The following is a 57,671-nucleotide window of genomic DNA, read 5'->3' on the forward strand; positions in this document are numbered from 1 at the left end:
AGCAGCAGATGATCCCGACATTAACTTGAACGCGATGGGTGATGTCATTGGTCAAGATCCATCACTAAGCGCAAGAATGATAAAAATTGCAAACAGCGCCTACATGGGGCGAAGCGTAAAAGTGTCGTCCATCAGCCAAGCGGTGACACGAATTGGCTTACGCCAAATTAAGAATATTTCTACTGCACTTGCTATGGAGCAGTTGTTTGTATCCAAAAACGATATTGTGGCACGCTATCTTCAACAGGAGTGGGCCAATACGGTTAATATTGTTGCTAACTCCATGGCAGTACTACAAGTTTATATTGCGCGCACGAAGAAGCGCGAAATGAGCATGGATACGATGACGCTTGCGGCGCTTGTTCACAATATCGGTGTACTTCCCATTCTTACAGAGGCCGAGCGCCATCCGGAAGTGTTTGCAAACCCTTCATTTTTAGAGGTTGCCATTGATAAACTGGCGGGCCGCATCGGCGCGAGTATCATGAACGAGTGGGGCTTTGGTGACACATTTGCGAACGTTGCACAGAACTGGAAAGATTTGAGTTACATGCCAGAAACCTTGTCATATATCGACTTCGTTCGTGTGGGAGCGGCTATTTCAGGCGCCTGTAACAGCCAAAAAGATGCTATTCTCAACTTAGCTATGCAGCGCGGTGTTGTTGAAGACATGGGCGAGCTTCACTCTGACGAGTTTGAAGAATTAGCCAGCGCAGCGAAACAAATATTCATGTAAGTGACTTAGCATGTAAGCTACGCCTAGCGACATATCAATATGAGGCCGATACAGAAGTGAACCTTCAAAACGTATCGGCCTTTTTTTGTTGACTAAAGTGAGCAATTATTTATGCGAATTGTTATCAAAAAAGCATCACTTCGGGTGAGCCGGTTTCTTTTGAACCAAAAGCAATAATAAACCTAGCCCCAATCCCCACACGGCGGATGTCATAGAAAATAAGCTAAACCCTGACGCAGTACACAGCATGGTAAGCAGTGCAGCGCCTCTGTGATGTTCAATTTCCATAGCCCGCACCACCGCCCCTTGCAGCGTGGCTAAAAGTGCAAGCCCTGCAAGCAGGTGAATCATGATACGGGGCATATTAACAAACAACGCCACGACAGTAGATGCGAGTAGTCCCATCAATAAATACGCTACGCCTGCTGCAATAGCAGCTTTATAGCGTTGTGACTTTTCTTTATCCGCTTGTTCACCCATGCACAATGCCGCCGTTATTGCCGCTAAGTTAAAGGTGAAACCGCCAAATGGCGCTAAGAACCCTTGTACAATGGCGATGCCTGATAAAATTGGTTTGTGATCAGGCGTGTAACCGTGGGCATGATGAATAGCAATGCCTGGCAAGTTCTGAGAAAGCGTGGTGATAAGAAAAAGTGGAAATGCCAGTCCAAGGGCAGCACTAAAAGAGAACGTGGGCATTACCCAAATGGGCTCGGGTAGAGCGAATAATGATGACAGCCCTGCTGAATCATTTTGTAAAGCAACAACACCGTTTGCATTGCTCATAAACACACTGACGACCACTGACATGACCAGCAATATCAGCATCAGATAATGGGGGAACAGTCGGCTTCCTACCAAATAAACCGCGATAAAAAACGCCACCAAGTAGGGGGCTTCATTAACATCGCTGAATATTGCAAGGCATATGGGCAAAAGAATACCGGCCAAAAGGGCAGATGAAATAGCCGGAGGAATTCGACTTATCTGTTTAAGCAGACTTCGGCTTTGCGCTGTTATAAGAGAGAACAAGGCGCAAAGTATAAACGCACCAATAGCTTCACTTAAACGGTAGTCACCTATACTGGTTAACAAAAAAGCCGCACCAGGCGTAGACCAGGCGGTAACAACCGGTAATTTGGATAGCCACGAAAACAGAATACAGGTAATACCCATGCCTAGACCAAGGGCGAATAACCAGCTTATTACCATGTCATCGCTAGCGCCAGCTTCGCGCGCTACATCAATGATAATTACAACCGAACTACTGTAACCTACCGTAACGGCGGTAAGCCCTGCGCTGATATGACTTAACTTCCATTTGCTCATGAAAACCCTCGTGATGGCATTTCGAATGGGTAACGACTGAGCGATAAAAACACGCTTTCAGTGTTTATCGAGTGTGCTACTCTACCTTTCTGTGCGCTATAACGTACAATGGGTAACTTATCATTTGTGCGTTATAGCGCACAACTGCTTTATTAATATCAGCGACTAAATAAAAGGCCTTCATTTCATGGCAAAAGCAAATGCGCAGCCTTCTGCTATTTCAAGAAGTATTGCACAGCACCTGCAGTCTGTTCGTAAAGCTAGAGGACTTTCCCTTGATAAAACCGCCCAATTGACGGGCGTGTCTAAGGCCATGTTAGGGCAAATTGAGCGAGGCGAATCTAGTCCTACAATTGCGACATTGTGGAAAATAGCCACGGGTCTTGCGTGTTCTTTTTCTTCATTCTTATCTGGCGATGAAACCGCCCCTACGGCTCAACGTGCCGATAACAAGTTCGCTAACGACCCAAACGTAACCATTAAAACGCTATTTCCTTATAACTCAGCTACCCAGTTTGAAATGTTTGAACTATGCCTAACAGACTTGCATGAGCAGCACTCTTCGGCGCACCAAATAGGCGTAACGGAACATATTCACGTAGTACAGGGAAAGTTGGGAGTTTTGCAAGATGGCCAGTGGAAAATTTATCAGGCGCAAGAGCAATGTATATTGCGCGCAGATCAGCCCCACGGTTATCGAGACGAAGTAGGAGAGACGCGCTTTGTTGTAGTGATTCACTATCCCGCTTGAACTTAAAGCGGCTTGGCTACTTTTCTTTAAAAGCCAGAAAGACGTTTCGCTAAAAGTTGGTTGCCAGTTCAAATGAGCTAGTTAAAAAATACTTCAATGATCCTGACTAAAAGCCTAACTACCCAAAGGTAATTAGGCTTTTCGACAACTCTAGGTTATCTTTCTTATTGGCTTATTACTTACTTGCCGCTCGCTTATAAGCTTTCTTCGTTAAGATTAAGCGCTCCACGAAGGAAGTTAAGCAGTGTACAAATTTCGGCTGACATGAGTGCAAATTCGGCATCTAGGCGAGCTTCAACCTGATCTTTTGGCACATCGTCAGTTTCTTCTTTAATGCGGTCGGTGAACTTAATGCGTTTAATGGCACCATCTTCACACATAATAGCCGTTAGCGTTTCTGCATATTCGAACGCAACCTTTTGAACCAGCTTACCCGCATCTAAGTGAATACTGATTTCTTCGCTATCAAGCGGCTGGTTCTTACAGCGAATAACACTGCCTGTGTCGTCGGTAGATTTAAGTTCAGCTTCTTCAAGTAGCCCAACGCCTTCTGGTGTTGACTCAGTAACCCAATGCGTAAGTTCGCTTTGAAGACTTCTACGCGTAAAGGGAACAACCGGCAGTGAGCCAATCGCTTTTCTTACCATGGCCAAAAAGGCTTCGGCTTTGCCGTCAGATGATGCATCAACCACGACTAAGTTATCAGCAAGTGAGATAAAACCGTGGGTGTAGGTATTTTTCGTAAAGGCTTGTGGCAGTAAGCGTGTTTGAATTTCTTGCTTAAGGTCAGCCTTGGCTTTTTTACCTACAGGCGAGCCCGTTTCCATTTCAATTTTAGCCACCATCTCGTCAAGTTCGGCATTTACCACCGCACCAGGCAAGATTTTTTCTTGTTTTTTTAGCGTTATCCAAAAGCGCTGTTGAACAACATGAAACATGGTACCGTGCTTACCTGCCTGAGAAAAAGGGGAAGCAAACCCCATGGTTGCTAGGTCTTGGTTGCCACAAGGTCGAAAAGCATGCTCGTTAAGTGCGCGCTCTAAGTCGCCCTCGTCTAGCGATAAAGGCTGAGTAATTTGATAGGCTTTTACATTCTTAAACCACATAGTGTAAGCAATCTCTTGATAAAAACAGGGCGCAAGCGTACCAACGTAACACTTGCGGTGCAATTGAATAAAAGGGAAGCCAGTAAGTTATCGTTACCTTCGTTCAGCTCTGGGCTATGAGGAATGATTTGCCGGAAACTTAATGTTGTAAGTGAGACCTTTACCTGGCTCTGACTCTGCGTCTATATGTCCATTGAGTGACTGGGTAACTAAGTTATACATAATATGAGTGCCGAGCCCACAGCCGCCTGCACTGCGCTTTGTTGTGTAGAAAGCATCGAATAGTTTTTCAAGCTCTTCCTCAGTTAACCCGCGCCCATTGTCGTTATATCGCATGACAATATCGTCACCTTCACGTTTAACGTTTAGCGAAATAACACCAGAGTTATCATCCTCAAATCCGTGGGTAATTGAGTTGACCACCATGTTAGTAACAATCTGAGCGATGGCCCCTGGTGCACAGGTCACTACAATATCATTAGGGCAAACGACCTCGATATCGTGCTTAGTATGTTTAAAGCTTGGTTTAAGCGACTGGATAACTTCATTGATGTAATCGCAAAGTACGATTTCTCTGATACTCTCACTTGCCTGGTCAACAGCAACTTGTTTAAAGCTAGCTATAAGGTCTGAGGCGCGCTCTAAATTATTGAGCAGCAGGTTGGTCGTTTGTTCTGCTTCGTCGATAAAACTTGCCATGTTTTTGGTGGTTAAACTTTTGTCTTCAAAATCTGCTTTAAGATTGTTCAGTCGTTCTTGTAAAAAGCTCGCTGCAGTTACGCTCACGCCCAGTGGGGTATTAACATCATGGGTGATACCGGCAACCAAGCCACCAAGTGAGGCCATGCGCTCTGATTCTAGCAGTTGTTCCTGAGCCTGATTGAGTGTGTTCATGGAATCTGCCAATTCTTGGTTTCGTTTTCGAAGTTCAGATTCTATGTACTGTCGATTTTCATTTTCCTGCCGTAACTCTCGTTGATGGGCAATCAACTCGTCTTTTTGCTGCTCTAGGTCGAGCATTATTTGGGAGAGTGACGCTGTCTTCTTTGCGACTTCTTGCTCTAATATTAAGTTGTGGTCATCCAGTTTTGTATTTGCCAGTTTCAGCTCGCTCTGCGTTGCTTTTAGCTTGTTATTTGAGTCAATGAGGTCATCGATAACGTGATTGTATGATTCTTTTAGTTGGAGTAGTTCGTTATCGTCGTCTATTTGTGTGGTGAGCTTACTTTCTTCGGGGCGGCTTGGGTCAAAGCTTTCCATTTGATCAGCCATTCGCTGCAAGGGCTCTGACAGCATGGTTCTAAATGCTGTCATAAATAGGAAGACCAAAAATGCCGTTTTGACGATGGCATTGCCTATAAGAAAGGCGATCCCTACTTCAATACGGCTGAGTATTGTTTCATAGCTTGAATACAGCGTAACGTCGCCTACCGTAGACTCGCGGCCAGAAAATTTAAATATTAGCGGAAAGCTATAGCTAAAAACGCCTGCAGGATGGTTTTCAACGGTTTCTTTATTAATTGGGGACGGAGAGCGTGCCACTCGAACACCGAACTCGGCAATAAAATTGCCATTTTCGCCACGTACTTGCACTCCTTCAACAATAGGCAGTGCCACTAATCCTTCGGCAATTGCGCGTACTTGGTCGTCGTTAATTTCCCAAAGTGCTTGTGTTAGGCTAGATGAAAACGTGTTTTTCAGCGTTTTTAGTTCGCTCTCAACGTGGCTTTTCGTGCTCAGGTACTCGGTAAATATCTGTCCTAGCGTAACGATTAATGTGAGGGCAAAGTAGACTGAGAGTACTCTGGCAAGTAGCTTCCTTGATAAACCTGTTTTGACCGCCGCCATTGATAAGTACGCTCCTGTTCACAATTCAATCCAAGAATATGCGCAATTATATTAATAAACAAGGTTATAAGGTTAATCTTTAGACTGGCTTGATGGAAGTCATCGTCAACAAAGCAGACCTGTTATGCTTGACACATAAATGTAATCGTTTTAATAAAACTGTCACAGAGCAGATGAATAATAGCGGCGTTTACAGATGAGCAGGAAGATTACGATGTCTCGTACAGTGTTGGTGGTAGAGGACGAAGCGCCTATTCGCGAAATGCTTAAGTTTGTGCTTGAGCAATCGGGTTTCAATATAATTGAAGCCGAAGATTATGATATTGCACAGGAAAAAATTTGTGAACCTTATCCAGATTTGATCTTGCTCGATTGGATGTTGCCAGGCGGTAGCGGCGTGCAGTTGGCAAAAAGCCTAAAGCAACACGAGTTTACCCGAGATATTCCTGTCATCATGCTTACCGCAAGAGGCGAGGAAGAAGACAAAATACGTGGTTTAGATGCTGGCGCTGACGATTACGTAACAAAACCTTTTTCTCCCAAAGAATTGGTAGCGAGAATAAAGGCCGTCATGCGCAGAGTGACACCAACTTCATCTGAAGAGCCTATTGAATTCAACGGACTAAAACTTGAACCGGTATCGCACCGCGTTATGGCTAATGACGATCCACTTGATATGGGGCCAACTGAGTTTAAGCTGCTGCACTTCTTCATGACCCATCCAGAGCGTGTGTATAGCCGAGAGCTTTTGCTAGATAACGTGTGGGGAACGAATGTCTATGTTGAAGACCGAACGGTTGATGTTCACATTCGGCGCCTTCGAAAAGCTATATCTCGACACGGCCATGATGCTATGATCCAAACCGTTCGAGGAGCAGGCTACCGTTTTTCTACTAAGTTATAATGGTAGCAACCAAGAGAAAACTTTGTCTTTTCTCTAAATAGGTCTTTATTAGACCATTCATTCTAAACACAGCGGATTTATTCATGTATTACCCGTTCTCGTGGCTGAGAAGTACAATGCGCCTAGTACTGTTCCTGCTGGTCTTTGCACTTATCGGGTGGTATTTGGATGACCTGCTGTTCGCGGTAGCCATTGGAGCAACATTGTTGCTGCTGTTTAATTACTGGCACTTATATAAACTTAATCGCTGGCTCTGGCATAGCCGGAAAATGTCACCCCCTACCGTTCGAGGTGTGTGGGAGCATATCTATGAAGGCATATATTACCTACAGCGACGAAACCGCAACAAGCGCAAAGAGCTAGGCGAGCTTGTTAAACGTTTTCGGGAAGGTTCTGAGGCATTGCCCGACGCGGCAGTAGTTGTCGACTCAAAAGCATGCATTATCTGGTGTAACAGGTTAGCGAGGTTAGACTTGGGGCTGAAATGGCCTCAGGATTCTGGCCGTCGAATAGACAATTTGTTGCGTCATCCAGAGTTTATCCAGTATTTTCATGCTGGTAATTACAAGTACCCTATCGAAGTACCGTCTCCAACCAATCCAAACAAAACCTTTGAATATCGTATTATGCCCTATGGTGACGAGCATCTTTTACTGATAGCGAGAGACATTACCAGAGTGTCTCAGCTTGAGGAAATGAGAAAAGACTTTGTTGCTAACGTGTCACACGAATTACGTACACCTTTAACGGTAATAAATGGGTATTTAGAAATAATGCCTGTCGATGAAACATCAGATCCATTCACGCAAAAAGCAATGAAGGAAATGACGCTACAGACACAGCGAATGCAAAGCCTAATCGAAGACTTGCTGGTGCTATCTAGAATTGAGGCAAGTTCTGAGCGGATATACGAGAATGTGGTCAATATACCAACCGTTCTTGCGCAGGTAGAGCGCGAAGCTCAGGCGCTAAATAAAGATAAGCAACATAAGATAACATTTCATGTTGATAAAGAACTTTTTGTGTTCGGTGTGGAAACGGAGTTGCGCAGCGCATGCTCTAATCTTGTTTTTAATGCTGTTCACTACACGCCTGCTGGTGGTGAAATAAATGTTTATTGGCGACGCAGTGCTTCTGGAGCTCATTTTTCAGTGGTAGATAATGGCGACGGTATTGAGCAAAATCACCTTAATCGCCTGACTGAACGATTTTACCGGGTAGATAAAGCGCGTTCGCGTAAGACCGGTGGTTCAGGTCTTGGTCTTTCTATTGTCAAGCATGTACTAAGTCATCATAATTCTCGTTTAGATATCAAAAGCGCGGTGGCAGAGGGCAGTGTATTTTCATTTGTGTTGGACAATGAACTTATTGCAGAGAACCCTTAAAAACGTGAAGGTGTTATTCAGCCGTTACAGTCAGCAGTGGGGGAAAGTCTTATCATGCATGTTGTAATTAAAAGCGCCATTGTGTTTTTTCTCTTCGGTTGTCTTGTAACTGCACCGAATGCTTCTTCGGAACAGGCAAAGGCGCATGACACGTATGAAGTGCCTTATTATGAACGTCAGCCCGGTGTTGCCGGTAAAATTTCATCGGTAGGTTCTGATACGTTGGCCAATTTGATGACGTTTTGGTCACAAGAGTTTAAAACACTCTATCCGCAGGTAGGTTTTCAAATTCAGGCCTCTGGCTCTTCGACCGCACCGCCGGCACTTATTGAAGGTACCGCTACCATCGGCCCCATGAGTCGCGAGCTTAAGCCTAGTGAAATTCGCGACTTTACACGAGTACACGGCTATCCTCCAACGGTGCTAAAAGTGGCGATGGATGCCATAGCTATATTTGTAGACAGACGTAATCCGCTGCCCGGAATGACATTGGAACAAGTAGATGCGGTATTTTCTGAGACACAATATTGCGGTGCGCAACATAAAATAGAAAACTGGTCTCAACTGGGTTTAGATAACCCTCAGTACCAGTCGCCTATACGATTATATGGGCGAAATTCGGTATCGGGAACGTACGGCCTATTTAAAGTTATGGCGCTGTGTGACGGCGACTTTAAAAACACCGTTAATGAACAACCGGGCTCTGCGTCAGTAGTGTTATCCGTGGCCAGCGGTACTGGCGCTATTGGTTATGCTGCTTACGGTTATAAAACGGCAGGCGTTCGCGCGTTACCCCTTGGCGAAACATTATCGTCACTGGTGCCGTTGTCAATTGACACTGTTCGCAACGAAACATACCCATTTGCCCGTTTTCTGTATCTTGTTATCAATAAAAAACCTGGTGAGCCTTTACCCACCCTAGAACGTGAATTTTTGCGCTTTATTCTGTCTCGGGAAGGACAGCAGCAAGTAGTAAGAGACGGATATTTTCCTATTCGAGAGGATGTCTTGATACGACAACGCAGACTGTTAGAACAGTAGTCAATTTGGCATTTTTATGTCATTTCAGGCGACCACTCACCACGCAGGCTTTGTCATATTATCGTCACAAAATAAAGGTTTAGTGACATAATTATCAATAGGATATAACAATCTAAGGCGCTGAGGTTTCCACACGCATAACGTAACTTAAGAAACTCTTCTATTTTTACCCGTTGAAAAATAGAAGATTTTTCTTTGGCCTTTCGAGCAGTACTTTTCTTGACCGCTTAGTAGCCTAAATTTCCTGATTTTATATGAAAGTTTTGTTACAGCGTCATAATGTAACAAATGTGTCATTTACCTTCGGTAAAGTTGCCGCGTTTTCTAAATCCATAATTATACCGTACTTGGAGAAACACATGGAACTTAAGCAACTTTTCAAAGCTTCAGCGATTGCTACTGCTCTTGTGCTAGCAGGCTGTGGCGGCGATATTAATATCAGCGAAGGTGATATTGATAATAGCGTTACTAATAACAATGGTGGTTCAACTGGTGGAAATACTGGTGGTGATACAGGTAGTGATGACGCTACGCCAGGTGAAGTAAGCTCTTTTCTAAGTGGAGAGGTTTCTGACGCTTTCGGTCAAACAGTTGAAGTTCGTGTTCTCTCTGGACGTATTACTGCCGATGATGCAGATGCACAAGGCGTTGTTACACTAACTAACGATAAAGTATGGGCGCTAGAAGGCCCAGTATTTATCGGTAACGATAAAGCAGACAGCGTAACGCTAGCTATTGAAGAAGGTACTGTAATCTTTGGCCGTACGGGTGCGGACTACCTAGTAGTAAGCCGTGACTCAAAAATTGAAGCCGAAGGTACTGCATCTGCACCTATTATTATGACTTCATTTAACGATGTTGTTGGTGATGAAGTAGGTGCAGGCCAGTGGGGTGGCGTAGTTATTCTTGGTAACGGTACGTCAACCAAGTGTCCACAAGATGGTTCAGATTGTGCGCTTCAGGTAGAAGGTGCCGAAGAAGGTGCGGTATTTGGTGGTACAGACGATACAGACAACTCTGGTATCCTTAAATATGTTGTTGTTAAGTACGCGGGTTTTGAAATTGCACCAGACAACGAGCTTAACGGTATTACTTTCGGTGGTGTTGGTTCAGGTACAGAAGTTGATTATGTTCAAGTACATAGCAATGCTGATGACGGTGTAGAATTCTTCGGCGGTGCGGTAAACGCAAAGCACTTGGTATTGACAGCTAACCAAGATGACTCAGTTGACTGGGACAACGGCTATAAAGGTAAGCTTCAGTACGTTTACGTTCAGCATGCGGCTGACAACTCTGACGCCAACCGTGGCATCGAAGGTGACGGCGACGGCGGTGACGGCCTAGATTTCTCTAAGCCAATGATTGCTAACATGACAGTTATCGGTAATACCTTCGACACTGCTGACGCTGACTCTGAAGGTTTGCTTCTTCGCGACCAAACCGGCGCTAACCTAATCAACTTCCTTATCACTGGTCCAGAAGGTATGGGCGAGTGTCTAGAAATGGACACAGACGAAACGGTTCAAGCCAACCTTTCTGACGGTGACCTAACTATGACTTACTCAGCCATTGCGTGTTCTGAGCCGTTTAACACACCTGAGGGTGCGGTTGACTTAGAAGCGTGGTTTACTGGCCAGGAAGGCAACCAGCTAATCGCGTTTGAAGACCGTGCAAACCTTGGTCTTAACCCTGACGGTACACTAACAGCTCAAAGCACACTGCTTACTGCAGGTGGCGATGCATCTACCTTGCTTGATACTTTCTTTGAAGCGAATACATTCGTTGGTGCTGTTGGTGAAACAGACTGGCGTCAAGGTTGGGCGTTTGGTTTCGGTGGCGGTAACATCGAACTAGTACAATCTGCTTCTGGCTGTCCATCAGGTACAACGTCAATCACGCCAGTAGACGGTTCGACTACTACATGTGAAGTTTCAGGTACGATCACGTCAGACCTAACGCTTACTGCAGGTAATATTTACGCGCTTTCTGGTGCAGTGTTTGTAGGTGGCGATAAAGAAAACAGCGCAACGCTTACTGTTGAACCAGGTGTAACGGTTTACGGTGCGTCGGGTAACGATTACCTGGTAATTAGCCGTGACTCTCAAATCAACGCAAATGGTACGGCTGCTGACCCAATCACTTTCACCTCACGTGACCACGTTGTGGGTGGTCTTGAAGCGGGTGAAGCCGGTCAATGGGGCGGCATGATCGTTCTAGGTAACGGCGAATCAACGAAGTGTCCACAAGATGGCTCATCATGTTCACTTCAAGTTGAAGGTGCACAAGAAGGTGCAGTATTTGGCGGTACTGACAACACTGATAGTTCAGGTACGCTTCGCTATGTTCGCGTAATGCACGGCGGCTTTGAAATTGCACCTGATAACGAGCTTAACGGTATCACCTTCGGTGGTGTAGGTTCTGGAACTACGGTTGAGTACCTACAGGTACATAAAAACGCAGATGACGGCGTAGAATTCTTCGGTGGTGCAGTAAACGTTAAATACCTTACGCTTACAGGTATTCAAGACGACTCGGTAGACTGGGATAACGGCTATGTAGGTAAGCTACAGTTCGTACTGGTTAAGCAAGCAGATGACAATTCAGATGCTAACCGTGCTATTGAAGGTGACGGTGACGGCGGTGACGGCACAGCGTTCTCAAACCCTATGGTTGCTAACATGACCATTATTGGTAACGAGTTCGATACAGCTGATGCTGACTCTGAAGGTGTTCTTCTTCGCGACCAAACTAACGCGCAGCTTTATAACTTTGTCGTTACTGGTCCAGCTGGTATGGGTGAATGTTTTGAAGCCGACCTAAGTGACGGCGATACAACACTACTTGCTAACATGGACGGTACTAACACGCCGCAGCTTACTTTCGAAACGTCTGTACTGGCATGTGCGGAAAACATCAAAGATTCTGGCGACTTCAGTCAAGAAGCTTGGTTTACTGCGCAAACGGGTAACAGCCTACTTGATAACAACGCTACGGTACTTAACGGTATCTATACAGTGGATGCAACAGTAGCAACCGACGTATCGACGCTAGACAGTTTCTTCTCTCCTGTAGACTTTATCGGTGCTGTTAAAGACGCTGATAACGACTGGACTGCGGGTTGGACTGTTGGTCTTGAATAAGGCCTAGTTCGCATAGCTAAAAACAAGCAAGTGCGTTGCAAGAGTGGCGCACTTGCTTTTAAGTTTGTAAAACACGAATTATTTTCGTGTATGTATTCCTTTCTAAAGAGGTTCATCATGAACAGACCTGCTAACAGGTTTCTTCTAAAACCCATCAGCTTAGCCGTTGCAGCGAGCATGGTGCTGCCAACGTCTATGGCTTTCGCTCAATCAAATGAAGAAGAGGTGATTGAGGAAGTTGTCGCTACCGGTACACGCCTTAAAGGCACGGCAACGGCAGTAATGGAAGAACGTAAAAATCAAGCCTTCGTAGCTGATATCATGGGTGCTGAGCAGATTGCTCGAACAGGTGACAGTGATGCTGCTGGCGCGCTTCGTCGTGTAACGGGTCTAACGCTGGTAGATGGTCGTTTCATCTATGTTCGTGGCCTTGGTGAGCGTTACTCATCAACACAACTAAACGGCGCAATTGTGCCTAGCCCAGATCCTACGCGTAATGTTATTCCTCTCGACTTGTTTCCGTCGAGCATTATTGAAAGCCTAGCGGTTCAAAAATCCTACTCGCCGTCTATGCCTGCGGCATTTGGTGGTGGTAACGTAGATATTCGCTTGAAGTCTATACCCACACAGCGAGTGTTTAACGTATCTGCTGCGCTTGGTATTGATACGGAAAACTCAGGTGACGTGCTAGATTACGCGGGTGGTGGTCGCGACTGGACTGGTGAAGACGACGGTACACGTGGTGTTTCTGCTGCTATCCAAGAGCGCTGGGACTCAAAGAACTTCTTAGATGATCTAGAACCGGAAGAAGCACTAGAGTTATTCAAAGGCGTTAACCGAGAATATGGACTTGAGAGAGAGTCTGCTGACCCAGACATGCGCTTTAATGTAACGTACGGCGACAGTTACGATTATGATGATGATTGGCGCTTTGGCTTTCTCGTAACTTCACGTTACTCGGCGCAAACCCGTTCTTCAGAAGAATACGAACTACAAGATCCTGACTTAGTGGGTGATGACATCATCAATGTACGCTTCTTTGACGATATTAAGGGTACGGAACAAACCGTGACCTGGTCTTCATTGTTAACGTTAGGTGTAGACTATAACCGTCAGCATCGCGTTGACTACAGCCTGATTGTGCTGAACGATACACGTGACGAAATTCGCGAAATGTTTGGTAATACGGAAAACTTAAACCAAGCAGAAGGCCTACGTATTCGCGATATCGACGTGCAATATGAAGAGCGTTCACTTTATACCAACCAGCTTAAAGGCCAGCATACATTCCCAGAATTAAACTTTATGGGTATTGACTGGACATACTCGTTGGGTCGCTCTGTACGCTATGCGCCAGGTAATTTTAACGCCCGTTTCGTAATGGAAGATGTGAATCAAGACGGCATTTTCGACGACGAGAACGAGATCTTTTTGTCAGATGCGCAAACTGCGGCTCGTTATACCTTCCAAGATCTTCACGACCGCCTGGAAAATTTTGGCTACAACGTAACGTACCCCATGTCGTTTGGAAAGTGGGAAACAGAGTACAAAGTCGGTGCTAGCTTTGTAACAAAAACCCGTAGTGCAGAAAACCGCCGCTTTGATATCAACACGTTAGGTGTAGCTGACCGTTCAATTCTAGATGGAAACGACTTTAGCGAAATCTTCAGTGACGATGTGTTAGATACGCTATCGCTTTCTAATCGCCCAATTATCCGTGACACGACAATTGCAGCTGATGATTATGTAGCAGGTCAGAAAATAGATGCATATTACTTTGAAGCTGACTTCTTCTATGACAACAAGTGGCGCTTTACCGGCGGCGTACGTTGGGAAGACTTCCGTCAAGTAGTGGCGCCGTTAGATCCGCGCACAAATCAGTTTGACTTAAGCGATGAAGCAGACCGCTCTCAACTAGCCTTCCAAGAAGATGGTTTTTATCCAGCACTTGCTGTTACTTACTTCTTAGAAGACGACATGCAGCTAAGAGCGAGTATTGGTCAAACGGTAGTTCGCCCTGACCTTCGTGAAGTATCATCAGCAACGTACCTAGACCCACTTACTAACTTCCCAATTGCGGGTACGCCGGGTGTGAGTACAACGGATATCATTAACTATGATTTACGTTGGGAATGGTATCGTGAAGCAGGCAATAACGTATCGGTAGGCTTATTCTACAAAGACATGGAAGCGCCTATTGAATCGGTACAATCTCCTGCCCAGGATGGTCCGCCGCTTATTCGTATTGCAAATGCTGAGTCTGGTGAGGTTTACGGCGTTGAAGTTGAATTCCTACAAGACTTAGCCTTTATTGGTGACGGTATATGGGACAACTTGTTTACCACAGGTAACATTACCATCAGTGACTCTGAAATTGTGCTTGACCGCCAAAATATTGTAGAGCAAACCGGTGTATCAGCGGCAATCACTAACGTTGAACGCCGTATGACAGGTCACTCTCAGTATGTGTTAAACATGCAGTTAGGCTATGACTCAGATAACGGTGAACACTCGGCATCATTAGTTTATAACGTATTTGGTGAGCGTATCCTGATTGCGGGTATTGATGGTTTCGATGATAACTTCGAACAGCCATTCCATTCACTTGATATGGTTTACAAGTACTACCCAGACTTTAATAGCACGCTAACATTACGTGTTCAGAACATCCTAGGCGAAGATCGTGAAATTGAGTTCAACGATACGCTGCTTAGGTCAGAGACAAGGGGTACAGGTATAAGGTTGTCATTTAAATACGACTTCTGATCAGTATCTTGTTACGCGAAAAGGCCGCTTTTTTAAAGCGGCCTTTTCTGTATGTAATACCATATATGGTATGAAGCCGCTAACCATCGTTTATACAGCTTAAAATAAAGAATCAAAAAAAAATTACGGTTTTTTCTAGTAACGCCGTGTTTGTTTTTTCTGCTCGCATTCATATACAGTGGCTACAACGTTTACGGAGTTAACTTAGTTATGTCACAAGCCATTACGCAGGCCATCATTGATTGGCAAACCAACAAAAAAGACGCACAAGAACACTTTTATCTTGTGATTTACGATCATCTTCGACAGCTTGCTTCAAAAAACCGTCAACGTGTTGTCGAGCGTTTTGGTAACGATGCGATACAAGAGCATGTTAACTCGACAACGTCATTGGTGCATGAGCTGTACATCAAACTTAGTCAAAACCAGGAGTTCTACAACAATCGCGCCGAGTTCTTTTTTATGGTGTCGAGAACCATTCACAATATCTTGGTAGATCAAGCGCGTAAAAATAGTGCTGAGAAGCGCTCAGCAGACATAGTCAGTTTTGAAGATGTAACTACCGACGCACCAATAAAAGAAATAGACAGTGAGTTTATTGCATTGAGTGAGTCGATAGAGCGTCTTACACAAACCTACCCAAGACAAGCGAGAGTGATACAGTTAAAGTACTTTGGAGGGCTGCTTGCCAAGGAAATAGCAGATGTCTTAGCGGTAAGCCTGTCGAGCGTAGAAAAAGACATTTCTTTTGCCAGAGCATGGCTGAAGGTTAGGTTGTCATAGTGAGTGCTTCTTTACTGCAAATAGTGCAAACCGTTTATCACGGCATTTCGTTGAGTGTATTTTGGAAAGACAGCGACAACGCCTATCAGTTTTACATGGATGGTAAGGAAAGAGGGGCGCGGTTATTCGACGCTTCAGTATCATCTAGTTTTTCATTCGCCGTAAAGGACAGCCAATTCGTACTGAAAGTTACACCTTCTAGTAAAAAGGGGGTAGATATTATCGGGTTCTATAAAAGTGGTTTACCGTACAAACTTTCTGCTTTTCGCTCGTCTGACAAAATGTTGGTATCAGTTAGCGAGTCGGCATGAATAGACAAAATACCGCAATGCAAATGGAAAATGTCGACATGTTGGACTAACTGTGCTGAAATGAAGTCAATGACAAGGATGTAGTTGTAAGTAGCGGTGGTACTTTAGCGTGTCAGGCAGTGACCCATTAACCCAACCTTTACCCCATCATTTTGCCCAGTTGCAGGAGCTCACGGCTGAGCAACAAGCGGCATACCTGGATGAATTAGACGATTTCACATTAATCGGCGAGCTGGAAGCCTTACTTGCAGTGGGCGATGAAAGTGATTTTATTACGCTCATTGGCGGGCAGGTAGATAAGCTTACCGGTGATAAAGCCATAGAAGCATTAGCAAATACCCGCGTTGGCCCTTTTGAATTACAAGGCATTATTGGCCGTGGTGGCATGGGTGTGGTGTACGATGCCAAACGCATAGACGGTGTGTTTGAACAGCATGTGGCTATTAAGTTTGTTTACCCCAGTATTACTGCTTTAACAGGCCGTGAAACCGTATTCTTTGAGGCGCGTTGCTTAGGCCAATTGGCCCACCCCAATATTGTGACCATTCACGATGCTGGTGAATTATCACTGGGGGCGTGTTATTTCGTGATGGAGTATTTGGAGGGCGAAGCGCTAGACGCTTACAGTCGCCGACCAGAAATAACCACGCAAGATTTGGTTTGTCGCATAAACGATTTATGTGATGCCCTTGAAGCCACCCACCGTATTCACATCGTACACAGTGACATAAAGCCGAATAATGTGGTGGTTAATACCGAAGGGCGCACCAAGGTGTTGGACTTTGGTATTGCGCAAATTATGGAAGGCGAGGTTGCGTCTATCAGTCAATCAACCGTAAATTGCGAAGACTCAGAAGGGAAAGTCAACGAAGATATTTCGAGTGATACTGCTTTTGATAATTCGTCAGGAAAAAGCAGTTCACAAAGCATAAAAGGCATGACCATGGCCTTTGCGGCACCAGAGCAAAAGCAAGGCATTGTTACCCCGCTATCGGATATTTATTCTATAGGCGCACTTTTACGCTATGTACTTTCCTTAAACGCTCACTACAAAAAACTACCCAAAGCACGCCAACAAGAACTCCAACGCATTGCAGACCAATGCATGCAACAAGAGCCTAACAACCGTTATCAGCAAGTCGCAAGCATAAAACATGATTTACAACATTGGCTGGAAGGAAAGCGACTCAGTTTTGAACCCAAAATGTCGTTACGCACCGGTAGCAAATGGGTAAAACGAAACCCGTGGTCAAGCGCGTTTGCGCTCATTATTGCTATCACGCTACCCAGCGGTATTTACTATCAGCAACAGCTAAGTAGCGAAAAAGCCCAATCTCAAGAAGTTGCCAAACACTTTGAGTCTTTTATTCGCTATACCGACCCTGCTATTGCAGGGCGGCCAATGAGCGAAGCAATGCAAATGTTGTTAGACACCTACAACAATGTGGCCAATTCTACCCAGCTAACGCTCGCTAACAAGCATCGCATTGTGGTAACTATTCTCGATAGCCTAATCGGGCTAGGGGAATACGAGCAGGTATTGGCTTACGAAAAAGATGGCTTTTTTACAACCTTATTAAGCATCGACTCAGAGAACGATTTTGCGCTCACTCGTCAGCTGATCACCACCCAAATAAAACAGGGAAGCGATGCCAAAGCTTACGAACGCTATCAACGTGCGCTTGAGCAAAGTTCAGAAGTATCAGTGCGAGCATCACTATTGCTGGAATTAGCCGTTTCTCCCGTCTTTGAAAAGCTGTTGGGAAATGATGGGCTTACAAAATGGGCAGCACTTAATAATCGCATTGTTAACAATGCCCACCTTTTTAACGAAGAGGAATTGCAGGGCAACACCATCAATAAAATTAATAGGCTATATAAAACCTTATTTAGGCAAATCGAAGCTACACAAAATAGAAAAGCGTTGAGTGATGAAAGCATTCAGTCTTTATATTCACAAACAGCGGCTATGGTGAACCAGCTGCCGGTTACTCATCCAGACACTAATATCGTTCTAAAGCGCTTGTCTCATATAAGTTTTTTAATGGGGGCTGAAGAAAGGTACTCTCGTATACTTCGTGAAAACCTTGAAGTGATGGAACAGGTATATGGTAAATATCATCCTATTACCATTAAAGCGCTGTCGATAATCGGTCAAGTTTTACATAGTTATGAACATTCGCTTGCTGATGCCAACATTTACTATCAGTTAGCGTATGAACGCGCCACTCAAAGTGGCTTTCTTTACAACGGACTATTTATCGACAATTTGCATTGGGCTATGTCTTATATGGGGGAGCATCAAGCACTAAAGGAGTCAATGTTTTCCCTAGATGATACCTTACTTCAAAAGTTAGACTGGAAAGATCAGTATTATCTTAAGTTTGATCGTATCTGGTATACGTTAGAGTTTTTTCCAGAGCAGGCCTACAGCGAAGTTATCGACGTTCAAAAGTGGCTTGCAACTGTACCTGAATCGGTTGCCGTAACAGAATTTAACGTGCCGTCTGAGAAACTGTTTTTGGCAGTATTGAAATTGTCGTTAGAAGGCAAATATACCGAAAGTATAAACATGTACAACAGTGGGCGTAATGTCATCGATGGAAGCAGTCCTTGGCCCGTTGATGCTTTAGAAGAGTATTTATATCGCAAGCAAGGTGACTTTGATACAAGTCTCAAAATACTAGATGAATATGTTCCAAAGCACGATGATTTAGGGATTTTCAACCAAGACGGCTTATTTCAAGATGCTTTTTTATGGCGAGCTCAAAGCTTAGCAGAACTAGGAAAACCAGAAGAAGCTGCCGCAATATTGCAAGCGTGTTTCGATTTTAGCTACAACCTGCGGGCCGAGCCTGATAATTTCTGGCTACAAGTGGTTGCCACCATGGCCGATTACTACAACTTGCCCCTTGATACATACGAATTAACCGTACCGCTGATGGACACTAACTTTTTATTTACCGGTGGTAAGCAGCGCCTAATGCCGCAGCAGTAACATCGACTTACTGCTGCAGCATGGTTATAAGAGCTGTTGCGTTAATTTTCTTGCTGTTCTTCCAATGCATTTTGCTGTGCAAGGGCCGCTTGTTGCATGGCATCTACAGCGAAAATGCCGGTAGTGTTAGCTCGTGAACCTTCGTTCATTTTGTGCATGTGTGCAATGGCTTCTTCGGTGTCTTTGTCATTCATGCTAGCCACATACTGCCTATTGGCTAAGCTGGTTTTAAGCTCATTAACAATGGTATCTAATTCTGCTTGGTTTTTTTGCATAGACATTAAAAAGCGAGGATGTTCCAAATTCTTTTCTCCCGACGTAGCAAAAATAGAGGTGGTTGCACGCGTACTTACAAACCAAGGCGTAATAGATGAATTGACCACTTTGTTCTCTGTCAGGTTCGAATCGTTCATGCCGCGGCCAATTGACATCTTTGATTCGAGATAAGTACCTTCGATTTGCGCCCACATTAGAAGGCTAGAGAAATGTAATTCTCCCCAATAAAGGTGGCTGGCAGCGCTTAGTATTTTGCTGCCTGCTCGCACGGCAAAAAACGCAAACAACGTAAATACAATACCGTTAAAAGCAGAAACTACCGGCGCTAGTCGCTCAAAAGAAAGGTTTTCAATCTTGAGCGCAACGAGTGAGTTAATAAAACCAGCTAGCTGGTAGCCTAACCATAGAAATAAGGCGCTGCTTACTACCAGGCTTGCTGATGCACCTACTGTGGCAAGCACTTTGGCAAAGCGAGGCAGTTGAGTATCGCTTGCCACCGCTGGTTGGGTTTCAATCATAACATTGCCGAAAAAGCTGCCTTTGCCGTCAGCTTGCTGGCGCATGTTAGTAACAAACGGCTTATATATGCGGTTAGGAATTTCTTTGTACCGCCTATTCGCTAAAACCATGGTCTCCATATTGATGAATAATTCTTTTGGATTTACTTTTTCTTGAAAGTTATCACGGTATTCAGCAACCGCCGATGTTGGCGTGGCCATTTTCATTCTCGCAATCAACCCCGGTAACGCTAAGCCGAAAACCAAGACGGTTACAGCGAAAAATATCAGCAAATTAGGCAGTGCATTGAATATGTCAACTTGCGCTTTAATAAATTCAACTTGTTCGAACAGCTTACTAGGTGCAGCATCTAACGCAAAGCCAGCGCCAATGGGAACTAAAATAGCCATAACCAGCATAGGGGCCAATGCCCAACTGCCTTCACTTTGCACCGTAACCGCACTAATACTGTTCTGCTGGGCCGAGGTGCTAAGCCAAATTACTGAAATGTAGATAAGCAAAAGTAGGGAAAGAATAGGCATAGCGATAAGGCTTGCTTTTTCCCCGGCTAACCCGCTAGATACTACGAACCACGCTACCATAAAAACCGTTATGGCAACCACGATATCTATGGCAAGCGAGGCCAGTGTTTGCGCTAAATTTCTGAGGGGGTAGGGTAGAAAAGTCAGTTTTGGAAATAATGAATGTACAAAGCGTGCAACCCAGCCACGTGGCTCAATGAAGGTAGTATTCTTTCGCCCCATCAGCATAGAGTGCAAACTTTCTTCATTGTAAAGCACGCTGTTTTTTTCAGCCTTAGCGTTTTCTTTTTCTGAGTCCGCTTTATTAAAGGCAAGAGATGTTGGTACAGAACGACCAACAAAATAACGGAATAATTGAAACATGCCTGAACCAATAACGCGTATACCAGCGATTAATAATACGGCACCTAAACACGCCAACGTATAGCCCATAATAGGATCTTGCTTTAGTTGGCTGGCTACAGAAATTAAAGGCACTACGCCCATAATGGCAATGATAATGCCGGCCATAATGCGCATAACACCTTCAAAACGAAACGGATTATTTATACCAAGTGTTTGTGAACCATAATCGTATGCCATTTTACTTCCCTTTTATCTTCAAATACGCTGCGACAACCTAAAGCGTTGTTTACCAAGTTTAACGCTGCTAAAGCGCTTTTCTTTTATGCCCGAAGATCGCGTTTGCGAAGACAAGTTACCAGACACGTAATTGAAAAAATAAACCGTAAAACAAATATCAAACTGATGTCGACATGTTGGACTAACTGTTCTGAAATGAAATCAATGACAAGGATGTAGTTGTAAGTAGCGGTGGTACTTTAGCGTGTCAGGCAGTGACCCATTAACCCAACCTTTACCCCATCATTTTGCCCAGTTGCAGGAGCTCACGGCTGAGCAACAAGCGGCATACCTGGATGAATTAGACGATTTCACATTAATCGGCGAGCTGGAAGCCTTACTTGCAGTGGGCGATGAAAGTGATTTTATTACGCTCATTGGCGGGCAGGTAGATAAGCTTACCGGTGGCAAACAGCGCCTAATGCCTGATAATTAAACTATCGTTATCAGGGTAGGCGCTCTGCCGTTGAGTTAAAACAAGCTGTCATCCATGCCCATTTGTGATTTCGCTGAATCTAGCGCGTCAGCGCCTATCTTGGCCACTCTGTTGTATTCACCCCTTAACCAGGTATTAAACGCCGCTTTCATTTTGCCGCCTTTAACATGGCGCGCTATGCTCATACCTATACTTACCGAAAAGCCTATTCCCAGCTGGGTAAGTGCGGTAACAACTTCGGCGTCGCTATTAAAATCGCCCATAAACATAAAGGCCGTAGCCAACACCCATGGTAGGTGCCACCAACCAATAGAATTTGAATGTACAACATTAAAAAGTGTATCAGAGGCTATACCTTGAAAAGCCAATTCATGCCGAGACTCTGTATCGCTGTGATGCACAATAACCGAGGGCTGCGTGGTGTCATTCCAGCTTTGCCCAAAAACGTTGCCTGATGCAATAACATCGGTGGTTTCTGATTCTGCACGTTTGTGGTAAAGCCAACCCAAACTCACCAATTGACCCGAAGAAATTTTATCAAGATCTAAATCGACCAAGCGAAATTTAGCGATGTTACCACTTGCGTCTTTTACGGTAAGGTAATCGTAGTAAGTAACGATAGTTTTAACATCGACATCTTTTACGTAGGAGTGGCCTTTACGTGTTACTCCTTTTCTTTTAGTAACAACATTGCGGCTGCTTTTATCTTTTTCGTGTTCTTGCACCACATAGTGTTGCCACTGAACCTGCACACTTTCTATCTTCCCTTTGCCTTTACTATTGTAAAACTTGGTATAAACGTCGCTTTGTTGTGTTTTTTGTAAGGTCTCAAAAATACTTTTCTTAATTACCTTGGCCAGGGCAATTTGTTTCATTTCGCCTTCAACCAAGCTTTGTACGTCAATATGTTCCATTTTTCTCTCCTGCGTGTGTCTATCACTACACAAAATACAGAGCAAGAAAAAAGCAGCCAGACACGTATTTGTTTTTAAATACCGTAATTTATAAACAAATAAATTTTTATTACTTTTACGGTTTTTTCATACCTTTACGTGGTTTCTGTCTCCCCTGTTTTAAGTTTAAGCTTAACATCAAGCCAGTTTAAGGATGGACAATATGAAAAAGCTCATTGCAACACTTAGCGCAGTTTTACTGATAACCGCTTGTGGTGGAGGAGGTGGTGGTAATTCCAACCCAGTACCACCTGTGAATTCGGGGGGCGGAAATGGCGGTGGCGGCAGTACTACGAATAATGCGCCAGTTCTGTCATCATTCGCAAACATTGAAATAGATGAAAACACTTCAACAACCATTGCCATTGCAGCTTCCGACGAAGATGGCGACGCGCTTAATTACAGTGTTACTGCGGCAAATCCAATTACTGCAAGTGCTTCCGGAAATAACCTTAATATAGCAGCAGGTGAGGTAGAGTCTGATATTAATGTGACTGTGACAGTAACCGCAGATGATGGAAAAGGCGGTACCGATAGCCAGCAATTCACAGTAATAGTGAAGAACGTCATTATTAATACGCCGCCAAGCGTTGTTTTATCCTCCGAGCAGCTTGAATTAGTGCCACAACAACAAGAAATTATTACCGCAACATTGTTTGATGCCGAAAGCGATGTCACGGACTTATTTGCAGGAGTCTCAGTCAGTGACACCAGTGTAATAACTGCAGGTATTATGGGTGATGGCAGTGTGGAAGTGACTGCGTTAAGCGAAGGGGCTGCTACGATCACCTATTTGGTAAGAGACGAGGGCGGGCTTTCTTCGACGGCCGAAATAAATGTAACGGTTTTACCCGTTCCGGATGAGCCCAATGAAGCCCCTGACTTTACCATTGCCAATGAACTCGAAGGGAATGTACTTCAGACTTATCATGACAAAACTACGGTATTCAATGTCTTGATTACCGACCCCGACTCAACTGCACATTACATAACATTATCAAATTTCGACAGCATTATTGGTACGATTGACTATTTAAATTACTACGAGATAAATGATGTCAATAAAACGATTACGTTTGACTTTGCTCCGATGGCGCGAAACATAGATGAAATGCGTTTTGTAATGGAACTTGGTGTAGTAGATGACAGTGAAAACAAAACAACCAAGGTTTATGAATTGATTGTTGAAAAAACTGACAATGCCGTACCTATTTTCACGCTTAATGAAAAGGAAGGGGCATTTATTGTTGTTGAGCAAAATGGAACAACAGAAGTCACATATACGATTGAAGATGACGACGTGTCGAAAGTTGAAGTGACAGGTATTCAATATTGGTATGGCGACGAAGAAAAGTTCGATGTTCAATTAAACGCTGATACGAATTCATTTACGGTTACTACCGAGAATGTAGAAGTTCAAGATACCTATGGTTTTGTTATCCAATATGTTGACGTTAGCCTTGTTGGTAACGTGAATGTTGAGCTAATGGTGGGCGCAACCTTTGGTGAAGATGAGCAAGATATGCTCGAGCTTCAACATCGTATGATTAAAGCGCGGGAGTCGATTAAAGAGTATCTACATATTGGTGTGTTTTACGCGCAAGTATTAGAAAATATTGGCGCTATTACTCAGCAACAAGCGATAGACTTTATCGAACGACTAGACGTAGATGATTCAAGCAATTTAGGCTACAGCAGATTTAATCTCTACATCAATAATATTGATTACAACATTAGTATTGGCGAGTTTAAAGATGAAGGCTTTAAGGGTTCCTACATAACAGTGCTCAACAATTTATTTGAAGAAGCGATGTCGATGGGGCAAGAACGTTTTGCCATTTTAAATGAAATGGCTGACATGTCTTTAGGCGTCCTTCCTGAAATTACCTTCGAGCAAAGCGTGAATGAATACGATGAAGTTAACAATTATTACAGTCGGTTTGTAGGTAATGAACGTTACGGCGAATACATAAATGACGAATGGGTATTTAATGCAGAGTTTGCATTTATGCACGCAGTTCAGGAGAGGATGATTGAAAATGCACAGCGCTACATCGATGAATAATGGGTCGCAAATTTTGAAGTTTGTTACTTTTTCGTTCTGTTCAGCATAGTTAAAAAAGGAATTAATCGTGAAACGTTTCATAATTGCGTTAGTAATAGCGATGACAGCGTCGTCAGCAGATGCCATAAGCGAAACATTGTTAGAAGCACCGCTGAAAAATGCCCCTACCCCCACATCTCGTCAAACGACAATCGATGGATATTTTATTGTTAAATTTAAAGATAAAGACGTACACCAGTCACTGAGAAAAGAAACTGGTGAGCGACAAACCCTTGGAAATAAAACGACGTCGTTTGAACATGCTATCTTCGACACGTTTGAAGCTGAGCATGTTAGAACGCTTGCTTTGGGCACAGACCTTATTAAAGTCAAGTTATCAGATAAAAGCAGCGATGCTATTGCCATTGATTTGGTCAACACTGGGCGTTTCGAGTTTGTTGAAAAAATGCGCGTTTATTACCCTTTAGATTTCGATAGCTCTGAATACAATGACCCTGAATATCACAACCAGTCGTATTTTGGGGATTATAGCGAAGACTTAAAAAGAGGCTCGGGCTTCGCCAAAATGCGGGCATCAACAGTCAATAACCTTGGCAGGAAAGTACGAATTGCGGTAATTGATTCGGGGTCGTATCGTCATGAAGATGTTGATTTTGTAGGTGGCTACGACTTTGTCACCTATGAAGGTTTTGATGAAAAAGGCGACATTAATACGGTAGAACGAGATTCAGACCCCACTGATGAATATTTCAATGAGACAACAGGTGAAACGTGCAATGTCGGGCATGGTCTTGCTGTCTCGAGTATGATAGCCGCTAAAGCCAATAACGGTGTTGGTATGGTTGGCGCTGTCGATGCCAATATGGTCGAAATTATCCCGGTGCGCGCACTAGGTTGTACTGGTGGTTCTAATACCGACATTATGGAGGCCGTGTTGTGGGCGGCTGGCGAGAGCATAGAGGGTGTGCCAGATATAGATCAGCCGGTCGATATTGTTAATATGAGCCTTGGCGGGGGAGCTAATGGAGGTTGTCCTGAATGGGAGCAAGCAGTGTTCGATCGTTTACGCGAACTCGGTGTGGTAGTTGTTGTTGCAGCGGGCAACGAAGATATGAATGTCGTCAACTCGATACCAGGGGCTTGTACCCGAATTGTTACTGTCGGGTCAACCGACGAACGCGGAGATAAGGCAAGCTTTTCTAATTACGGCGAGAAAGTGGATGTATCTACATTTGGTACCAATGTAGTTGGCGCTTTTCTTTCGACAACTGAAGATAATCTATACTCTATCGGTAATGGAACCAGCTATTCAGCACCACTAGTTGCAGCAACCGCCGCAAGCTTGCTGTTGAAGTACCCCTTCTTAAACCCTGAACAAATTGAATCTATTATAAAGTCTAGCACTGTCGACAATAGTGTAATTGAAGGCGCCCAAACGGTGTGTGGTAGAAGGGGATGCGGAACGGGGATCCTACAAGCCAACACTGCGATCAAGTCAATAAGTGATGCGATGGAAGTATCTAGCTATAGCGTTAGCCACAGATATGAAGGATATGATTCTGCAGCGGACGTTAAGTGGTTAGACGCAATGTCTAGCTACGTTAATGCGTGCGAACTTGTCAGGTATCAGTGGGGTAACTTAGGTACAGAAGTCCAAGGTATTACATACAATTTGTTTTTAACAGAAACCAACGGGGAGCGCGTAGAGCTTGAAACTGTTAGCATTCCGCAAAAAGTTATGGCGCTGCCCCAAAATGCTACTCTTTCTGTGCAAGCGTGTGTTAACGGAGATTGTGGTAATTTAGTTGAGATGGAAGTGAGTAATCTGAACTATCCCGCAGCATGTAGCAATAACTCGTAATAACGATTGCAAGAGGGGGAGTGTATGCCTCTTGCCTTTGTACGCTTACAAAAGAACGTGCCTTATTAGGTACGTTTTTTTGTTCGTTCTTTTAGTTAGCAAGTGAATTCACAACTTCTACATTTTATCAGTCCGCATGCATCATTGCCCACGTAGAGAGGCTTAACATGTTCGTAATCGCGGCGTGTTACCGCAGGTAAGGTAATTCTATCTAACGGTTACAGAACAAAGAGTGGAGACATTTAAAACGCGCCCCTCGGGAGGTGCTGGCAAATGTTTATTCAGACCCGTATAAATCTCCGCCGTCATCGATTTATGACAGTTTCGTAATAAAACTGTCACAGAAAACTCCTATCCTACGCGCAGAAATTTATAGTCGGACAAAACCGATTTCTTTTAACTTTAAAGGTTTGAATGTATGAAGCTTATCAATGCCTTGCTTGTAGCAGGTGCGCTAGCAGCGACACCCGTGCTTGCACAAGACGATGAAGTCTTAAAACCCGTTGTCGATGAGGCAGCGAAAATAAACGAGTCAGCGGCGAAATCGCAAGAAAAGATCAACGGTATTACCGACCAAATTGACAGCAAACTTCAACAGTTCAAAACATTGATGAAAGAAATCGAAGGCCTTGAGGTTTATAACACTCAGCTTCGTAAGCAAATCAATAACCAAGAACAAGAAATGGCAGACCTAAACTCGGCTATCGATGAAGTGTCTGTTGTTGAACGTCAAATCACGCCACTAATGATGCGCATGATTGACGGTCTAGAGCAGTTTGTTGCGCTAGACGTACCTTTCCTTCCAGAAGAGCGCGCAAACCGCGTTGCTGACCTTCGCGCCATGATGGACCGAGCTGACGTTGCTGCGTCTGAAAAATTCCGCCGTGTAATGGAAGCGTACCAGGTAGAAATGGACTACGGCCGCACTATGGAAGCGTACAGCGGTATTCATTCAATTAACGGTCAAGAGCGTGACGTTGAATTCCTACGCCTTGGTCGTACAGCGCTAATTTATCAAACACGTGATGCAAGCATGCAGGGTGTTTGGAACAAGCAAACTCGTCAATGGGAAGAGCTTGATAGCAGCTACCGTACACAAATTACAAAAGGTCTGCGCATGGCGAAGAAACAACTTGCACCAGACTTGCTAATGCTGCCAGTGGCAATTACAGACTAAGAGGTTGATGAGAATGTTTAACACAGTAAAACGTATCGCTGTTGGTCTAGCAGCCCTTAGCATCAGCGTTGGTGCTTTCGCACAAAGCGACCGTGCTATGGACTTAGACGCGCTTCTTAAGCAATTAGAAGAAGGTCAGTTCGCACAGTCTCAGCAAAACAAACAGCGCGAGCGCGATTTCCAAGCGCAACGTGCAGAGCAAGATCGCATTCTTCGCGAAACCCGTGAAAAGCGCGACCAAATGCTTGCACAATCAGAGCAGCTTGAAACTCAGTTCGAAGAAAACGAATTCAAACTGGCTGACTTAAACGGTGCACTAGACACGCGTCTTGGTTCACTTAAAGAGCTATTCGGTGTGCTTCAGCAAATTGCTGGCGACACCAAAAATAAATTCTACAACTCTGTTATTTCTGCACAAATTCCAGGTCGTGCTGACTTCCTTGATCAAATGGCGCAAGACATGGGTTCAAGCTCTAAGCTTGCATCAATTGAAGAAATTGAGCGCGTTTGGTTTGAAATGCAGCGTGAAATGACGGAAGCCGGCAAAGTCACCACCTTCACAACTGATGTTGTTGAAGCGGGCGGTGAAAAAGTGAATAAGTCTGTTGTTCGCGTAGGTCCTTTTGCACTTGTTGCTGATGGTAAATACCTAGAGTACAACGGCGTAACCGGTACCGTGTCTGAACTTGTACGTCAGCCTGCTGATCGTTACATGGACTCTGCTGCTGAACTACAGGCATCAAGCGGTGAATTAGTGCAGTTTGGTATCGACCCAACGGGTGGTTCAATTCTAGGTCTTCTTGTTCAAGCGCCAAACCTTCAAGAGCGCGTAGAGCAGGGCGGTGTAGTAGGTTACATCATTCTTATCGTTGGTGCGTTCGGTTTACTGCTTGCACTTGAGCGCTTGGTAACACTTACGCTTACGCGCATGAAAGTGAACAAGCAGCTTAAGAGCAAAGAAGTTAACACTAACAACCCGCTTGGCCGTGTACTTAAAGTGCGTGACGAGCATCCAGACGCTGACGTTGAAGCACTTGAACTTCACCTTACAGAAGCGATTTTAGGCGAAGTACCTAAGCTAGGTCGTAACCTAACTATTATTAAGATTATCTCAGTAGTTGCACCGCTTATGGGTCTACTAGGTACGGTAACCGGTATGATCAATACCTTCCAAGCAATTACCTTGTTTGGTACAGGTGACCCGAAACTGATGGCCGGTGGTATTTCAACTGCACTTGTAACAACAGTACTAGGTCTTGTTGTAGCGATCCCGATGACACTGCTTTACGCAATGCTAAACACACGTTCTAAGAACATTGTGTACATCCTACAAGAACAGGCGTCTGGCGTAATTGCAGAGCGCGCTGAGCGAGGCTAATCATGATCGAGTTTCTAGAAGCAATTCGCGATTTCACAGAAACAGGTGGCCAGGTTCTCCTGGTCATCGGTCTGCTGATATTCGTTATGTGGCTTTTGATCCTCGAGCGTGCGATGTATCTGATGGTTTGGCATAAGCAAGCCAAGAAAGAAGCGATAGCAATGTGGACAGCACGTGCCGATCGCTCTTCTTGGTTCGCCGAGCAAGTTCGTCAGAAAACAATTTCACAGTTAACCATGCGCCTTAACGGCAGCATCCCAATTATCCAGTCACTGGTTGCGCTATGTCCGCTGCTAGGTTTGATGGGAACGGTTACCGGTATGATTGAAGTGTTCGATGTAATGGCAATTGCGGGCTCAGGTAACGCTCGTTCAATGGCATCAGGTGTATCGAAAGCCACTATCCCCACAATGGCGGGCATGGTTGGCGCACTTTCAGGCGTATTCGCCGCTACCTGGTTAACTCGTATGGTGAAATCAGAACGCACGCATCTTGAGGATGCATTGATTATTCAACGTTAATGCTAGCTAAGCGTTAAGGTAAGGTATTTATTATGAAGCAGCACTTTCAAAACTTAGTCGATGAAGAAGAAGCAGCCATCGACATGACGCCCATGCTGGACGTTGTATTTATCATGTTGATCTTCTTCATTGTGACTGCGTCATTTGTGAAAGAAGCCGGTATTGATGTTAACCGTCCGGAAGCAGCTACTGCTGTGAAAAAGGACCGCGCTAACATCCTTATCGCTATTTCAGATAAAGGCGAAATTTGGATCAACAAACGACGTATCGACGTTCGCGCAGTACAGGCGAACATCGAGCGCTTACACGCTGAAAACCCTCAGGGTACTGTTGTTATTCAGGCCGACAAGAAGGCTACAACAGAAACCTTGATTAAGGTTATGGACGCGTCGCGAGCCGCTGGCGTTTACGATGTTTCGATTGCAGCCCAAGAGCAATAAATCATGCCACGATATTTAATCGCATTTGTTATTTCCCTTGCGATCACGTTAGGCCTGTTCTTCTTGATGCAATCGCTTATCAAGATGGGCGGCAGTGCATTAACTGAGCCGCCAAAGGGAAGCGTGCTTGACTTTGTAAGGGTTAAGCAGGATGAACAGGTTGAGAAAAAAGATCGTAAGCCGAAAAAGCCACCTAAGCCTGAAGAGCCGCCACCGCAAATGGAGCAGCCTCAAATGGACTCACCTTCTCCAGATGCAGAAGGTACGTCTATGGACTTTGGTGCTGAAGTTGGAGACGACATCTCGCTAGAAGGCGGGTTGGCTCTTGAATCTGGTGACGGTGAATATCTACCTATCGTTAAAGTAGCGCCGGTATATCCACGACGCGCACTTCAACGGGGTATTGAAGGCTTCGTTATTGTTGAATTTACAGTAACTAAGCAAGGCGCAGTACGCGACCCAATAGTTGTTGAAGCTAATCCAGAAGGCATTTTTGAGCAAGCAGCGATAGATGCTGCTATGAAGTTCAAATATAAGCCTCGGGTAGTAAATGGCGAAGCAACAGAAGTGTCTGGTGTGCAAAACCGTATTACGTTCCAAATTGACGGGTAACAGAACATGATGAGAAAACAAACGAATACCTTGCTTAGTGCACTGGCGTTTGCATTTGCATCGGCCACGGTATCTGTACCTACTATGTTGGTTGCCAGTGACGCTGTGGCACAAGAGCAAAAAGCGAGCGAAAAGAAAACTCGTCGTGTGCCTACACTTCGCGGCAAGGTTTACGAGCAGCTGGCCCGTGCACAAACAGCGGCAGATGAAGCGGGTAATGTTGAAGAAGCTATCGCTATTTTGAAAGAAGTAGAAGATAAGGCTGACTCTATGAACGCCTACGAAAAAGCGATGATGTATAACTTTTTCGGCTTCATTTATTACAACAACGAAGACTATACAAAAGCGCTGGAATCGTTCGCGAAAGTCGTAGAGCAGCAGCCTATTCCTGAAAAGTTTGAAATGACCACGCTTTTCAGTTTGGCTCAGCTTAACCTTATGCAAGGTAATTACGACGATACCATCGCTTATTTAGAGCGTTGGGAAAGCCTAAATACAGGCCCTGTACCGGTTAAAAATAAAGTGATAAAGGCTCAGGCGTACTACCAGAATAAACAGTACGACGAAGCGGCAATGTGGATTTCTGAAGCCGTTGCCGATCACGAAGCCGAAGGCATGATCCCCGACGAAGGCTGGTTAATACTTCAGCGTGCTATTTTTTACGAACTCAAGCAGCCTCAAAAGGTTAAAGACGTTCTTATTAAAATGGTGAAGTTGTTTGACGAGCCTAAGTATTGGATCCAGCTAGCCGGAATGTACGGTGAGCTAGGCGAAGAGCGCAAGCAGTTGGCTATTATGGAAACTGCTTACCAGCGCGGGTTTGTAAATACATCTGCTGATGTGTTTAACATGGCGCAGCTTTATTACTATCATCGCGTGCCATACAAAGGTGCTAAGTTGATGGAACAGGCGATGAACGACGGTGTGCTTGAGAAAAACTTGCGCAACCTTAAGTTCTTAGGCCAAAGCTGGTCACTTGCTAAAGAGCAAGACAAAGCCATTCCGGTTATGATGCAAGCGGCTGAACTGTCTGAAGACGGTGAGTTAGATGCACAGTTAGCGCAAATTCTTCTTAATGAAGAGCGTTTCGACGATGCAATTGCTGCGGCAGACCGCGCGGTTGAAAAAGGCGAATTGAGAAACCCTGGTTTGGTTTACTTGATTAAAGGCATGGCGCTGTATAACAAAAAGCAGTATGCCCTTGCGCTTAACCAATTAGCAGAAGCTGAAAAGCATCAGAAAAGCCGTGCTATGGCACAGCAGTGGAAGCAGTTTGTCCAAGGCGAAAAGCGTCAGGCCGACGCGATAGCTGAAGAGCTAGGGGCCAGTTAGAAACTGGTACTAAAAAATGAAACCCGTTGAAAGGTCGATAGAAAATATCGACCTTTTTTTTACTCTGGACTTTAGGCTTTGTCATGTACCGGTCTGGTAGGTCTAGCGCCTACTGAGTTAGCAAGTAGGAGGCAGTAAGTCGCTTACTGATGCCATTTTCCCTTCGGCTTCTAATTGGTTCCAATACGCTTTGGTGTCCAAAATTTCATGTTTAATAGAGATAAAGCACGCCACTAAATCCGGGTCGAAATGCTTGCCTGCGCCTTCTAATAAATAATTAAACGCATCGTCATCAGACCATGCTTTTTTGTAGGGACGCTTCATGGTTAGTGCATCGAAGACATCGGCAATGGCGACAATGCGCGCGCTTTGAGGTATGTCTTCACCTGCTAAGCCTTCGGGGTAGCCTGTGCCGTTCCATTTTTCGTGGTGGCATAGTGCAATCTCAGCCGCAAGGTTGAACAAAGGTGTATCGCACTGCGAAAGAATTTTATGGCCAATTTGTGCATGTGTGCGCATCACCTCCATTTCGCTGTTTATTAGCCTACGAGGTGCTTTCAAAATAGCGTCGGGAATACCAATTTTCCCAGTGTCGTGCATAGGTGCTGCTTGCGCTAACAAGCAAGCATCGTCATAGGACCAGCCACAAGCAATAGCTAAGCATTTGCTGTAGGCTGCCATACGCCAAATATGATGCCCTGTGTCCGTATCATTATAGTGACCAGCTGCAGCTAGCATAGTAATAGCGCTTTGCTGGCTTTTGCTGAGTTCTTCAGTGCGTTTAGCGACTAAGTTTTCGGTGGTACGCATTTGATGAGCAAGGCTTATATGCGTTTTAACACGAGCTAGCGTAATGCTAGGTGAAACCGGCTTAGTTATGTAGTCGACAGCACCAAGTTTAAACCCCTTTTCTTCGTTCTCGCCTTGAGCTAACGCCGTGACGAAAATGACCGGAATTTGGCTTAGCAATCTGTCAGATTTAAGCTGCTTACATACTTCAAACCCATCCATCCCAGGCATCATAATATCCAACAAGATAATATCTGGTGTAAATTGCTGCACTATTTTCAGCGCCACGGCACCCGACGGTGCGACCTTAACGTTATAATAAGGGCTAAGTATACCCAGCAAAATATCGATGTTGGCGGGTTCATCATCAACAACTAGTACGCTGAATTTATTATTTAGCGGTGTCGTGCTATTCATTGTTTATTGTGTCTATCAATTGGTTGATTAATTCTAGAGCGCCTTCAAAATCATAAACCGAGGCCAATTGCTTTAGCCGATTTACGTTGTGCCCGTAGTGTGACTCAGCATGCTGAGCGGCAAAATTAGTTATATGCTCAAGCGCTTTTGCGTCGTAGGTTTCTAATGCCTCCTTTATTGCGTTCAAACTTAGCAAAATAGATGCTTCGTCTAAATTGTTGTCATTAGGTGTAACCGCAATAAGCGAACTTTTGTTGATTGTATGCGCAATAAGGCGCAGCGTGACATCAAGCTCGAAAGACAGTGTGGCAACGTGTTTTGCCATAAGGGTTTCTGGGCTTTCGTCAGCTCCTATTAAAAAGTGAAGACATCGAGCTAAGGTAGCAGCACCAACCTGCTGTGCATCCTCATAAAGTTCGGTGAGCAGCTGCGTGTCGACAGACGACGAGTGAAAAATGTTAAGCAAATCTGACATAACGCTTCGCTGACTGTATTTTTTATAAAAATTCATCAATGAACTAATGAATGGGCTAGGTACATCAGGCATCGTTACCTCAATGTAGCCGTCGTGAATATTGGCATCTATGGTGTGAATAATTTCATCAGCCTTCGCCGGTTTCACTAAATGAAAACACATACCAGCAGCTAAGGCTTTTTCCGATGCTTCCGGTGTTTCGTCTGCACTTAGCGCAATAATAGGCGCTGACCAGCCGTATTCTTGTGTAAGTGTTTCTGCTATGTCGTAACCAGAAATATCGGGTAAATGACAATCGAGTAAGAGCGCATCAAACTTCGACGCCTTGCACAGTGCTAAAGCTTGTTTTCCTGTTGTGGCGGTGACTACATTTATACCTAGGTCGGTGAGTATCTGCTGACTAATTTCTACACTTATCGGGTCGTCATCAACCACTAATACCTGTTTATCTGCCAATCGGGCGCTGCGCCACTTCTTGCTCTCCAAGCCATTGGCATCCAGCTTTTTTCTTGATGGTTGAAGCGGCGATAAGGCAGAAATAAGGTCGCTATCGATAAAAGGGAGTTCTACAATTCTGAGGTCAGCAGGCAGTGTGTTTTTCAATCTTTTTTGCACATCTTGGTGGCTGAATGAACTAACTAAAACACGCAGGCTCATATTGCTATATCTTCCTGCCTCTAAATCGCTAGTGAAGCGTCTCCAGCTATCTTCATCTTCGGTCAAAAATACAGCGCTTATTGACGCGCTATTAGGAAGTGAAGCGTTGATTTTGTCTGTTACTATCTGACAGTTAATACCCAGTCTTTCTAACGTGTTCTTGAGAACTTCACAGCCTGCTTTGGCGCTCTCATGGGTCTGAATACAAACGATGTCTTTAGGCAGCGAAAGCGACAATAACGACGTGGTATCGTCCTTATCTTTTCGGCACACAGCTAATGAGAACGAAAAACAGCTTCCTTGATTAACTTTGCTTTCTAAGGTCAGGTTTCCCCCCATAAGCTCTACCAAACGTTTACAGATTGCCAACCCTAAACCCGTGCCACCAAACTTTCTTGAAATCGATGCATCGGCCTGAACAAAAGCATTAAATAGCCTCGCTTTACCTTCATCGCTTATCCCCATTCCTGTGTCGATAACGGAAAATGTCAACATTGTATTTTGCTTTTCTATTTTCAGCGTTACGGTACCTTTTTCAGTAAATTTAATAGCATTGCTCAGAAGGTTTAGTAGTACTTGATATATTTTTTCACTATCTCCGTGGCAGGGAATACTATCGCTGCAGCGAATATCGAAAAGAAGTTGAAGTTGCTTTTGTTGTGCTTTGACTTGAAATACCTGTGCTAGCTTTTCAATGGTTCGTGTTAGCGTGAAAGGTTCATCAATAATGTCAATTTTGTTTGCTTCAACTTTTGAGAAATCTAAAATACTGTCGAAGAGTTCAAGCAGTGCGTTGGCACTGTTTTGAACCTTTTCTAAATACTGTTGCTGTAGGTCACTCTCCTTTGACTCAAGCGCCAAGTGTGTAAGCCCAATAATGGCATTCATTGGTGTTCTTATCTCATGGCTCATCGTAGCCAAAAAATCACTCTTTGCTTTGTTTGCGCTTTGTGCTTCATCGTAGGCTTTCTGAAGCTTGTGCTCGATGGCTTTTTGGCTGCTGATATCATTGAAAACACCAACATGGCCATCTGGTTTACCTCCTTTATCGAAAAGTGGAACGGCAACTATAGAAATGGGAAACAAGCGCCCTCGTTTATCAGTGAAAAAATCTTCATAAGAGGTGTAAGACGCGCCGCTTCTAATCGTTAGGTTTACAGGGCATTGTTCTCTGGGAAGCAGCGTTCCGTCGCCTTTTTGGTAGTGAACGGTGTCGTGAAATCGTCTGTCTTTTAATTCGTCTAGCGTCCACCCCAGTAAGCGAGAAGCTGCGGGGTTAAGAAACTGCGTTGCTCCCTTCCCATTAACCGCGTACACGCCTTCACCGATACTATTGGTGATGCTTTGATGAAAAGATCTATCTTCTTTCAATTTTTGGGCGAGGCGCTTTTGTTCCGACATGTCGGTACAAATCACCACAAGACGATTTACCTGCTGGTTGTACTCAACGATAGGGACAACGGTTGCAAACACAGTCCAAGGGTTATTATCTTTAGTAACGCTGTTGAGTTCTCCTTGCCAAATTTCTCCTTTAACGAGAGTTCGCAGTATGTCTACCTGTTCACTATGCGAAATATTGTTAACGCGAAAAATAGCGGTACTTTTCCCGATTAACTCTTCGCGAGAATAGCCAGAAAGCTGACAGCATTTATCGTTTGCAGACAACAAGGTGCCGTTGAGGTCGATGGTTGCAACAATGCCGTGCTTGTCCATAGCTTTGCGCTGCAATAGTAGCTCATTATTTGCATTTTTTTGCTCGCGTATGAGTTCGTACATGAGCGAAGAAAGGTCTGATAAATTAGTAAAGTTTTCGTCTATGAGCGGTTTATTTCGCTCTTCTAAAAGTTGATTTACTGCAAGCCTCAGCGTTTCTACTACGGCTTTTTGTTGGTTAAATTCTTCGCGTACTTTTTTATTTACCGCAGTGAGCTCTTCAGAGCTTATGTGTAAGCTTCTATCTCTTAATTTTATGTCTCTTTCGTTGAACGAATATGACTCGTCTATTCTGGGGATAAGCGCAGCAAGGCCTTGTTTGAGTGTTTGCTGACTGTGGCTTGCGCTATTGTCGTTTGCATCATTGAGGCTGTTCAACCACGCCTGTATCGACACGGTGTCGTCTAGCTGAAAAGCTCTGCGCAGCTGCCGCTCTAATAGTGAGTTCAATGATTTTCCCTCATTAACATGAGAGTTAACGTTTGGTTATGCAGTTCACAGTGAACTTTACTGTTTGACGTACTGATTTCGCCGTAAGAATAAAACCCCGCAATTGTGGTATTACGGTTTAGTTGTCTGTCTATCTCCTCAATTTCCTCTTCAACGCGATCACCCATAACTAGTTTTCTTCCTACACAGCTCGTTACCAACGCCAGGCAATGTAAGTTTTCATTTGAGCTGTTTTTTCCAAGCGGTGTGATGGCATCAATGGCGCCGCTGATAAGGTCGTCGGTTGACGCGTTCATAAGGCGTAAATATTGGTTTTCGTTGACTTCACCTGCAAGCACTAGGCTTTTACTTTGCTCATCAATACCAAGAATAGTTCGGATGATACCTGTTGGCTCGCTGCTTTCCTCCAGCACTTCAAAAGGGAATAAAAGTCCACTTTCTGGCAAGTCTTCTGCGTATTCACCTAGATACGCTTTATAAATATCCAGCGCTGGTTTGTCGTCAAGTTCAAACAGTAGATTGGCCTTTGCTGATGTAACTCGTCGGGCTGGGCCAAACGAACGCCAACCTCCGCGCGCACCATATTCAAAAGTCAATGTATCGCCATAGAAAGCCACCGCTACAACACTTCGGCTATCAATGCCGCCGGGGTGTAACACGTAGGTTTGTTCGAATGCACTGTCATCGCCGGCCAAGCCACCGCTCAGACCAATGTCGTGCAAGAGATGTGCTGTAATACCTTCAAGCAGCGCTGAGCCATTAATATCAACACCGGGTGCCAAAACATAAAGGCCTTTAAGACCAGTGGGGTCGATTTTTCTTGCAAGAGACTGACCTGCTGCATAAGACGACTGCATATCAGGTAATGCAGCTTGATGTATTTTAACGTATGACGAAGACTCAAAGCGCACCACAACAATAGAAATACCTCTTGTCGTCACTCTATTGCCTGATATTTCACCTGCGGTGCTACAACCCACGAAATTGCGGCAGATACCGCTTAAAATATGATGAAGTTGTGGGGATTTAAAAAACGATACCGATGCATAAGCAATGAGCATGGAAGGCGCGAAGGCACTCAGAGCTTCACTTTCTTGTTTTAACTCATCTAAACTATGAAAAAAGACGGTCTTTGAAAGCATGATAGATAGCGATTAATGGCGGTATCTTTTATATATAGTAAGAGGCGTGTCAATTTACAATGTAAGGGCGTTATTCTTTGGTAGCAATAAACTGATTTTTAAGAAAAAAGCCGACGCCTGAAAGGCGTCGGCCGTTTCTGTGCTTTTATGCGCTACGAAGTTCTCTGCGAAGTATTTTACCTACCGTAGATTTAGGCAATTCATCTAGGATAGTAATCGATTTTGGCACCTTGTAGTTGGTAAGGTGCTGCTTACAATGCGCCGTTATGCTATCAATGTTAATGTCATTGGCGACGGTGATAAAAGCACACACGCGTTCACCGGTTTTGTCGTCAGATTTACCCACAACGGCGGCTTCCATAACGTCGGGATGAGACGTTAATACATCCTCTATTTCATTAGGGTAAACGTTGAAGCCGGAAACGATAATCATGTCCTTTAAACGGTCTACAATTTTGATGGCACCAGAGGCTGTTCTTACGCCAATATCACCGGTTTTAAAGAAGCCGTCTTCAGTCATCACTTTCGCCGTTTCGTCGTCTCGGTTCCAATAGCCCATCATAACTTGAGGGCCGCGCACGGCGATTTGCCCTGATTCCCCCTCTGCCACCGGTTTATCATAACTATCGAGCAGCGCTACTTCAGTATCTTCTAGTTCGTGGCCTACCGAACCTATTTCTTCTTTACCTGGAATGTTAAAGGAGACGACTGGCGCAGTTTCAGATAGCCCATAGCCTTCGGTGATGGTATTTCCTGTTACGTCTTGCCAAATTGAAACCGCAGCTTGGGTAAGTGCAGTGCCGCCAGACATTGTGAGATGCAGATTCGAAAAGTCGAGTTTTGTAAATTCAGGGTGCCGGCCAAGGCCAACAAAAAGCGTATTTATACCCATAAAAGCAGATATTTTGTGCGGTTTAAGCGTTTGTATGAAGCCGTCAATGTCCCGTGGGTTGGGGATAAGTAAAATATGAGTGCCTTTCCCAAATAGTGCCATCATACCCACCGTAAACGCATAAATATGATATAGCGGCAGTGGGCACACAAGCACTTCTTTGCCTTCTTTGAATCCGTCGCCAATTCTATCGAGCATTTGAATGCAGTTAGCCAACACGTTCTTGTGACTCAGCGATGCACCCTTTGATACACCGGTTGTCCCGCCTGTGTACTGAAGCATTGCAAGGTCTTCTAAGCGACTGTTATCGCGCGTGATGCTTGGCGCATGCGACCCTTTGGTAATAGCCTCCGAAAAAGACGTTACTCCTTCAACCATGGGTGCAGATGACGGGTCGAGAAGCTCTGTAGCTGAGGTTGCGATGACGGTCGATATATTCGTGTCAGCTTTAATATTGTCGAATTTGGGTAGGAGATCGCTCAATATGATTAACGCTTGTGCATCGCTATCGGTAAATTGGTGCTTCATTTCCCGTTCAGTGTAAAGCGGATTTGTATTAACGACCACTAAGCCAGCGCGAAGCGCACCGTAAACAGCAATGGGATTTTGGATAAGATTAGGTAGCTGTATTGCTACCTTCATACCAGGAGATAACTTCGCTTCATGGATAAAAAAACGAGCGAGCGCTGCTGACTTTTCATCAATGTCTTTAAACGTGACTGTTTGTCCAAGCGCGGTATACGCTGGCCTGTCCGCAAATTTTTCAAGTACACTTTCTATATAATCAGCTAAACACGCAACGTTGTCAGGATACGAAATCATTGTTTTTTCCTACTGGATTCATTGATAAGAACCCTACAACAGTAGCAAAGTTAACTTTTTATTTACATTGTTGTTCGCTTATATTTCGCTATAAAAATGATTAATGAAGAAATGAAACGATAGCGAGTCAACACGGCGAAAGATAAACCACCCATGCATCCCGCTGCGCATTGTGCTAAAAGACCTGTTATGCCGCGAGCGCCGGCGATGAGGGTAACGTTCAAAATAGGCTGCATGGCGGATAACATAACCAAAAAGCCCACTGCGCCAGCAAGTGCGTAGGTAAAAAGTCTGATGTCGCCGCGCTGGGTATGCCTAAGGAATGAAAATCTGGCAAATGAAAACGCTAGCGCAAGCGTGAGTAAAATAATAACGCCGTAGGTAGGCAATAGCCCTAACATATCTTGTAAAAGCATGGTTAGCGCGTCAAAAGGCCTTACATTAATGCCAATATCAATCAGTCCTTTGAGCACAAACGCAGAGTGCAAGGTACTCGCCAGCACAAAGGTAAATAAGCATGTGGCAAGAAACGGAAGCGCAACAGATTTCACAAATTGAACCATAAATTTACCTAAACAACGCTGTTTCTTTTTGGTATACCATAAAGAAAGCCCTTGTGAGTACCCTTTATGAAGTCTATTTCTGCCCAGTTTGTCGTTTTTTGCTGTCTTTTATCTTCAATTATGTTGTCCGCAGATGAAATAACCGGTGATTACGTACTGCAAGACATTGCTACAGGTCTGCAATTCCCCAAAGCAATGACTATTCTTCCAAGCGGCGAGGTACTCATTGCAGAACGAGACGGGTTTTTAACACTAATTTCAAGCGACAGTCGCCAAGCCCGCTTCGCGCTGGACTTGCCTGATCTTTATACAGAAGGGCAGGGAGGGGTGCTGGATGTATTACCAATTAACGATGAGTTATTAATCTCCTATTCAAAAGGAAGTGATGATAGTAATGCGCTGGCAGTTGTGCTTGCCCAGTTTTCCACTGAAACGGGCGCGGCACAGGTCGTGCCGGTTTACGAGGTGCAGGATACAAAAGATACGCCGGTACACTATGGCGGGAAGTTGCTAGCGTTAACCACAGGCGGTTATTTGGTGACGACAGGAGATGGTTTTGACTATCGTGAAAAGGCGCAGCTACCCTCTTCTCATCTTGGAAAAATTATCGGTTTTACGCTTAGCGGAGCCCCTTTAAATTCACCGTCATTTGATGATAACCCTTATATTTACAGTTATGGTCATAGAAACCCTCAAGGGCTTGTCTATGGTGCAGACGGTAATATTTACCAACATGAGCACGGGCCAGATGGAGGTGATGAGCTTAATCTTATCGTAAAGGGTGCCAACTACGGTTGGCCCGTTGTTACGCGAGGAAAAGACTATTCAGGCGCAAACATTTCACCGTTTACTTCTTATCAAGGAATGACAGAGCCGCTTATCAACTGGACACCGTCTATTGCTCCCTCTTCAATGGCTGTGTATAGCCATGACGCGTTCCCGTTACTTACCGATGCGTTTTTGATTACGTCTTTAAAGGCGAAAAAACTGTTCGCGGTTAAGGCGTCTAAAAACGAAACGGGTAAAGCAATGTTTAACGTATACCCCATTATTAATCAACTTAACACTCGACTTCGAGATGTAAAGGTAGATGCTAATGGCGATATTCTTGTCCTTACTGATGGTGCTGACAGTCGACTCATCAGAGTTTCACCTAAGCCATAACTTTTGCATTTGACGGGCGGGCTTGTGGTTTGGGCGTCACTGGATGACGTTATGGCTGGCGGTTATTTGAACTGGTAGTACCATAAGCTCTGAAAATGTTTGTCATAAATGCAACACTATTATTTATTAAAGTGAGTAAGCTTCTGATAGCGGTTTACGCTTTAAGTATCCGCCATATTTTTTGTATTACACTGATTAATAATAATAATTTTTTTATAACTGGTGTGTGTGCGAGCGCAATAAGACGTTAGCATCACACACAATAAAGTTAAATAAATGGAATAGGTGTCTATACTGATTTTTGACCAAGCATTACGTAAAGCGTCAAAATCAGTTAAAATATAGTCCATTTTCATATGCGTATAGCTAAGACCGACTTAACACTACGCCCAAGTAAAACTAAGACCGAGAGAACTATATGAGTTTGTATTCAGAATATCTGGCAGAGATCGAGACCCGTAAAACGGAATTAGGTCTTAACCCCAAGCCAATTGACAGTGCAGACCTGCTGTCTGAAATTATTGCTCAAATTAAAGATACAACAAACGAGCACCGCGAAGACTCTCTAAAATTCTTTATCTACAACACGCTTCCAGGTACTACACCTGCGGCAGGTGTGAAAGCACAATTCTTAAAAGAAATTGTACTTGGCGAAGAAAAAGTAGAAGAAATTACTCCTGAATTTGCGCTTGAGCTACTTTCACACATGAAAGGTGGCCCGTCTGTAGAAGTGCTTATCGATTTAGCGCTTTCAGACGATGACGCCGTTGCTAATCCAGCTGCTGAAGTATTAAAAACGCAAGTTTATCTATACGAAGCCGATACTGAGCGTTTAGAAACAGCATTTAAAGCGGGTAACGCGATTGCTAAAGACGTACTAGAAAGCTACGCAAAAGCTGAATTCTTTACCAAGCTTCCTGATGTTCCAGAGAAAATTGAAGTAGTAACTTACATTGCTGCTGAAGGTGATATTTCAACTGACCTTCTTTCTCCAGGTAACCAAGCGCACTCTCGTGCAGACCGTGAACTTCACGGCCAGTGCATGATTTCTCCTGAAGCGCAGCAAGAAATTGTTGAGCTAGGTAAAAAGCACCCTAACGCAAAAGTTATGCTTATTGCTGAAAAAGGCACTATGGGTGTAGGTTCATCACGTATGTCTGGTGTGAACAACGTTGCACTGTGGGCCGGTGAGCCAACAAGTCCTTACATCCCATTTGTTAACAAAGCGCCAATTGTTGCTGGTACAAACGGTATTGCTCCAATCTTCCTTACTACGGTTGACGTAACCGGTGGTATTGGTCTTGACCTTAAAAACTGGGTTAAGAAAACTGACGAAAACGGCGAAATTGTTCGCGATGCAAACGGCGACCCAGTACTAGAAGAGGCATACTCTGTAGCAACAGGTACGGTATTAACTATCGATACCAAAGCGAAGAAGCTTTACAACGGTTCAGAAGAACTGGCTGACGTATCTGCTTCGTTTACTCCTCAAAAAATGGAGTTCATGAAAGCGGGTGGCTCTTACGCTGTGGTATTCGGTAAGCAGCTTCAGTCTTTCGCAGCGCGTACATTAGGTGTTAAAGCGCCAGCCGTTTACGCACCTTCAAAAGAAGTTTCACACGAAGGTCAAGGCCTTACAGCTGTAGAAAAAATCTTTAATCGTAATGCGGTGGGCGTAAGCTCAGATGCGCCGCTTCACGCGGGTTCTGACGTTCGCGTTAAAGTTAACATTGTAGGTTCTCAGGACACCACTGGCCCAATGACCTGCCAAGAACTAGAGTCTATGGCGGCATCAACTATTTCACCTACTGTTGACGGTGCATACCAGTCTGGTTGTCACACGGCATCAGTATGGGATAAGAAAGCACAGGCTAACATTCCTAAGCTAATGTCATTCATGAACAACTTTGGCGTAATCACAGCACGTGATCCTAAAGGTGTTTATCACTCAATGACTGACGTTATTCACAAAGTGCTTAACGACATCACGGTAGACGACCGTGCAATCATCATTGGTGGTGACTCGCATACACGTATGTCTAAAGGTGTAGCATTCGGTGCCGACTCAGGTACGGTTGCGCTAGCACTTGCCACAGGTGAAGCGGCTATGCCAATTCCAGAGTCTGTGAAAGTGACCTTTAAAGGTAAAATGAAAGAGCACATGGACTTCCGTGATGTGGTTCACGCTACTCAAGCACAAATGCTTAAGCAGTTCTCTGGCGAGAACGTGTTCCAAGGCCGTGTTATCGAAGTACAAATCGGTACTCTACTGGCTGACCAAGCGTTTACGTTTACCGACTGGTCTGCTGAAATGAAAGCGAAAGCGTCAATCTGTATCTCTAACGACGAGACTATGATTGCGTCACTTGAGCTTGCTAAGAGCCGTATCCAAATTATGATCGACAAGGGCATGGACAACGAAGCTAAGATGCTTCAAGGTCTACTTGACCTTGCTGACAAGCGTATTGCTGAAATCAAGTCTGGTGAAGAGCCAGCGCTTGCGCCAGATGACAACGCTAAGTACTACGCAGAAGTGGTTATCGACCTAGATCAAATCGATGAGCCAATGATTGCTGACCCTGACGTAAACAACGAAGACGTGTCTAAGCGTTACACGCACGATGTTATCCGTCCGGTTTCTTATTACGATGGTAAGCCAGTTGACCTAGGTTTCGTTGGTTCTTGTATGGTGCACAAAGGCGATATGCAAATTATTGCGCAAATGCTACGTAACCTAGAGAAGCTTAACGGCTCTGTAGAGTTCAAAGCACCGCTAGTAGTTGCGCCACCTACATACAACATTGTTGACGAGCTTAAAGCAGAAGGCGACTGGGAAATCCTTCAGAAGTACGCTGGTTTTGAATTCGACGACGCTAAGCCTAAAGAAGCAGCGCGTACTAAGTACGACAACATTCTTTACCTAGAGCGTCCTGGATGTAACCTATGTATGGGTAACCAAGAAAAAGCTGAGCCGGGCGATACGGTAATTGCTACGTCTACTCGCTTGTTCCAAGGCCGTGTAGTAGCCGACTCTGCTGAGAAGAAAGGTGAATCTCTACTAGGCTCTACGCCGCTAGTAGTACTTTCAACTGTTCTTGGACGCTTCCCAACAACTGAAGAGTACAAGCAAGCGGTTGCAGGCATCGACCTGACTAAGTTTGCTCCGCCTTCAGAAGACTTAGCGGTTAAGCCTAAATTTGAAGCTGATGTAGCGGTTAAGCGCGTATAAGCAGCAGATAAAAAAGTAAAATCATAAAGCCCCGATTTCTATTGGGGCTTTTTTTTTACATCAAATTAGGGCAATCTTTGCGCATTGGTAATATCAAGGACAGAAATGCGTATATTTTATAGTGCCGTTATGGTGAGTGCTTTCGCATGTTGTTTTCAGGGATGCAGTTCTACTCAGTCACATCAGACAGCGAAGTGCATTGAACAAGTAAGTGAAAGAGACGTTTACAGCAAGAGTAACGCTGAACAAACGTTGCAGTTGTGCTTGGATAATGAGAAAAAGAGGCGTGAAAAGGAGCACTCAACGGGAGAAAAAGTCGCTGATGTGTTAATCCCCCTCATAATAGATATATTTACAGAGTCATAGCACTTTGAGACGCGCACATACCATGACAAAAGCGTAGCAAACAGGAAACGACGGTTTTGTCACTTTGTTAAATCAAAAGTTTCCCTTTGATTTAAAAACTATTTAACACACTGAGTAGCAAACTATTGGATGGTTTAGTATAAATATCTTTCTTATCAACTCTCTATTAAAGCGGCCCCATATGATTTCAAGTTTAAAAAAATTGGCAACAGCAGCTTCAATAACTGCACTCTTCTCATTTTCTGCGCATGCAACTATTGTTGAATTCGTTACTTCACAAGGTACTGTTCGCGTAAACCTTCACGATACCACTACGCCTAAAACCGTTGAAAATTTTCTTGAGTATGTCAATGACGGTGCCTATACCGATACTATTATTCATCGCCTAGAGCCAAACTTTGTTGTTCAGGGGGGCGGCTTCAAATATGACAATGGATTTAATCATATTGCCGTGGAGTCTCGTTCACCGGTAGAAAATGAGCCAGAACTGTCGAATGTTGCAGGGACAATAGCAATGGCTAAAGTGGGCGGCGATCCAAACAGTGCAACCAATCAATGGTTTTTCAATTTAGAAAATAACAGTGGAAACCTTGATGTGCAAAACGGTGGATTTACCGTATTTGGCCAAGTGTTTGCTGAAGATATGGAAATATTAGAAGACATGCAGGATCTGCTGCGTTGTGGAAACAACTTCGGCAGTACGCCAATGGTTAATTTTACCAGCGAACAGTGCACCAGTGGTGCCGTGCCTGGTTATGAGAACTTCGTTACTGTTTATGCTGTTAATGTTGTTGATAGCAACGAAGTGACAGATAGCGATCTTAACAAAGTACGCAACACGCTAATTGGGCAGCAACCCGGTAACGGAGGTGGCAGCGGCGGCGGTGGTTCGGCGTTCTGGCTGTTGTTATTAGGTGCAGCCGGCCTTGTTAGAAAGCGCATTAAATAGGCACATTGTTACGCAATTAAATTTTGAGCAAAGGCTACGTGAGCATTGTCTCAATATTGAATGTTACTTAAAATAGTGTATAAACTACGAAGCCGGTGTCCACTGTGGTTGCCGGCTTTTTTTATGGCGAAAAGGACAGTCTAATGGGAAAAACGCTCTTTATTATTGCTGCATTTATACTCACTGTAGCGTGTGCAAAAGCACAGGTCGACTCTACGTCGCCCGACACTCCCGTTACATTTGACGCCGTAACACTGAAAATTGGTGACCAGCAGCTTGACGTTGAGTACGCCAAGACCTTTGAACAACGGGCTCGAGGTTTAATGTTTCGCAAAACACTGTGCGAGAACTGCGGCATGTTTTTCAAGTTTTCTAGTCCCCGCCTCGCGGGCATGTGGATGAAAAATACCTTTGTTCCCCTAGATGTAGCATTTATCGACAGAAACGGCGTAATCACGGATATAAAACCTCTCACTCCACACAGTTTGGAGTCAGTCGGATCATCGAAAGAGGTACTTTACGCGTTGGAAATGAACCAAGGGTGGTTTGCCGAGAATAATATAACAGTAGGCGACCAAATAACGATTGATTAATTACGTGGAATGCGTGGTTATAACTAGCATGAGCTAGTTTTATTCTGGAGTTAAATATAGTGACAAATGCCTTATCGATAGCGAAGTTCGGTGGAACTAGCGTTGCGAATTACGAAGTAATGCAAAACTGTGCCCGAATTGTTGCCGGTAATGAAAAAACGCGCATCGTGGTAGTAAGTGCAGCAGCGGGTGTAACCAATCACTTGGTAAGCCTTGCGCACACACCTATGACGCAACAACAAATTGAAGACACCTGTCAGGCTATTATCAATATTGAACAAGCGATATTGAGCAAGTTAAAAGATAAAGACGCAGTTGCGCCGAAGCTTAACGACTTGTTAGAAGAAATGCGCAGCTTGGCATTTCACGAAGAAATTCTTCACCGAGATGACTTGAAAGATCAGCTGCTCTCGATGGGTGAGAGAATGTCATCGCTGATGTTCTCTTCAGTGCTTGGTGAGCTTGGCGTAAATACAATGAACTTTGATGTGCGCAAAGTGCTGCGTACTGACAGTGAATTTGGTGAAGGTGCCCCCCAAATTGACGAAATTGAGAAGCTGGCTAAACAGCTGCTCGCACCAGAAATTCAAAATGCGATTGTTGTAACTCAAGGCTTCGTTGGTGCCGATGAGCAGGGACGTACGACTACCCTTGGACGTGGTGGCTCTGACTTTACTGCGGCCCTACTTGCAGAGGCGCTTGACGCCGAGGCTTGTGAAATTTGGACGGATGTAACAGGGGTGTATACAACCGATCCGCGTATTACTTCTGCCGCGCATCCTCTGCCAGAGCTCAGTTTTGAAGAGGCGGCCGAAATGGCGACCTTTGGCGCAAAGGTACTTCACCCTGCTACCATGGAGCCTGCGCTACGCAAAGACATTAAAGTGTTTGTGGGCTCAAGCAAAGAGCCTGAAAAAGGCGGCACTTGGATTGTTCGAGATTGTGAGCACGAGCCGCCGTACCGCGCTATAACGCGCCGTAAAGAACAAGTAATGGTAACAGTTAAAACGCCTAAAATGATGTATGCCCAAGGTTTCTTACAGCAGGTGTTTGCTATTATTGCTAAACATAAGCTGAGTGTTGACTTGGTAACAACGTCGGAGATTTCGGTATCGTTTACCTTAGATAACCCCGCTAATTCAGTGGCTCAGCGTTTGAACAAAGAAACCATTGCTGAACTTGAAACGATTTGTGATGTTAAAGTTGAAAAAGGGTACGACCTGGTAACCGTTGTAGGTAATAACATGCAAACCGCCGTTGGCGTATCAAGCAAGATTTTAGCAGCAGTATCTGATTTCAACTTACGCATGATTTGTTTTGGTGCTAACCCGCATAATTTATCGTTCTTGGTTAATGAGACCGATAGTGATGATGTGGTTCGAAAGCTACACGTTGCGCTTTTTGAATGATCAAATGCTGCAAAGTATAAAACCTTAAAAATGGCCGCAAATTCGCGGCCATTTTCTATGGTGTGTTTTATGGCTGGCCCTGTTGGTATTTTGTCACCGGAATTATAATTTCATGGCGTTTGTTCCATGGAAGCGTAAACGGTGAGTCGTAGCCTAAATAGCTCGGCTTTCCAACAATATCGAAACCATTTTGGGCAAGCAGCGCCATTAATTCATCCATTTTCTCTTGTTGTTGCTCTTGGTCATTAAACCCACTATACGTGATAGCCGCAAGAGTGCGTTGTGGTATTTCTACCAACACCACGTCTGGGTGAGTTGGCTTTGGCGCTGTTTTTATCGTGAATTGGCTAGGTAGAAAAAACATCATGTCATAACGAGTAGAGCGCTCTACCGGTGACGTCATTGCAATTTTTTCTCCACGCTCTGTCTTTTCATCAGTCATTACTGGAGATGTCATAGCTATCTCATTGTTAGCTGTGTTGTCGCCTGATATATAACGAAAAAGAAGCTGAAAGGCACCAGTAGAGCTATTACCGTTTGTCGCAACGGCAAGTGCAGGTGGGTAATCCCTTACTTCTGCGTCTTCAGAAAAGCGCATTGTCACAGAATAGGGAAGGGTTTCCGTGTCTTTATAGTAGGTTTTTTCTTGGGCCATGGCAGGTGTCATAAAGTAAAGCGTGATAATTAAAAGCAGAGTAGTGCGTATAGGCATAGTGTTTATTGCTCTTTTTAATTTTTTATATGTACGTTATGAAAAGCCGTTTCGGTCAAAATGAAAGCACCATTGTGCGCAAACATCGATGCTAACGAGAGCGTGTGCGAACTTAAGAGAAGGCATTGAAAACAAAAAAAAGCACTGAACGGGTGTCAGTGCCTTTTATGTCGTTGAGTTGGTTTTCAGTGGGCTATGCAATAAAGGCTATACCTTGAACTGTCTGATAGATTGCTGTAGCTCATCAGCTAGACGCGCTACCTCGTGGCTAGACTCAGAAGTTTGCTGAGCGCCAGCGGTTGTTTCTTCCGCTATGCTAACTATTGTTTCTAGCTTTTCACTAATTTCTTGCGATACCGTATTCTGCTCGCGCGCCGACTGCTCTATTTGTGAGCTTACATCATGTGCACGATGAACGGCATCGGTAATGACATCTAGCGCTTGCGTAGCTTTTTCGGTTTGCGCAACGCAGGCGGCTGTTTGCTCTTTGCCCTGGTTCATTACGGTTACTGCTTTCTCTGCCCCAGCTTGTAGCATTTCAATCATGGCGTTAATTTCTTGCGTAGATTGCTGTGTTCTGCTTGCTAAGGTACGGACCTCATCAGCAACTACTGCAAACCCTCGGCCTTGTTCACCGGCTCTGGCGGCCTCGATGGCTGCATTAAGTGCAAGCAGGTTAGTTTGATCGGCAACGCCTCGAATTACATCCAAGATCCCACCAATACTTGCGCTGTCTTGGTGAAGCTTATTTATTACGTCTGCGGCATCCTGCACGTCCTTGGAAAGGATCTCTATCGTGTTTTTATTTTCAATCGATATTTGACGTACGTTTTCAGCTTCTGCGTCAGCGTGACGAATTTGGCTCAATGTATCTTCGGCACTCTGCACCACAATTTGAGACGTTGAATGCATTTCAGTGGTTGCAGTAGCAACTTGACCAATTTGAGACTTTTGATCTTGTATCGAGTGCGTAGTTTGCGCGGTTACTGCTGATGTTTGCTCTGACGCTGCCGCGAGTTGTTCAGCGCGAACATTAATGGCTGTAATAAGCGCTTTAAGATTCTCAATAAGCGTGTTGCAGTTTCGCGCTAATAGGCCAAACTCATCTTGTGCAGAGTCATCTAAGCGGTGTGTGAGGTCGCCTGATGACGCGACGGTAAGTAACTCATTAACACGGTATAACGGACGCGTGATAGCGCGAACTGTTATTAGACCAATCAACGCGGCCATTGTAATAGACAACAACACAACAACAATAACGATAGTGTTACCGCTGGTAATTGTGGCGTTAACTTGTTTCTCTACATCGCTTGCTTTTTTGTCTGCCAAATTAAGTAAGTTCTCAAGTGCTACAACGCCTTGAGTGATATTTTCATCAGATGCATTAAGGGCTTTCTCTGCGTCGTTTCGACGAGATAGGCGATCTACATGGAGTTGAATAACGCCATTATTCGCTTTGATCGCATTTACGGCTTCATTAACGAGATCGTTTATGTCGTCAAGCGTGCCAGAGTCGTCTTTTCCTCCGGCCGTTTGTACCATGTCGCTGAGCTGCGTGGTAACTTTGTCGACGACTAAGTCGACTTCATTGCCTATGGTTTGCGCGCGAACAAGGGTTTCGGTTTTTATATATTCGTAGGAAACGGTCAGGAGTGATAAAAGTGATGATTCCAGTTGACCACCAATATCGGCGGCACGTCTCAGGCTTGCATCATTTTGAACGGCATCGAGATCAGAAAAATCGAGCAAATAAGTTGATGCATCGTCGGCATTATCTTCAGCATCTCCGAGTTTGTCATTGATGCTGTTGCGAATATCAAGGTACTGTTGGTGGTTGCTATACATAGCTTCTACATTATCAATGTAGGCTTCATACGCATTTCGTACGGTATTTAAGGTGCGATTTAATTCGGGCTCATCACTTACTGCCTGCGCCAACTTTGTATATTCGTTTTCAAAGTTGTCCTTAGCACGAGTAAAAGCTTGACGCTTATCACGAAGTCCACTGACATTTTCCTCAATATAGCTCTCAAAGGTGAGGCGTCCCATGTTGAGAAAGCTGGCTTTTAGCGCGTTGCTTCCTGCAACAGTCGGCAATGCAACTTTGTTGACTTCTTCGGTTGCCGAGCCGATAGAGTTCAGATTTATAAGTGAAACTGCACTTATGATTACGAGAAGGGCACTGATTGCAATGAACCCCCCAATTATGCGTTTTGCTACCGTAATTTTCATCGGAACTCCTAGATGAACGTTTTTATAGTTTTATCGTACGATGTTACCCGTCAGCAAAAGAAAATACACGCGTTAAAAAACGTCAGCAACGCATGTCTTCTTTCAAGTTGATGAATAGGGTTTTTCCTTTCCTAAAATATTGTATCGGCAACAACGATTTAATGTTTATCTAATTTGCTATAAATTTTGACATTATCAGCTGGTAATACCAGTTGTCATACTCAATGTTGAACTAGCGCGCTGCAACGATAGTGCTTGTTTAGTTTTTATGTGGGAAGTAAGAAAGGTTAGGCGTTTACCGAAATGCGCGTTGAGGACTCAAGGTGAAAGAGTGTCATACTTTGCCCCCATACATACCCTGTGTCCAGTCCGATGAATTGACTATCACCTGTTTGACCTGATAATGCAGCCCAATGTCCGAATATTACCCTCTGCGATTTTTTTAAGTGTGGGTTTTGACATTTAAACCAAGGGAGCAGCTCATCAGCAGAGTTAAGTTCTACCGCACTCGGATGAGACTTGTTTTCAAAGTCTAACTGGCCATTTTTGCCAATGAATCGCATTCTTGTGCACGCGTTGACAATAAAGCGCAACCGCGCTTCTTCTTTTAACGTACCAGACCAGACATGCGGCTTGTTTCCATACATGCTCGATAGAAATTTGGCGTAATCTCTACCGCGCAGCACGGAACTGACTTCTTGGCTCAGTTCAACACTCTGCGCGATGGACCACTGTGGATAAAGCCCCGCGTGAACGAGAAGGGTATCGTCGTCGAGTGTTTGACAAAGAGGAAATTGGCGTAACCAATCTATCAACGTATGACAATCAGGAGCGGCGAGTAGAGAAGAAAGTTTATCTGATTTCTTGGCGTTACGTATTCCATTTACTACGGCAAGAAGATGAAGATCGTGGTTGCCTAACACACTACTAAAACTGCTTCCTAAGGACTTTAAAAAACGCAGCGTAGCTAACGAGTCTTCGCCTCGCGCGACTAAATCACCCACGGCGTAAAGTCTGTCGTTAGCCTGGTCAAAATTTACCTTGTCCAACACTCGGCACAGGCCGCTGTAACAGCCTTGAATATCGCCGATTATGTAGGTGTTCTTCTTTTGCATATTCACTCAGTGCAAAATATTTGGTTTTGCTAATCGAAACGCGTGAATAGGAACACGAATTCGTTCGCCGCTCTCAAGCTCCATTTCGTAATAGCCTTCCATACTACCGACAGGCGTATCTAAAACCGCGCCACTGGTATACTCAAATTGTTCACCAGCTTTCAATATTGGTTGCTTACCTACAACACCGGCACCAGATACCTCTGATGTTTTGCCATTCGCATCAGTGATCCTCCAATACCGGTTCATCAGCTGCACGGTTTGTTCGCTGTTATTAACTATTTCAATGTGATAAGCAAAAGCAAACTGCTTAGAATCTGAAGGAAGATGGTCAGGAAGGTGACGGGTTTTCACTCGTACCTTAATATCAAGTTCATCCATAGTGCCTTACTGCTCTTGTTGACTTTCTTTGGCAGTCACTGCATTTGCCAACGTAGCAAAATCGTTCAACGACAACACTTCTGCGCGACACGTTGGGTCGATGCCCAAAGCGGTGATCTCTGACTCTGTTAACGCATCTTTGAGAGAGTTACGAATGGTTTTACGTCGCTGATTGAAAGCCTGTGCACAAACGCGCTCTAACGTGTTCACTGATTCAACGTCAACAGGAGGAGCTTGGTGTGGTACCAATCTAACCACAGCAGAGTCTACCTTAGGAGCGGGTTTGAATGCGCCAGGAGGCACATTTAATACAGGGATCACGTGGCAATAATACTGAGCCATAACAGATAATCGACCGTAGTTTTTCGAACCAGGCCCAGCGGCAAGGCGATTAACCACTTCCTTTTGAAGCATGAAATGCATGTCTTCAATACTCGAAGCATGGTCGAACAAATGGAACATGAGTGGCGTTGAAATATTGTATGGCAGGTTACCAAATACCCGAAGTTTCTGCTCTGGGAACGGCATATCTTTGCGCAAAGCACCAAAATCCATTGTCATTGCGTCTTGCTCTATTACGGTGAGCTTGCCACCGTTAAAAGGGTGGTGACGTAATCGTTTAGCAAGGTCACGGTCTAGTTCTATAACCGTGAGTGCGTCTACATCCTCACAAACGGGATCGGTTAATGCACCAAGCCCAGGACCTATTTCCACTAAATTCTGTTGGTTTTGCGGCGATATAGCTGCAACGATTTTTCCAATCACATACTCGTCATGCAAGAAGTTTTGTCCAAATCGTTTTCTGGCCGTGTGGCCTAAGTGTGTTTTACTCATTGTTGATGATGTGCAAGCTCAATGGCTTTTTCCAATGCTTTTCTGAAACTACCTGCATCTGCTTCACCTGTCCCTGCTAAGTCTAATGCAGTACCGTGGTCCACCGAGGTACGAATAAAAGGTAAGCCTAACGTAATATTCACTGATGCCCCAAAACCTTTATATTTTAACACAGGTAAGCCTTGATCGTGGTACATCGCAAGAACAACATCGGCTTTTTCAAGGTATTTTGGTTGAAATATTGTATCGGCAGGCAATGGACCCGTAATATTCAATCCTTCCTGCCTAAGTTCTTCAAGGGCAGGTATGATAGTTTGAATTTCTTCCGTGCCAATATGCCCATCTTCGCCGGCATGTGGATTCAAACCGCACACGTAGATACTCGGCGATTTTATTCCAAATTTTAACTTTAAATCGGTATTGATAATGTGGATGACTTTATGCAGTCGCTCTCGCGTTATGGCTTTGGCGACATACTCTAGTGGGATGTGTGTCGTAGCTAACGCCACGTTTAGCCCTTCGGTTGCAAGTAGCATGACCACATCGATGGTATTTGACTGATACGCAAAAAATTCAGTGTGTCCGCTAAAAGATACGCCTGCTTTATTAATGATGCCTTTGTGAACTGGTCCTGTTACTACCGCGTCAAAGTCACCGTTAATATTAGCTTGGCATGCTTCGCGTAGGGTTTCTACTACATACAGACCATTTTCGCTGTCTAGGGTGCCTGGACTCACGCTTGCAGCTTTGTCTATCTGACAGATAAACAGTGAACCCGCTGGCTGAATGTGCGAGGTTTCCGCGTCGTAATCAATAAGCTTGAGAGGCAAGTTAAGCATTGCCGCTCTCGTTTCAAGCATTTCTCTGTCGGCAAAAACAACCAGTTGCGCATGCCATGATTCCTGGGCCAGTTTTATAATTAAATCTGGCCCAATACCCGCCGGCTCACCCGGCGTAATTGCTATTTTAATAGGTGTATTCATGTAAGCGTAAAAGGTTATGAATCGAGAACTTCAATATAAGCTGCGTCACGCATTTCTCGCAGCCAATTTTCAGTCTCTTCGGAAAACTTTCTGTTAAAGATCAGCTGTGATGCTTTTTCTTCTTTGCGTTTTTCTGTTGCGTCATCAATACGGCGATCTAATAACTGAATAAGGTGCCATCCGTGAACAGAGCGTACAGGTTCGCTATACTCGCCAGGCTGTAATTTTGCCAATGCTTCTTTAAACGCCGGTACATAGTTGCTTGGATCTGTCCAACCAAGTTCGCCACCTTTTAGTGCAGAGCCAGGGTCTTCAGAATGGGCCTTTGCAAGCTCAGCAAAGTCAGCATCGCCATTAATGACGTCTTGTTTAAAGTCTTCTAACATTTTTTTCGCTTTATCATCGCTAAGAATAATTGAAGGCTTAACAAGGATATGTCTCGAGTTCACTTCTTCTACTTTTACCTTTTCGATACCGCGGGTGTCGAGAACTTTCAATATGTGGAATCCAGCACCACTTCTAATTGGACCTACCAGGGTATCTTGGTCCTTATTCTGTACAGCCTCGGCAAATAAGGTTGGCATGGCATTGATATTTAGCCACCCCATGTCTCCGCCTTCTAGGGCTTCGTTACCCGAAGATGAGGCGATCGCTATTTTCGCAAAGTCAGACCCAGACTCTAGTAGCGCGATAACTTTGTCAGCGCGCTCGCGCGCTGCGGTAATATCTTCATCTGTAGGCTCAGGTGGGAAACCAATCAGAATATGGCCTAGGCGATATTCAGCTTGTTCGGCGCCTTGTTGCTCCATTAATTCGATAAGCGTATCTATTTCTTGCTGTGTGATGTAAATGCGGCGACGTACGTTAGCGCGACGCACTTCACTCATGATGATCTCTTCGCGCACTTGTTCGCGATAATCGTCATACGCTACGCCATCAGCAGCAAGCTGCGCACGAAGCTGCTCCATAGTGGCGTTTTGATTAGCCGCGATATTGCCAATTGTTTGTTCGAGTTGCGGGTCGCTGATGCGGATACCCATACGCTCTGCCATCTGAAGCTGTAAGCTTTTTGTAATGAGTCGTTCAATGGCCTGAGTACGCAGGGCACGATCAGAAGGCAATTGTTGATTATTAGCTTCTGCATTGCGTCTTACTTCTTGTACAAGCGCATCAATTTCGCTTTCAAGCACGACGCCTTGATCGACAATTACCGCAACGCGGTCAAGCATTACTTGTTGCGCAAAACTGCTAAAGGAAAGCAGGGCTCCCAATGTCAATGCACGGATAATGAACTTCATACACACTCTTTTATTTTTGGTTAAATGCACTTACTTGCGCTATTGCGCACGTTACTGCGGGTTAATTTAAACTGTAAGGCTGTCGATAGCCAAACATTCCGTCTTGCAGCATATTTCTTCTAGCGCCAGACGAACCAATACCTTTAAAGATAAATTGCAGTGAAATACCAGAATCGAAGTCGTCAGTATTCTGTAATCCACCCTCATTATAGCGATTATTTAGGCTGCGCTGAGCAACTAGCCTTATAGCCCAACAACAAGATTCATATTGAATGCCTGTATAGGTCTCTACGCTTCGGTCTCGCTCAAGATCGCGGTAAGTTCTTCCAACCCAATGCCAGTTTTCAGACAATGGCCAGCTTGCCGACAAACCAATTTGATCTATCGTCTCACCACTTAAATCACGAACGTAACGATGATTTAGTTGAACAAACCGGGAGTCGTCTTTTCGATATTCCACACCCACGCTGCTTAAGTCGACTTTGTCGGTTTCAGTTGTAACTTGAACGTCGGTGTGTAAAAACCACCTGTCGTTCAAACGCCAGTCAACCTCGGCCGCTAACGCTGAACGATCTTGATTTTTCGTTGCTGCAATAACTTTATTATCTTCAAGATAGAATATCTGACCTACGCTAAGAACGAATTGTTCCCGATTGTTTTTATCAAGCGTGCGCGTTGTTACACCCAACGTGATTTGGTTATTGTCGCTGATTCGGTCTAAACCTGTGAACTCTTGACCTCTGAACAGGCCTTCAACGTCTGTTAACAAAGGGGTTGAATCGTAGAATCCGATTGCGGTCTGGTCTTCGTACGACGTGTAAAGATACTGCACTTTGGGTTCAAGAGTCATTGACATATCGTTACTGAAAAACGAGGTTTCTCTTTCGAAATAAAGCGCACCATACAGTCTTGCTTGACCTAGCGTTCTATCCACACTCTCGTCTAAATTAGTGCCTTCGACATTATCTTGTTGATAAACAGTTTGAAATAACGTTGTTTCAGCAACGAATTCTCCCCAGGCGGCGCGCACAGGTAATGATACCGTCGGTGCTATGTGATAGCGCGTTGCCGTGGGTGCAGTACTTGAATTGTTATCAAAATGCGCAATTTCAGACTCAAGATCAAACTCTACATAGTCACCTAAAGACGTTGTGTATCGCATCTTTAACTCTGGGAGCGCGCGATAGCTATCTGCTGTGTCGCCCAGTACTTCAAAGTCTTTTATCTGCATGTTGACAGACAAATTCTGAGAGTAATAACTTAAGCCAATACTTCTATACAAGTGGGTGTCGGCGCGGCTGTAATAATCAGAGCCCAAATCTAACAGATAGTTGTTGTCGCTTAGGCCATTAAAGTCGACATTGAGTAACCAATCCTCGGCGATGACTCCCTGATGTTCAAGCCGGTAAAAGTAACGGTCTGGGTTTCCGGAAATATCCGAATCGCTTGGCAAATATTCTACGTAGGCTTTGCCTTGACTGTTATCTGTTAAGTAACGAAATTCAGTATTTAATTGAACCCCTCGACGTGTCATTACTCTTGGCGATATTGTCATGTCGTAGTTTGGCGCGATGTTCCAGTAAAATGGCTGAGTGTAATCCACTCCCGTTCGGCTTGAACTCGTTAGCTCAGGAAACAAAAGGCCGGTTTGACGTTCATTACTAACAGGAAATGCAAAATACGGCAGATAAAAAACCGGCACGTCAGCAATATAGAAACGGGTGTGTTTGGCTTGCCCCCACACGGTACCCTTTTCAAGGCTTATTTCACTTGCACGTAGCAACCAATCTTCCTCTCCATCTGGACAGGTTGTGAAGCTCACATCTTTTAAAACGATGCCTGTATCTGTATCAAGCAGAATATCTTGAGCTGCACCTTGACCAACAAATCCCGTCAGCTGATAACGGGTGTTTTTCATTTCCAATCGTTCTTCTTCAGAGCGCAGTGAAACGGAGTCGCTTTCTACTTTTAGTTGGGCGTCTTGGTAAGTCACATCGCCCTTTGCTATGAGGTCTTTGCCATTGCCGTTAACTTGAGCTTGAGATGCACTGATAGTGGCAGAGTCTGACGTAATATCGACATTGCCAGAGAACAAGGCCACCTTATTTTCTACTATTTCCGTTCTGTTGGCTTCTACTTTGACGTGACCTTTTGGCATCAATGATTGCGAGGAAAATGCGATGGGTTCGGCAGAGCAAAGCTCAAGTGGCACTGCACTTGAAGCTGTGTTTAAAGCTGATTTCGTCGTTTCCTGTGCAAACGCGACAGTAGGCATAAGGGTCGCGGAAACAAGCATGGCGCAGGTTTTTTTCATGCGTTAATGGGTGGCCTGTTTTGTTGTTTATTGTTAGAGCTATCTACGTCAAGCGGTCAATTCTAAGCGCTTTATCCATTTTTACCAACCATTCAGACAAAAAAATGCGCTATGCGTCTATTTTATAGACGACTTGACTGTTTTAAAGCGGTTGAACCTTGATTTCAATACGTCAATGCATACTTCTTAAACCTAATGGATTTGATATAGTGATGTTAGGTTCAATCGCTAAAAGCTCGTGTTTATGCATCTACGGAGCACAATATAAATGTCAGTGTGGGGAAAAATTCTCGGCGTTCTGTTCGGTTTTATGTTTTTGAAGTTTTTTGGGGCTGTTTTGGGCCTCATCGTTGGGCACTTAT

Annotated in this window: 43 protein-coding genes (2 of these 43 only partly in view); 25 read left to right on the forward strand and 18 right to left on the reverse strand. The window is 44.5% G+C overall.

Annotation, left to right across the window (positions count from 1 at the left end; genetic code table 11):
- Positions 1 to 736: the 3' portion of an HDOD domain-containing protein gene (locus tag BK026_RS17840; RefSeq protein WP_071817061.1), read on the forward strand. It extends 101 nt beyond the left edge of the window; 736 of the gene's 837 nt are visible here — the last part of the coding sequence; its start codon lies off the left edge, out of view; the stop codon is at positions 734 to 736.
- A gap of 135 nt (positions 737 to 871) precedes the next feature.
- Here BK026_RS17840 and BK026_RS17845 read toward each other — a convergent pair whose 3' ends face one another.
- Positions 872 to 2,065, reverse strand: a complete 1,194-nt coding sequence (locus BK026_RS17845; protein WP_071817064.1) for a benzoate/H(+) symporter BenE family transporter — start codon at positions 2,063 to 2,065, stop codon at positions 872 to 874.
- A gap of 187 nt (positions 2,066 to 2,252) precedes the next feature.
- Here BK026_RS17845 and BK026_RS17850 point away from each other — a divergent pair, with 187 nt between their 5' ends.
- Positions 2,253 to 2,816, forward strand: coding sequence for a helix-turn-helix domain-containing protein (locus tag BK026_RS17850; protein ID WP_071817066.1), 564 nt, complete (start codon positions 2,253 to 2,255; stop codon positions 2,814 to 2,816).
- A gap of 194 nt (positions 2,817 to 3,010) precedes the next feature.
- On the opposite strand, the gene rdgC is transcribed toward BK026_RS17850, so the two are convergent.
- Together rdgC and BK026_RS17860 are read right to left on the reverse strand one after the other, a co-directional pair.
- A complete protein-coding gene (rdgC, locus tag BK026_RS17855; RefSeq protein WP_071817762.1) occupies positions 3,011 to 3,922 on the reverse strand; it encodes a recombination-associated protein RdgC in 912 nt (303 codons plus the stop codon).
- Between the two features lie 114 nt (positions 3,923 to 4,036).
- Positions 4,037 to 5,770 carry a HAMP domain-containing sensor histidine kinase gene (locus BK026_RS17860; RefSeq protein WP_071817068.1) on the reverse strand — a complete coding sequence of 578 codons (1,734 nt, stop codon included), beginning with the start codon at positions 5,768 to 5,770 and terminating at the stop codon, positions 4,037 to 4,039.
- 214 nt (positions 5,771 to 5,984) lie between these two features.
- Between BK026_RS17860 and phoB the strand changes: the two genes are divergently transcribed.
- The 8 genes from phoB (at position 5,985) to BK026_RS17900 (ending at position 19,098) form a co-directional block, all read left to right on the forward strand.
- Positions 5,985 to 6,674, forward strand: coding sequence for a phosphate regulon transcriptional regulator PhoB (gene phoB / locus BK026_RS17865; protein WP_071817069.1), 690 nt, complete (start codon positions 5,985 to 5,987; stop codon positions 6,672 to 6,674).
- Between the two features lie 83 nt (positions 6,675 to 6,757).
- Entirely contained in the window at positions 6,758 to 8,059 is a 1,302-nt protein-coding gene (gene phoR, locus BK026_RS17870; RefSeq protein WP_071817072.1) for a phosphate regulon sensor histidine kinase PhoR, read from the forward strand.
- A 54-nt stretch (positions 8,060 to 8,113) separates the two neighbouring features.
- A complete protein-coding gene (locus BK026_RS17875) occupies positions 8,114 to 9,100 on the forward strand; it encodes a PstS family phosphate ABC transporter substrate-binding protein (RefSeq protein ID WP_083575192.1) in 987 nt (328 codons plus the stop codon).
- A 359-nt stretch (positions 9,101 to 9,459) separates the two neighbouring features.
- Positions 9,460 to 12,240 carry a hypothetical protein gene (locus BK026_RS17880; RefSeq protein WP_071817764.1) on the forward strand — a complete coding sequence of 927 codons (2,781 nt, stop codon included), beginning with the start codon at positions 9,460 to 9,462 and terminating at the stop codon, positions 12,238 to 12,240.
- A gap of 117 nt (positions 12,241 to 12,357) precedes the next feature.
- Positions 12,358 to 15,006, forward strand: coding sequence for a TonB-dependent receptor domain-containing protein (locus BK026_RS17885; protein WP_071817074.1), 2,649 nt, complete (start codon positions 12,358 to 12,360; stop codon positions 15,004 to 15,006).
- A gap of 210 nt (positions 15,007 to 15,216) precedes the next feature.
- Positions 15,217 to 15,789: an ECF-type sigma factor gene (locus BK026_RS17890; protein WP_071817076.1), complete on the forward strand. Its 573-nt coding sequence runs from the start codon at positions 15,217 to 15,219 to the stop codon at positions 15,787 to 15,789.
- Positions 15,789 to 16,100 (forward strand): hypothetical protein, encoded by a 312-nt coding sequence (locus BK026_RS17895; protein ID WP_071817078.1) that lies wholly within the window; start codon positions 15,789 to 15,791, stop codon positions 16,098 to 16,100. The genes BK026_RS17890 and BK026_RS17895 overlap by 1 nt, the downstream gene beginning before the upstream one ends.
- Before the next feature lie 109 nt (positions 16,101 to 16,209).
- Positions 16,210 to 19,098: a serine/threonine-protein kinase gene (locus tag BK026_RS17900; protein WP_071817080.1), complete on the forward strand. Its 2,889-nt coding sequence runs from the start codon at positions 16,210 to 16,212 to the stop codon at positions 19,096 to 19,098.
- A 41-nt stretch (positions 19,099 to 19,139) separates the two neighbouring features.
- On the opposite strand, the gene BK026_RS17905 is transcribed toward BK026_RS17900, so the two are convergent.
- On the reverse strand, positions 19,140 to 20,996 hold the full coding sequence (locus tag BK026_RS17905) for a hypothetical protein (RefSeq protein WP_071817082.1): 1,857 nt from the start codon (positions 20,994 to 20,996) through the stop codon (positions 19,140 to 19,142).
- Positions 20,997 to 21,240: 244 nt separating this feature from the next.
- Here BK026_RS17905 and BK026_RS17910 point away from each other — a divergent pair, with 244 nt between their 5' ends.
- Positions 21,241 to 21,471, forward strand: coding sequence for a hypothetical protein (locus tag BK026_RS17910; protein ID WP_071817084.1), 231 nt, complete (start codon positions 21,241 to 21,243; stop codon positions 21,469 to 21,471).
- Positions 21,472 to 21,506: 35 nt separating this feature from the next.
- Here the strand turns inward: BK026_RS17910 and BK026_RS17915 are convergent, their stop codons facing one another.
- Positions 21,507 to 22,385, reverse strand: coding sequence for a hypothetical protein (locus tag BK026_RS17915; RefSeq protein WP_071817086.1), 879 nt, complete (start codon positions 22,383 to 22,385; stop codon positions 21,507 to 21,509).
- A gap of 202 nt (positions 22,386 to 22,587) precedes the next feature.
- On the opposite strand from BK026_RS17915, the gene BK026_RS17920 reads away from it, so the two are divergent.
- From BK026_RS17920 to BK026_RS17955, 8 genes are all read left to right on the forward strand, one after another.
- On the forward strand, positions 22,588 to 24,489 hold the full coding sequence (locus BK026_RS17920) for an Ig-like domain-containing protein (RefSeq protein ID WP_071817089.1): 1,902 nt from the start codon (positions 22,588 to 22,590) through the stop codon (positions 24,487 to 24,489).
- A gap of 67 nt (positions 24,490 to 24,556) precedes the next feature.
- Positions 24,557 to 26,350, forward strand: a complete 1,794-nt coding sequence (locus BK026_RS17925; protein ID WP_071817090.1) for a S8 family serine peptidase — start codon at positions 24,557 to 24,559, stop codon at positions 26,348 to 26,350.
- Positions 26,351 to 26,768: 418 nt separating this feature from the next.
- Positions 26,769 to 27,527, forward strand: coding sequence for a DUF3450 domain-containing protein (locus BK026_RS17930; RefSeq protein WP_071817093.1), 759 nt, complete (start codon positions 26,769 to 26,771; stop codon positions 27,525 to 27,527).
- Positions 27,528 to 27,540: 13 nt separating this feature from the next.
- The gene (locus tag BK026_RS17935) at positions 27,541 to 28,905 is read left to right on the forward strand and encodes a MotA/TolQ/ExbB proton channel family protein (protein WP_071817095.1); all 1,365 of its coding nucleotides are present in this window, start codon (positions 27,541 to 27,543) and stop codon (positions 28,903 to 28,905) included.
- Positions 28,906 to 28,907: 2 nt separating this feature from the next.
- A complete protein-coding gene (locus tag BK026_RS17940) occupies positions 28,908 to 29,426 on the forward strand; it encodes a MotA/TolQ/ExbB proton channel family protein (RefSeq protein WP_012517279.1) in 519 nt (172 codons plus the stop codon).
- Between the two features lie 32 nt (positions 29,427 to 29,458).
- Positions 29,459 to 29,866, forward strand: a complete 408-nt coding sequence (locus tag BK026_RS17945; RefSeq protein ID WP_071817097.1) for a biopolymer transporter ExbD — start codon at positions 29,459 to 29,461, stop codon at positions 29,864 to 29,866.
- A gap of 3 nt (positions 29,867 to 29,869) precedes the next feature.
- Positions 29,870 to 30,478 carry an energy transducer TonB gene (locus BK026_RS17950; RefSeq protein WP_071817099.1) on the forward strand — a complete coding sequence of 203 codons (609 nt, stop codon included), beginning with the start codon at positions 29,870 to 29,872 and terminating at the stop codon, positions 30,476 to 30,478.
- A 6-nt stretch (positions 30,479 to 30,484) separates the two neighbouring features.
- Complete coding sequence (locus BK026_RS17955; protein WP_071817101.1) at positions 30,485 to 31,810, forward strand: lipopolysaccharide assembly protein LapB; 1,326 nt, start codon at positions 30,485 to 30,487, stop codon at positions 31,808 to 31,810.
- Positions 31,811 to 31,927: 117 nt separating this feature from the next.
- On the opposite strand, the gene BK026_RS17960 is transcribed toward BK026_RS17955, so the two are convergent.
- The 5 genes from BK026_RS17960 to BK026_RS17980 all read right to left on the reverse strand — a co-directional run bounded on the left by BK026_RS17960 (position 31,928) and on the right by BK026_RS17980 (position 39,730).
- A complete protein-coding gene (locus BK026_RS17960) occupies positions 31,928 to 33,016 on the reverse strand; it encodes an HD domain-containing phosphohydrolase (RefSeq protein WP_071817103.1) in 1,089 nt (362 codons plus the stop codon).
- Positions 33,009 to 36,311 carry an ATP-binding protein gene (locus BK026_RS17965; protein WP_071817105.1) on the reverse strand — a complete coding sequence of 1,101 codons (3,303 nt, stop codon included), beginning with the start codon at positions 36,309 to 36,311 and terminating at the stop codon, positions 33,009 to 33,011. The genes BK026_RS17960 and BK026_RS17965 overlap by 8 nt, the downstream gene beginning before the upstream one ends.
- The gene (locus tag BK026_RS17970; protein ID WP_071817107.1) at positions 36,308 to 37,453 is read right to left on the reverse strand and encodes an FIST signal transduction protein; all 1,146 of its coding nucleotides are present in this window, start codon (positions 37,451 to 37,453) and stop codon (positions 36,308 to 36,310) included. Before BK026_RS17970 ends, BK026_RS17965 begins: the two co-directional genes overlap by 4 nt.
- Positions 37,454 to 37,598: 145 nt before the next feature.
- Positions 37,599 to 39,167: an AMP-binding protein gene (locus tag BK026_RS17975; RefSeq protein ID WP_071817109.1), complete on the reverse strand. Its 1,569-nt coding sequence runs from the start codon at positions 39,165 to 39,167 to the stop codon at positions 37,599 to 37,601.
- A 62-nt stretch (positions 39,168 to 39,229) separates the two neighbouring features.
- On the reverse strand, positions 39,230 to 39,730 hold the full coding sequence (locus BK026_RS17980; protein ID WP_071817112.1) for a hypothetical protein: 501 nt from the start codon (positions 39,728 to 39,730) through the stop codon (positions 39,230 to 39,232).
- Positions 39,731 to 39,796: 66 nt separating this feature from the next.
- On the opposite strand from BK026_RS17980, the gene BK026_RS17985 reads away from it, so the two are divergent.
- The 5 genes from BK026_RS17985 (at position 39,797) to lysC (ending at position 47,440) form a co-directional block, all read left to right on the forward strand.
- On the forward strand, positions 39,797 to 40,894 hold the full coding sequence (locus tag BK026_RS17985) for a PQQ-dependent sugar dehydrogenase (protein ID WP_071817114.1): 1,098 nt from the start codon (positions 39,797 to 39,799) through the stop codon (positions 40,892 to 40,894).
- A gap of 418 nt (positions 40,895 to 41,312) precedes the next feature.
- Positions 41,313 to 44,123 carry a bifunctional aconitate hydratase 2/2-methylisocitrate dehydratase gene (locus tag BK026_RS17995; RefSeq protein WP_071817117.1) on the forward strand — a complete coding sequence of 937 codons (2,811 nt, stop codon included), beginning with the start codon at positions 41,313 to 41,315 and terminating at the stop codon, positions 44,121 to 44,123.
- Between the two features lie 547 nt (positions 44,124 to 44,670).
- Positions 44,671 to 45,438 carry a peptidylprolyl isomerase gene (locus BK026_RS18005; RefSeq protein WP_071817122.1) on the forward strand — a complete coding sequence of 256 codons (768 nt, stop codon included), beginning with the start codon at positions 44,671 to 44,673 and terminating at the stop codon, positions 45,436 to 45,438.
- Between the two features lie 143 nt (positions 45,439 to 45,581).
- Positions 45,582 to 46,031: a DUF192 domain-containing protein gene (locus BK026_RS18010; RefSeq protein WP_071817124.1), complete on the forward strand. Its 450-nt coding sequence runs from the start codon at positions 45,582 to 45,584 to the stop codon at positions 46,029 to 46,031.
- A 59-nt stretch (positions 46,032 to 46,090) separates the two neighbouring features.
- The gene (gene lysC / locus BK026_RS18015; protein WP_071817126.1) at positions 46,091 to 47,440 is read left to right on the forward strand and encodes a lysine-sensitive aspartokinase 3; all 1,350 of its coding nucleotides are present in this window, start codon (positions 46,091 to 46,093) and stop codon (positions 47,438 to 47,440) included.
- 67 nt (positions 47,441 to 47,507) lie between these two features.
- Here lysC and BK026_RS18020 read toward each other — a convergent pair whose 3' ends face one another.
- The 8 genes from BK026_RS18020 to BK026_RS18055 form a co-directional block, all read right to left on the reverse strand.
- Entirely contained in the window at positions 47,508 to 48,152 is a 645-nt protein-coding gene (locus tag BK026_RS18020; protein WP_256253898.1) for a heme-binding protein, read from the reverse strand.
- 207 nt (positions 48,153 to 48,359) lie between these two features.
- Complete coding sequence (locus tag BK026_RS18025; RefSeq protein ID WP_071817128.1) at positions 48,360 to 50,384, reverse strand: methyl-accepting chemotaxis protein; 2,025 nt, start codon at positions 50,382 to 50,384, stop codon at positions 48,360 to 48,362.
- 287 nt (positions 50,385 to 50,671) lie between these two features.
- Positions 50,672 to 51,499 carry a symmetrical bis(5'-nucleosyl)-tetraphosphatase gene (locus BK026_RS18030; protein ID WP_071817766.1) on the reverse strand — a complete coding sequence of 276 codons (828 nt, stop codon included), beginning with the start codon at positions 51,497 to 51,499 and terminating at the stop codon, positions 50,672 to 50,674.
- A 6-nt stretch (positions 51,500 to 51,505) separates the two neighbouring features.
- Positions 51,506 to 51,880 carry a Co2+/Mg2+ efflux protein ApaG gene (apaG, locus tag BK026_RS18035; RefSeq protein WP_071817130.1) on the reverse strand — a complete coding sequence of 125 codons (375 nt, stop codon included), beginning with the start codon at positions 51,878 to 51,880 and terminating at the stop codon, positions 51,506 to 51,508.
- Between the two features lie 6 nt (positions 51,881 to 51,886).
- Complete coding sequence (gene rsmA, locus BK026_RS18040; RefSeq protein WP_071817132.1) at positions 51,887 to 52,714, reverse strand: 16S rRNA (adenine(1518)-N(6)/adenine(1519)-N(6))-dimethyltransferase RsmA; 828 nt, start codon at positions 52,712 to 52,714, stop codon at positions 51,887 to 51,889.
- Complete coding sequence (pdxA, locus tag BK026_RS18045) at positions 52,711 to 53,697, reverse strand: 4-hydroxythreonine-4-phosphate dehydrogenase PdxA (RefSeq protein WP_071817134.1); 987 nt, start codon at positions 53,695 to 53,697, stop codon at positions 52,711 to 52,713. Before pdxA ends, rsmA begins: the two co-directional genes overlap by 4 nt.
- A 14-nt stretch (positions 53,698 to 53,711) precedes the next feature.
- A complete protein-coding gene (gene surA / locus BK026_RS18050) occupies positions 53,712 to 54,995 on the reverse strand; it encodes a peptidylprolyl isomerase SurA (RefSeq protein ID WP_071817136.1) in 1,284 nt (427 codons plus the stop codon).
- 61 nt (positions 54,996 to 55,056) lie between these two features.
- Positions 55,057 to 57,309: an LPS-assembly protein LptD gene (locus tag BK026_RS18055; RefSeq protein ID WP_071817139.1), complete on the reverse strand. Its 2,253-nt coding sequence runs from the start codon at positions 57,307 to 57,309 to the stop codon at positions 55,057 to 55,059.
- Between the two features lie 268 nt (positions 57,310 to 57,577).
- On the opposite strand from BK026_RS18055, the gene djlA reads away from it, so the two are divergent.
- Positions 57,578 to 57,671, forward strand: the start of a protein-coding gene (gene djlA / locus BK026_RS18060; RefSeq protein ID WP_083575121.1) for a co-chaperone DjlA. The gene runs 767 nt beyond the window's last position; only the first 94 of its 861 coding nucleotides appear in the window; the start codon lies at positions 57,578 to 57,580; the stop codon falls past the right edge of the window.

It is taken from the genome of Alteromonas sp. V450, from assembly GCF_001885075.1.
Lineage (GTDB): Bacteria > Pseudomonadota > Gammaproteobacteria > Enterobacterales > Alteromonadaceae > Alteromonas.

Bases quoted from the DNA above. Each gene is read 5' to 3' on its own strand.
- BK026_RS17915 (WP_071817086.1), bottom strand. From the start codon at position 22,385: ATGGAACATATTGACGTACAAAGCTTGGTTGAAGGCGAAATGAAACAA.
- BK026_RS17875 (WP_083575192.1), top strand. From the start codon at position 8,114: ATGCATGTTGTAATTAAAAGCGCCATTGTGTTTTTTCTCTTCGGTTGT.
- BK026_RS17890 (WP_071817076.1), top strand. From the start codon at position 15,217: ATGTCACAAGCCATTACGCAGGCCATCATTGATTGGCAAACCAACAAA.
- BK026_RS17970 (WP_071817107.1), bottom strand. From the start codon at position 37,453: ATGCTTTCAAAGACCGTCTTTTTTCATAGTTTAGATGAGTTAAAACAA.
- BK026_RS17975 (WP_071817109.1), bottom strand. From the start codon at position 39,167: ATGATTTCGTATCCTGACAACGTTGCGTGTTTAGCTGATTATATAGAA.
- BK026_RS17945 (WP_071817097.1), top strand. From the start codon at position 29,459: ATGAAGCAGCACTTTCAAAACTTAGTCGATGAAGAAGAAGCAGCCATC.
- BK026_RS17860 (WP_071817068.1), bottom strand. From the start codon at position 5,770: ATGGCGGCGGTCAAAACAGGTTTATCAAGGAAGCTACTTGCCAGAGTA.
- phoB (WP_071817069.1), top strand. From the start codon at position 5,985: ATGTCTCGTACAGTGTTGGTGGTAGAGGACGAAGCGCCTATTCGCGAA.
- BK026_RS18020 (WP_256253898.1), bottom strand. From the start codon at position 48,152: ATGCCTATACGCACTACTCTGCTTTTAATTATCACGCTTTACTTTATG.
- BK026_RS17950 (WP_071817099.1), top strand. From the start codon at position 29,870: ATGCCACGATATTTAATCGCATTTGTTATTTCCCTTGCGATCACGTTA.
- BK026_RS17920 (WP_071817089.1), top strand. From the start codon at position 22,588: ATGAAAAAGCTCATTGCAACACTTAGCGCAGTTTTACTGATAACCGCT.
- BK026_RS17885 (WP_071817074.1), top strand. From the start codon at position 12,358: ATGAACAGACCTGCTAACAGGTTTCTTCTAAAACCCATCAGCTTAGCC.
- BK026_RS18025 (WP_071817128.1), bottom strand. From the start codon at position 50,384: ATGAAAATTACGGTAGCAAAACGCATAATTGGGGGGTTCATTGCAATC.
- BK026_RS17880 (WP_071817764.1), top strand. From the start codon at position 9,460: ATGGAACTTAAGCAACTTTTCAAAGCTTCAGCGATTGCTACTGCTCTT.
- surA (WP_071817136.1), bottom strand. From the start codon at position 54,995: ATGAAGTTCATTATCCGTGCATTGACATTGGGAGCCCTGCTTTCCTTT.
- rsmA (WP_071817132.1), bottom strand. From the start codon at position 52,714: ATGAGTAAAACACACTTAGGCCACACGGCCAGAAAACGATTTGGACAA.
- BK026_RS17940 (WP_012517279.1), top strand. From the start codon at position 28,908: ATGATCGAGTTTCTAGAAGCAATTCGCGATTTCACAGAAACAGGTGGC.
- pdxA (WP_071817134.1), bottom strand. From the start codon at position 53,697: ATGAATACACCTATTAAAATAGCAATTACGCCGGGTGAGCCGGCGGGT.
- BK026_RS17995 (WP_071817117.1), top strand. From the start codon at position 41,313: ATGAGTTTGTATTCAGAATATCTGGCAGAGATCGAGACCCGTAAAACG.
- apaG (WP_071817130.1), bottom strand. From the start codon at position 51,880: ATGGATGAACTTGATATTAAGGTACGAGTGAAAACCCGTCACCTTCCT.
- BK026_RS17935 (WP_071817095.1), top strand. From the start codon at position 27,541: ATGTTTAACACAGTAAAACGTATCGCTGTTGGTCTAGCAGCCCTTAGC.
- BK026_RS18010 (WP_071817124.1), top strand. From the start codon at position 45,582: ATGGGAAAAACGCTCTTTATTATTGCTGCATTTATACTCACTGTAGCG.
- rdgC (WP_071817762.1), bottom strand. From the start codon at position 3,922: ATGTGGTTTAAGAATGTAAAAGCCTATCAAATTACTCAGCCTTTATCG.
- BK026_RS17980 (WP_071817112.1), bottom strand. From the start codon at position 39,730: ATGGTTCAATTTGTGAAATCTGTTGCGCTTCCGTTTCTTGCCACATGC.
- BK026_RS17985 (WP_071817114.1), top strand. From the start codon at position 39,797: ATGAAGTCTATTTCTGCCCAGTTTGTCGTTTTTTGCTGTCTTTTATCT.
- BK026_RS18005 (WP_071817122.1), top strand. From the start codon at position 44,671: ATGATTTCAAGTTTAAAAAAATTGGCAACAGCAGCTTCAATAACTGCA.
- BK026_RS17850 (WP_071817066.1), top strand. From the start codon at position 2,253: ATGGCAAAAGCAAATGCGCAGCCTTCTGCTATTTCAAGAAGTATTGCA.
- phoR (WP_071817072.1), top strand. From the start codon at position 6,758: ATGTATTACCCGTTCTCGTGGCTGAGAAGTACAATGCGCCTAGTACTG.
- BK026_RS17955 (WP_071817101.1), top strand. From the start codon at position 30,485: ATGATGAGAAAACAAACGAATACCTTGCTTAGTGCACTGGCGTTTGCA.
- BK026_RS18030 (WP_071817766.1), bottom strand. From the start codon at position 51,499: ATGCAAAAGAAGAACACCTACATAATCGGCGATATTCAAGGCTGTTAC.
- BK026_RS17905 (WP_071817082.1), bottom strand. From the start codon at position 20,996: ATGGCATACGATTATGGTTCACAAACACTTGGTATAAATAATCCGTTT.
- BK026_RS18055 (WP_071817139.1), bottom strand. From the start codon at position 57,309: ATGAAAAAAACCTGCGCCATGCTTGTTTCCGCGACCCTTATGCCTACT.
- BK026_RS17845 (WP_071817064.1), bottom strand. From the start codon at position 2,065: ATGAGCAAATGGAAGTTAAGTCATATCAGCGCAGGGCTTACCGCCGTT.
- BK026_RS17960 (WP_071817103.1), bottom strand. From the start codon at position 33,016: ATGAATAGCACGACACCGCTAAATAATAAATTCAGCGTACTAGTTGTT.
- BK026_RS17930 (WP_071817093.1), top strand. From the start codon at position 26,769: ATGAAGCTTATCAATGCCTTGCTTGTAGCAGGTGCGCTAGCAGCGACA.